Source organism: Algoriphagus mannitolivorans DSM 15301 (genome assembly GCF_000429425.1).
Classification (GTDB): domain Bacteria; phylum Bacteroidota; class Bacteroidia; order Cytophagales; family Cyclobacteriaceae; genus Algoriphagus; species Algoriphagus mannitolivorans.
Window position 1 is genome coordinate 346,029 of sequence record NZ_AUBV01000001.1, and the last position, 57,671, is coordinate 403,699.

The following is a 57,671-nucleotide window of genomic DNA, read 5'->3' on the forward strand; positions in this document are numbered from 1 at the left end:
GGAGAAGCAGTGATCAGTTGATAGTCGCAGTTGGCAGAGAGTCAGAAGGCTGAAGTTAGAAGTTTGAAAAGTGGGCTGGGAGCAGTTTCTAGTATGCAGTAAGTCAGAAAGCAGCTATCAAACAAATGTCTGAAAATCAAACAATAAAAACTTGATCTGCGAAAATCTGTGTCCTTTTCTGTGCAAACTTGCTTGCTGCAAGCAGGTCTACAGGAGAAAGAAGGTAATGTAAATCAAAAATCGTAAATCATAATGTCAGATAAACGAACAGAAATAAGTGAATTGGGCGAGTTTGGCCTAATTGATCACCTGAATCAAAAGGTGAAAATCAAAAACTCCTCCTCTCTGAAAGGCATTGGTGACGATGCGGCTATCATCGAATCAGGAGATAAAGTTAAAGTAGTTTCCACGGATTTACTTTTAGAAGGAGTGCATTTTGACTTGGCTTATGCACCTCTGCCTCATGTTGGATTTAAAGCCGTTGCAGTGAATGTCTCAGACATTGCTGCGATGAATGCCATCCCTAAGCAAATTACCGTCAGCATAGCATTATCCAACCGGTTTTCAGTGGAAGCGGTAGATGCCCTGTATTCTGGCATTCATGCCGCATGTGAGCACTATGGGGTGGACCTAGTTGGAGGAGATACCACGGCCTCCAGAAGCGGGCTTGTCATCTCTATCACCGCCATTGGGGAAGCCAAAAAAGAGGAAATCAGCTATCGTTCTGGTGCCAAAGTGAATGATATACTTTGCGTCACCGGAGATTTGGGCGGAGCGCTTGTGGGATTACAGATTCTGGAAAGGGAAAAGCAGGTTTACTTGGCAAACCCTGACATGAAACCTGATCTGGAAAAATATACTCTCGTGACCGCCCGGCAATTAAAACCAGATGCCCGAATGGACATCATCCATGAATTGAAAGATTTGGAAGTAGTACCGACTTCCATGATGGATATTTCGGATGGTCTCGCTTCTGAAATCTTCCATATCTGCAAAGCCTCTGGAGTCGGAGCCACGATCTATGAAGACAAACTGCCGATTGACAAACAGACCTTTGACACGGCAGTGGAGCTAAATTTGGACCCTATCACCTGCGTCCTAAATGGAGGAGAAGATTATGAATTGCTTTTCACCATTGATCAAAAGGATTTTGCCAAACTGGAAAAACATCCGGACATCCACTTCATCGGTCATATCACCAAGGCAGAGGAAGGAAAATATCTAGTGACCAAAAGCGGTACCGCTGTCCAGATCAAAGCTCAAGGCTGGAAGCATTTTTAAGCTAAGGAAGTCTATTTCGAGACAAATAATCGGCCGGGCGGATGCTATCCGTCCGGTCGTACAAATAATTCCACTTCTTCATATAGGAATCTGCCGGTAAGAATTCATCTTTTCGCTCCTTGAGTTTTCTTTGTAAAACCCCTTCCAATTCTTTCTGCAATGCTGAGAATTGGGGATCATTTACCAAATTTTTGAGCTGATAAGGATCCGAGAAATTATCATAGAGCAGCCATGGACCTCGCAGATCTTTCACATAAGTATATCGGGCTGTTCGAATTCCTCGATATTCTCTGCCTCCATTAGAAAACTGCCATTCATGAAAGGGAACAGGCAGCATAATCAGACTCGCGTCAGAGTTCAATTCAGTTCCTGCGATGATTTCCATGGAAAAATCTTGCCCTTCGATAGTCTTTGGTTTTTTGATTCCACTCAATCCCAAAATCGTAGGCAATAAATCAGGGGTTCCGATAGGGTTCAAAAGCCTTCTGGAAGATTTACCCAACTTTTCCGGGTAACGGATTAATAGCGGGACTTTTATGGACTCATCCCAGGGTCTTTGCTTTTTCAATACACCTTTGGACATCAGCATGTCTCCATGTTCGGAGGTAAAAACCAAGATAGTTTGATCCGAAATCCCTAAACTATCGAGGCTTCGAACCAACTTTCCCACTGCATGATCAATGGCCGTAGCGTGTGCATAATATCCGGCTAAAACCCTCCTGGCACTGTCTTGAAATTCCTCGGGCACATTGGTCCTTAATTCCAGTTTGGAGGCATCGTAAAGTTCTTGAAATTCTTTTGGAGCTGAAAAATAAGGATCATGGGGAGGCCCATAGGACAGAATCAGAGCAAAAGCCTTGGATTTATTTTTTGAAATAAAGCTGATCGCGCTATCAGTCTGAGGAAAAACATCATATCCCGACCAAGTTTGCTTTTGATCATTTTCATCAAAATAAAAGCTGTTGTTGTAATTATGAGTCACTTCCCGGACTTTCCAATACTCAAACCCCTGCCTTCGATCTGCAGGTACAGGTTTATCTCTGCCACTGAAAGGATCTTCGCCTCTTTGATGTCCGTTCAAGTGCCACTTGCCGATATAACCCGTTTTATATCCCGCGGCCTGGTAAATCTCCCCTAAGGTTAGGGCTTCATTGGGCAAGGGCTTGTCATTGTAAAAAATACCGTGAGTCAAAGGATATTGCCCTGTCAAAAAGCTGGCCCGCCACGGAGCGCAAACAGGAAGAGTGGCAATGGAATTTTCAAATATTAAACTCTGGGAGGCTAATTGGTCCAGATTCGGGGTTTGAATTTGGGTGTTCCCCATATAGCCCATTTCCTGAGCTCTCCATTGGTCCGCAAGGATAAAGACCAAATTGGGTGTTTGGTAATCGGGTGTTGTGAAATCTTCAATGGCTGGATATTCTTTATTCCAAATATTCCACAAAAGTCCAACAAGATGGAAAAACAAGAGTACAGGCATGAGACAAGAGCTTTTTTAAAAATAAATTTTTCAAGCTCAAGGGCTATCCTGCTCTGTTCTCTAAACCCGGTTTTTTGAATCGATCACGATGGTAACAGGGCCATCATTGATTAGACTGACTTTCATATCAGCACCAAACTCCCCGGTTCCGATTTTTTTTCCTAGCTCAGTTTCCAATGCCAAAATCATCTTCTCGTACATAGGGATCGCAAAATCAGGTTTTGAAGCTTTGATGTAAGAAGGACGATTCCCTTTTTTGGTACTCGCATGAAGCGTAAACTGTGAAATCAAAAGAATTTCTCCATCCACCTCCAAAACACTCCGGTTCATCACTCCATTTTCATCGGGGAAGATCCTGAGATTCACTATTTTTTTACTTAGCCAATCAATATCCTCTTGAGTGTCGGCATCTTCAATTCCCAAAAGGACCATCAAACCAATTCCGATTGATGATTTTACCATACCTTCTATTTTCACTGAAGATTCTGAAACTCGCTGAATGACTGCTATCATTTGCTTAAATCTTGCATTTGTCCTGAAGTAATGATTTCAAGAGCTTGGTTGGATGCGCTTTGGGCAGTTAGCACCATGGCCTCAGCCACTTGATGTGCATAGATTGGTCTATAATTTTTAAATAATTTCAACCAGACAAGTGGCTTCATCACAATAGAAGCAATTTGCTCACCCAAGCGGAATTCATGCCGGTTTCCCAAAAGTAAAGCGGGCCGAAATAATCCGAGGTAATCAAACTTTAAGGACTTGAGGTCATCTTCAGTTTCACCTTTCACCTTATTGTAAAAAATGGAAGAGTGTGGGTTCGCTCCCATGGCAGAAACATAGAGAAATTTGCTGGCACCCAGGCTTTTTGCCCATTCCCCAAATCCAATTACCAAATCATGGTCAACTGCGTAAAATCGCTCCTTGGATCCTGCCACTTTGATTGTGGTGCCAAGGCTCGAATAGGCGTGAATAATAGCCTTCTTCTCCTTGATCTCCTGCAAAAATCCAGCATATTCACCTCCCAGGGCTTGTTCTTTGACTTTTTCTTCCCAATCCCAATCCTTCAGACGAAACATATCGCCTTCAATCTGAATAAGTTTTTGGTGCTTTAAGGCAAGTTTTCTCCTGCCCAAGCTGAGTATAAAATCATAATGAGCCTCTTTTAAAAGTTGGTGCAAAAGCTGCATGCCGACCAATCCGGAGGTACCTGTAATAAGTGCTATTTTCATCTGGTATTAATCTAATTTTTAAGGCCAGATGGGATTAATTTTGGTGATTTACTATCCCGATATCTAATTTTCATGGCTAAATCATGAAATAAGACTTGCCTGAATTAATGGGTATAATTCAGATTCCAAGTCCTTATTTTTATTTCTGGCATACCAAAGATATACTTCTTCTAAAAACTCTTGATATGTCTTCCCTTTAGAATCATGGCGGTATTCCTTGTATAGATCCATCAAAAATTGAGGTTTTGGACCCCAAGTGAACAATTCACACTTCAAATTCTCTGAAAAAGCAACCAGTTTGGGAATCGATCTAGCGCCATTTGTCAGGTAGGCATCCATTACCTCCGGGTATTCATCCCTCATGATGATTCTCAATTCAATTTTAGGATTCAGTTCAGCGAGTTTTGCCAAATAAGGAATTGACTGTGAACCGTCCCCGCACCAAGCTTCTGTAATAACCAACCAAAATTGCGGTTCCTGAATTGACTCGATCAAGGCCTGCATTTCCGGCGAAACTTTGGCCGTCTTATCCCAGCGATTCATGCGCTGAAGACACATTCGGGTGTAATCCAGATAAGCCTCACTTTGGTTTGCGCCGGTAGTCCGATTTTCGGCCACCAATTGCTCAGTAAATTTCACAAACTCCGGATACGAAAATCCTTTCTTAAAAATTGTTGGGGTGACAGGGTGACTTAAATACTCCATTCCTTCGATTTTTTAGAAGGACAACAGCACTTAGATATCTTGGGTTCGCTCCCATTCCAAAAAACTCTCAACCTCGTCTCTGACTTTTGCATACACTGCCATGATCACAGACAAGTCATCTGCAAATCCGAGAAATCCCAAAAAATCAGGGATGATATCCAATGGAGAAATGAAATAAACCAAAGCCAGTACTATCAAGCCCAAAGTACTATAGGCCATTTTATGCTCCCCTCGAAAATGAGCCTTGAGCATTCGGATAAATATCTGGATTGGCTGGAGAAATTTCTGGACTTTTGGATTGCCCTTTACTTTGGATAATTTGGTTAGGGTCTTCTGCACGAGCTCTACCAGTTTCTGTTCTTGCCGAATAATAGCCTCCACCTGCTTTCCAAAAAGAGCTTTAGCGCGGTCAAGGATATTTTTCGGTTTTTCGGGTAAAACTGCCATACTACTAGAAATAAAGCTGCACTTCGGATTTCACCTGCTTCAAGGCATAGGAAATCGCATCATTTTTTCGATCCAATGAAATTGCAAAAATTGCCTTGGCAAAATCCATCCCAGTTGCCTCTTCGTTTTCCAAAGACTGTCTTCCGAGATTGATAATCGTCACCACCTCCTCCACAGCCCGACGCACAGACTCCCAAGTTTCATCCGAGAAATACACTTGCTGGCTCAGGTTGTGGTTAAACTCCTCCCTTACTTCATTCAACAGCATAGGGTGAAGCTCTGAGGCAGAAAATTGATTGGGATTGGATCTTCTTACCAGATTATTGGGAGTTATTCTTTCCAACAAAAGACAAAGCCTTTCGGCTGCCTGAAGTCGAATAGGCATGATGGTTTGAGAATTCTGGGTTTTTAGATCCACTAGCATTTTTTCACGCTCTTTGGAGAGAAAGGACATGACCACGAGGTACATGCCATACAAAACTGCCGCAGCGGGTAGAATCAGTTTGAGAAGATCTAGAAAGTATTCCATGGATGAGATTTAGTATTCGAATATCAGCAATTCTGATTAGTCAAAAAACCGGCCGAATCGATAATTTTACGGCAGATTCTGAACCAAAGACAAAAAAAATTGATTTTTCCCGCATGCTGATCCCCATCCAAATCACCCCAAAAGCACAAGCAGAAATCAAGCACATCATGGCTACCAAGAATATTCCTGAGGATTATTTTTTAAGAGTTGGAGTGAAAGGCGGTGGTTGTGGAGGAATGTCTTATGCTTTAGGATTTGATAAGGCCAAGCCTGAAGATCAGCAATTTGAGATTGCCGGAATCCCGGTTTTGATTGAAAAAAAACATTATATGTTTTTGATGGGTATGCAGGTGGATTTCTTTGAAAGTGATGAAGCGAGAGGCTTCACTTTCGTCAATCCTGACATTCCGAAGCGACATGATTTGTGATTTTTTCAATAACTTCAAGCAAAAGCCTCAGCCATGAAGATTATTCCCGCACTCATCTTTTTCCTGACAATCAGTCATATTTCTTTGTCCCAAGTCAAGGTTCTTGAAGAGGATCAGGTACCCGGAAAAGGAAATGTTTCTGACCTCAGTTGGATGGTCGGTTATTGGACCGGGCCTGGATTAGGAGGTGAATGCGAAGAAGTCTGGATGCCTGCTGTAGATGGGCATATGATAGGAACTTTTCGTATGTGGCAGGATGGAGAGCTGGTATTTTCGGAGTTTATGAATATGATTCAGGATGGAGAAAGCGTCTCTCTAAAGCTAAAGCACTTTAATCCCGATTTGACTGGATGGGAAGAAAAAGATAAATGGACCACATTCAAACTAATCGAAATGGGCTCCCAGGAGGCCTATTTCAGCGGATTGACATTTAAAAGATCCGGTGACCAACTCAGTATTTTTCTATCCTTGATTCAGAATGGTGAACGCAAAATCGAGGAATTTCGGTTTACCAGAACATCGCTTTAGTTGAGGTCATTTCACTTTGGGAAAATAATCCGGCTTCACCTTAATTTCAGAAAAAATGAATTCTGATCTCTGGCTAGCAAATAAGCCTTTCACTCCTCAAAACCCGGCTTTACATTATCCCAGAACTCATCCAAAGCGATGATTCTTGGCTTGAGAAAGGCGATGATTTTTGGCCAATCCTCTTTTTCCATCACATTCACTCCTGGTAGCACTTTTTCGATTTTGGATACAGGCTGACCCATTTCATTTTTTTGATGCAGCCTCCAGTCCCACTCTTCACCCAAGCTGGCTTTTAGTAGGTTTTTCAGCTCTTTAAACTGATCAAAAAACAATTCCTGCATTTCTGGATCATGGTGTCCCAATTCAATTCCAACAGAAGCAAAACCACGTTCGGCTCTCATTCGGAAGTAAATATCCTTGATTCCGGTTTTGTAATTTGGCCAGTTGATTTTTCTGCCCTTTGCATTAGGGACGGGCTTCATATATTGTCCAAACGCGATCCAGAATTCAGATCGGATCTTGGAAGTTTCGGCTCGACTGTACATGGAATTCAGGCAAAATCCTCTGGATAACCCACCGTCACGGCAGAATATTGAACAATCCCACCCAAAGCTGGATGATGCTTTTTTAGGGTAAGCTTTATGGTTTTCACGTTCGGATATACTTCCAATATGTCGCTGATGATCCGATGCCCCAAATGTTCCAGCAACTTGACTTTGACATCCATTCTGGCCTTAATCAGCTGATATAGCTTGGCATAATCCACTGTGCCTTTGAGATTGTCATGAAGCATGGCCTCCCTAAAATCTGTCTCCAATTCCAAATCCAAGGTGAAACGATTGCCCAGGACAGATTCTTCCGGGTAGGCGCCATGGTAAGCATGGAATTCAATTCCCTCAAGGGCTACTTTTCCCATCAGTCAAATTGGTCAAAAAATGATCCTGAGGACTTTTTGGGATCCTCCTGTTTGGGCTCTTCTATTTGTGGCTCCGACTCATCTTGAGCCATAATTTCCTCTTGAATCTCCTCTTCTTGTTCCGGTTCCTCTTCTACTTCTTCCTCCGCTACAAAGGGTTCTTCTTCAATTACTTCCTCTTCCTGTTCTGGGATTTCTCCCAATTCTTCCAACTCATGTTCTAGCGCATCGACACTCTCCTGAGTGGTTTCATCCAAATGGGCATTGGTCATGTCCTCCTCAAATTGCTCCTCGGGTTCGTCTTCCTTGTGTGGAATTGCCGGTGGAACAGAGGCAGCCAAAGTAGCCACATTGGCCACGGTGAAATGACTGGAACGACTGAGTTCCTCCATAGCTCTTTGATAAGCTTTAGCGTCAATTCGGAAAAAATGCGCGTCGGAAAGTTCAATTTGATTCAATGCATCCTGAGAAAGTCGCTTCAAGCTTTTGACTAAAGCTTCTCTCTGCTCCAGAAGTCCGTCATAGCTTCTGACCAGGCTCTGCATACTTTCACGAATTTCCTTGATGGTTTCTTTGGCCTTAACCTCTGCGGCGGAAGTAATTACCCTGGCATTTTCATCGGCTTGCTTTTTTACCTGCTCCGCATATTGCTGGGCATTTTTGGTCATTTCCTCTGCGATTTGATTAGCTTCGGAGATTATCTGATCGGCAGCTTCTGTGGCTTCGGTTATAATGGTCGCTCCTGTATCCTCAGCGGTTTTGAGGGTTCTAAACAGAGAATCTTCCACGTCCTTAAGGCGCTTGGCTTCCCCCTCTACCTGCTGCAATTTGCTTCGGAGTTCCAGGTTTTCCTGGTTGATTTGCTCCATGGCGACACTCATTTCTTCCAAAAAGGCCGAAACCTCTTTTTTTTCATATCCTCGAAAGGCTGTTTCAAATGCTTTTTGTCGTATTGCAGTAGGTGATATTTTCATAAGTTTTCAGCTTCTATTTGCCAAATTGAAATGGTTCGGTCGTCAGAAATGGAGACCACTTGACCAGAGTAAGTGCTCCAAAGAATTTTATTGATAGAGGTTCCGTGCCCGGCATTCCTGGCTTTGTCAATGACTTTGAGAAGCTTACGGTTTTCCACATCCCAAACTTTAATTGATTTATCCATTGAGCAGGTCACCAAGAATCTTCCGTCCTCTTTGAAAGATAAATAATTAATGGCAAACATATGTGCCACAATGTTCTCTTCCAGGCTATAATTTGAAGTCTTCCAAAATTTAAGGTGGGCGTCCCTCCCTCCACTGCAGAGCAGCGATTCATCCGGGGAATAGGCAAGGGCAAAAACCGAATTGCTATGCCCGTTCAGATTTGTAATGGGTTCAAATCCATTGGAGAGATCTAGGATTTTTATGGTATGATCGCTCAAGCCAATCGCGAGGTGCTTTTTCCCGGAAGCAATGCTCATCACCCGAATGCTTTTGGAGCTCAACTTGATATGCTTTTTTACTGCCCGCTCTTCTACATCCACTACCACTAAAATCCCATCCCCAGTCCCTACAAAGATTTCCTTCCCGAAAATCTTGATGTCAAATATGGCCTGATTGGTCAGCTGAAGGCTCCAAAGCTCCTTGTTTTCATTAAGATCTATGACATGGATTCCTTCGAAATTATGTCCGATGACCAGCAGGTTTCGTTCACGGTCCACTTCCAAGGCATAGACGGAATTGGGCAGTTTTGCGATCAATTTTCCGTCTTTGGGATGATCCAAATCCCACTCGACAACCATGCCATCCCCTGCCCCGGTATAAAAAAATCGGGGATCACTCCCCTCTGCCAAAGCATAAATGCAGTCATTATGCCCTGTCAATGTGTGTAATTTATTTACTTGAATTTTTACCATATATTGGTCGGAATGTCCTTGGTCCTAAGTAGGCCTATGCAAACAAAAATAGAAAAAATAGATTCTTCCTCTGCGATTGCCATAAAGATAATCGAAGTTCAGGAAGTAGAGGCGATGGATTTCTTGAGTTTCCGTGAGAAACTCTCCTATGCAAATATTTCTCACCCCGAGAAGAAAAAAGAATGGGCCACTGCAAGACTGGCCATTCACGATGCCTTGAATTTACTCCAAGAACCCTATCCGGGATTTTTCAAAGATGAACATGGTAAATCCCAATCCATGAACGGAAGGGGCTATGTATCTCTCAGTCATACCCCAGGATATGCCAGTGCGATTTACCATCTGGAACAGGCCGTCGGGATTGACATGGATTTGATCCGGGAGAAAATCCTCAGAATTGGAAAAAGGTTTTTGGATTCTACGGAATTGGACTTTCTGGACAAAGACCCAGAACACTTCACGATGGCTTGGTCTGCCAAGGAATCCATTTTCAAATGTCAGGGAAAAAGAGGGGTTTCTTTCCGGGAAAACATCCTCCTAGAACCCTTTTCATCTGATTCTTCGGTAATTAAAGGGAAAATTCGGGGTACGGACTTTGCGGACCATCACTATACGGTACAGGTAAAGAAGCTTGGAGAAGTGATTCTAACCTACACCATTTGGTAACCCAAAAATTAGCATCATGAAAAAATTCATCCTTCTTCTTGCCCTAATTGTCGGCGCCCAATCTATATCTTTTTCTCAGTCTTATGATGACTTGACTGCGGTAGATGCTGTGACAGGAAAATCATTGGTGCTTGGCAAAATGATCTCTGGAAGAGGGATGGTTTTGATTTTTCATTCTCTCAATTGCCCTTTTGCGAAAATGTATGAAGGAAGGATCAAAAAGATCAAAGAAACTTTCCAATCTCAAGGAATAGGTTTTGCCTTGATCAATCCTGAGATCGGTAATTCCGAATCGGAACAAATCCCCCTTCGAAATTACATTGACGACAGTGGCTTAAACATGTCCTATCTGATCGATGCCGGACAAGCTTGGACCAAGCTTTTTCAAGTCACCAAAATCCCTGAAGTTTTGGTCTTGGTACCCGGAAATGAAGGCTTGATGATCAAGTACCGTGGTGCAATAGACAACAATCCTCAAGCGGAAACCGCAGTGACAGAACGACATTTGGAAAGGGCTCTTAATCAAATTCTAAAGCGGGAAGAACCTATGGCCGCTCAAGTGAGAGCTGTGGGATGTAATATCAGATCTTATTGAGATTCCAGGATGGTGATCAACTCCTGAATTTCCATCACCTTATTGGCCTCCCCCAATTTTTCGAAGGAATGTGCAAGATTTCGCAATGATCTCATGATAATGTCCAAATGTGCACAGGGCTCAAAAAACTCCTCTTTGGGTGGAATTTTGAGATGATCCAGGTAATTATAAATATCCTGTCGGCTAAAGACCAAACCTTTGTTGAAGGCATTGATGTAAAAAGTGATGTCCTGGGATTTATAAGTCAGAATAAAAAGATTTGGCAAGTTGACTCCATAGATCGGCAAACCAAGCTTTTTGGCCACCAATAAATAGATTGCACAGAGGGTAATGGGGTTGCCCTTTTTCGTATCCAAAACTGTGGAAAGCATGCTGTTTCCCGGAGAATGGAAATTCTTCGTATTTGCAGAAAACCTCAAGGTGTTAAACAGAACATTATTGATGATTCTCACCTGATCATAAGGCTGGAGATCATTTTTGAAGGAAGTCCAAACCTCAAAGTAGATTTGATGCATTTCCGCATTGAGCTTTTCATACTCCAGATCAGGATATTGGTAGGTATTTAAGATCCAAAGTCCTGTAAGCAGATCTCTGTCTTCTGTTTCTTTCCATTCTTTCAGTCTTTTTTTCAGAAGGGAAAATTGAAGATCATGAACCAAATCTTCAATTTCCTTTTGGACTTCAGGATTGAAACTTGTCTCCCACTTTTGCTCTAAAAAAGGTATTACCTCGGCACCCAAGGAAATAATCCGGTCTCTGACGTGATTTTTCACCTCCAAATCCGGATCATCCAGAAGAGATACCAAAGCATTCAACTCAGCAGGTGTCAGTTCTTTCATGCGAGAAAATTACGATACTATAAGTTACGAAAAGATCAGGTCTGAATCACCCCTACGTTGAATCTTTCAGTAATTGGCGAATGATTTGCTGCCTCAATCCCCATAGAAATGACTTTTCTTGTTTCCCGAGGATCAATTACTCCATCTACCCAAAGTCTGGCCGCCGCATAATACGGACTGAGTTCTTTGTTGTATTTGGAAATGATTTCCTCCAAAAGCTGATTTTCCTCCTCTTCGGAAATTACCTTCCCGGCTTTTTTGAGAGATGAAACTTTGATTTGAAGCAATGTTTTGGCAGCCGATGCACCAGACATCACCGCCATTTGAGCTGAAGGCCAGGAGAAAATTAACCTTGGATCATAGGCTTTTCCGCACATGGCATAATTGCCGGCTCCGTAAGAATTCCCTACGATAATGGTGAATTTTGGAACCACTGAATTGGCCATGGCATTGACCATTTTCGCTCCGTCTTTGATAATGCCACCATGCTCTGCTTTAGAACCAACCATAAATCCACTCACATCCTGAATAAACAAAAGGGGAATGTTTCTTTGGTTGCAATTCATGATAAAGCGGGCGGCTTTATCCGCAGAATCTGAATAAATCACCCCTCCCATTTGCATTTCACCTTTGGAGGTCTTGACTATTTTTCGCTGGTTGGCTACGATTCCGACAGCCCAGCCATCGATTCTGGCGGTCCCGCAGATCAAGGTTTTGCCATAGTCCTTTTTGTATTCCTCAATTTCTCCTCCATCAACAATTCCCGCCAAAATATCCAACATATCATAAGGCTTCACCCGATCTACCGGGAAGGTTTCCAAGAGCTGATCAGGTGTGATGGAAGGATTTTTGGCTTCAATCCGATCAAAACCTGCTTTTGGTTTTGCTCCCAACGTGGAAAAGATTTTACGGATAGCATCCAAGCATTCCTGATCATTTTCGTATTTGTTGTCTGTCACTCCGGAGATTTCACAATGGGTAGTGGCACCGCCTAAGGTTTCGTTATCCACACTTTCTCCGATCGCAGCTTTAACCAAATAGGAGCCAGCTAAGAAAATTGAGCCTGTTTTATCCACAATCAACGCCTCATCAGACATAATTGGGAGATAGGCGCCACCTGCTACGCAGCTCCCCATGATGGCAGCTACTTGTACGATACCCAATGCCGACATTTTTGCATTATTGCGAAACTGACGGCCAAAGTGTTCTTTATCCGGAAAAATCTCATTTTGCATGGGAAGAAAAACACCGGCACTATCTACCAAATAAATAATCGGCAGATGGTTTTCCATAGCGACTTCCTGGGCTCTGAGATTCTTTTTAGCAGTCATAGGAAACCATGCTCCAGCCTTGACTGTGGCGTCGTTGGCTACGATCACACACATTCTTCCGCTCACATATCCTATCCCTGCCACCACCCCTGCGGAAGGACATCCTCCCTCCTCTTCATACATTTCATCTGCAGCAAAGGCGCCTATTTCCAAAAATTCTGAGCCTTTGTCTATCAGGTAATCAATTCTTTCTCTAGCTGTTAGCTTTCCCTTTTCATGCTCTTTGGCAATCCTTTTAGGGCCGCCTCCCAAGCGGACTTCTGTAATTTTTTGATTCAGGACTTGAAGCAAATCCTGAAAATTAGTTGGCGTAGCATTCATGGTTAGTTTTTGGGTTTGGGTTTATATTCTTCAAAAGAAACTCAGCCTGAAAGTATAAAGTTTGCCTCAAAAGCTATAAAAAAATGCCCTGATCTTTTCAGAACAGGGCATTTTAGAGAGAATTAATTTTAGTGGTTATTTCCCTTCGATTTGCTCTTTGTAATCCCTAATAGATCTATAAATGGCTGAAGCCATGTACTCTTGGCCTTGTTTAGACATTAGAAACTGCTCTTCAGCAGAGTTGGAGAGAAATCCCAGCTCCACCAAAACACTGGGCATGGAAGGAGTCCATAGGACATAAAAAGGACCATGTTTCACCCCGCGACTTTTTCTCCCTACCCGATCCCTAAATTGAGTTTCGATGTGTTCGGCTAAAGTGATGCTGTTTCCGATGTAAGCTTTTTGGGTAAGGTTAAAAAGCATGTAAGACTCAGGAGAGGTAGGGTCAAAACCTTCATATTCTTCTTCGTAATTGTCTTCCAAAAGAATTACGGAGTTTTCTTTCTTCACAATGTCAAAATTCGCTTCGAAATGCTTGGTACCCATGACAAATGTCTCAGTTCCAAACGCTGCTCTATTGGTTGCAGAATTTGAATGAATGGAGACAAATAAATCTGCTTTATTATTATTAGCAATTTGAGGTCGCTTTTTCAACTCAGGAAAACTGTCGTCATTACGAGTGTAAATCACTTCAACATCAGGCATGTTTTCCTTGATGTACTTGCCTACCAGCAAGGTAACGGCTAGGTTGATGTCCTTTTCTCTGGACCTAGAACCGATATTTCCCGGATCTTTTCCACCATGACCTGCATCTAAAACAATTTTTTTCATCCTAAAAGCAGGCATCATCGTTTCATCAGGAATAAATCCGCCAAACAAAAAGGGAATTGCTATAAGAAAACTTAAGAGAATTTTTTTGTTATTGAACCGTTCCATGAGGGCAATCGAATTAACTTTACGCAAAATTTCAACCAAATTAAACAAAGAGCAAGCCACAGTGTCGGGTTTTAGAATCCTTTTTTTAGTGATTTCATTTTTGGGGCTGTTTTCCCATACCTCGAAGGCTCAGCGTCCTTCTAGACCTCCCCGGGAGAAAGTACTCGTGGCTCCAGACACTTTGGTACCTCCTGCACGAAACCCCATGTTTTCGGATTCTCTCCTGATCCGGCAAGACACTTTGATCAAAGCTGATTCGGCAAAAATTATGCCCAGGAGTACAATCCAAACAGAGATTCTCTATTTCGCAGAGGACAGTATTGTTACAGATTTCGTGGAAAATAAAGTTTACCTCTACAAAAACGCATGGTTTGAGTATGGGCAAATGAAGCTTGAAGCAGACCGGATCGTCATTGATTGGAAAAACTCAGAACTCTATGCTTCTGGAGTGACGGATAGCTTGGGAAATGTGAGCGGAAATCCATTCTTCAAGGATCAGGGAACTACCTATGAGATCCGAAAAGAAATGCGTTATAATTTCAAAACTCAAAAAGCCATCATCAAAGATGTGGTTACTGAGCAACAAGACGGAATTCTGCGAGGAACTACGATCAAAAAAACAGAGGATGGAAGCATCTACCTCGATCATGGGTTCTACACCACCTGTAAGTTAACCAAGCCTCATTGGCATATTTCCTCCAACAAACTCAAATCCATTCAGGGAAAACAAATAGTCTCTGGACCATTTAATCTTTATTTCAACGGAATCCCGACTCCTCTTGGTCTTCCTTTTGGGATTATACCGGATACCCCGGAAGAAAAAGCTTCAGGAATAGTTTTCCCAAGCTATGGTAAGGAGCAGGTGCGTGGACTTTATCTACGAGACTTCGGCTACTACTTTGCCTTCAATGATTATATCCATGCAAGAGTCACAGGAGATATCTATTCCAAGGGAGGTTGGGGGCTGAAATCCCAGGCTATTTATACCAAAAGGTATCGCTTCAGCGGGGGCTTCAATGTCGATTTTCAAAAATTTGTCAGCCCCGAAACAGAGCTTAATCCAGTCAACTACAACACTTTTCGTGTCCAATGGAATCACTCCCCAGTGACAAGAGGCTCAAGCAGGTTCTCAGCCTCTGTGAATGCTGGTTCTACGAGTTATTTCAACAATGTGATCAGCCAGAATAACTATACCAACAACATCACTGCTGATCTGAATTCAAATATCTCCTACTCCAAGACTTTCACGGGTACTCCTTTTTCCATGTCTGCAAATTTCAGACACTCCCAAAGTGTGCAGACAGGAGAAGTAAGACTGGACTTGCCAACGGTTTCTATGAACATGAACCGTCAAAGCCCATTCAAAAACGTGGAATTTGAGCCTCTAAAAACTCTGAATATTGCCTGGAATTTCAACCTACAGAATACCATATCCAATAGAATCACTGAGCAAAATGGCGTTGGAACTGAAGGATCTACTGGCAGCTTGGAAACCATCCCATTTACCTTGGGGAATTTTGGTCTTCTTCTTCAGAATGCCAATAATGGCGCAAGAAATACCATCCCTCTAAGCTCGAATTTCACTCTATTCAAATATTTCACAGGAACTGCGGCTGTGAATTACACCGAGCTTTGGTACATGCAGAGGCTCAGCTACTATTATAATCCCGCGACAGAACGGGTGGATCAGATCATTCAAGATGGATTTAACCGAGTGGGCTTTTTCAATAGTTCCTTTTCCATGAACACCAACTTTTATGGTTTTTACAATTTTAAAGGAAAAGGGAAATTACAAACCATCCGCCATCACATGGCTCCGACTTTTTCTTTTAATTATACACCGGATTTCTCCGCTCCTTCCTTTGGGTATTACCAGGAAGTGCAGGTGGATGAAACCGGAAGAACCCAACTCTACTCACGGCACAATGGCTTTATTTTCGGAGGGGCTCCACTAGGCGAATCCAGATCCTTAAGCTTCGGACTCAGAAATGTTTTGGAAGGAAAAATCAAAACCGAAACAGATTCCACCGAGGCAAGCACCAAGAAAATCCCGATCCTGGAATCCCTCAACCTGAATGGAGCCTACAATATTGCGGCAGATTCTTTCAATCTCTCTAATATTTCCATCTCCGCAAGAACTAGCTTATTCAATAGAAAGCTATCCGTGAACGTAAGTTCTACGCTGGATCCATATGCGGTAAATCAGACTTCAAGCGAAAACCAATCTTCCCCGACATTCCAAAGAGTCAACCAATACGCTTGGAAAAACGGTCAAGGGATAGGGACGTTAAGAAACGCCACCCTTAATCTAAGCGCATCCCTCAATCCCCGAGGCGGACAAAATCCCGGTGAAGTTCGGGATGAATTGACACAGGATTTTTTACAGAGAGGCGGGGTAATGAATGAATTTGCTCAGCAGGAAATCAACAGGATCGTATCTGATCCTAGTCAGTATATAGATTGGGATATTCCATGGAACTTGTCTTTGGGATATAATCTATCCTATTTCAAGCAAGTCAATAATTCCACCAATATCACTCAAGGAGTTAACCTCAGCGGTGATGTCTCCTTGAGTGAAAAATGGAAAATCAACTTCAACACGAGTTATGATTTCCAATCACAGGAATTTGCACAAACCATGATTGGAATTGCGAGGGATTTGCATTGCTGGCAAATGAATGTCAATTGGATTCCTTTTGGAAGATTTACTTCCTATAACATTGATATCCGAGTGAAATCAAGCATTCTCCAAGATCTGAAAGTCTCCCGAAGAAGATCCTTCTTTGACCGTTAGTTGATTGGGGATTTCAGATTGGGGATTTGGGATTGATTCATTAAGCCTTTGTTGATTTTGCAGTTTTTATGGTTGCAATAAAAATTGATAGTAACTGATTGCATTCCTCCCAAATAGGATCAATTAATTCATTTGAGGCTAAACCCGACTCTTTAATGATTTCAAGCCAATATAGAGTTTCATCGGCCTCCTCCTCCACAATTCCAAGTTTGGCTATAAATTCTGCCTTTGATCTAGCTCGAAGAGCTGACCGATAATTTGCCCCTACTGATGTTGCAGATCGAATAATTTGGTTACAGATGGGATAAGTGCTTGTCCTTTTGGGAAGATTTTCAGTCATTTTTATAACACTTATTGCGAAAGCTTTTGACCTAAATTTTAAAAGTTCTTTCATGGCTAGGATAGGATTTAGATAACTAATTTAATCCAAGCTCATCCGAAATCCGAAATCACCAATCCGGGATTTTAGACTCTAGATCGACTGAGTGGCATAGTCATACACCTTGGTCCTCCAAGTCCTCTGCTAAGTTCTGAACTGGGGATTTCGAGAACCTCCACCCCCATATTTCTGAGTGCCCGGTTGGTATGGATGTTTCGGTTGTAAGAAATAACCCGTCTAGGACCAACCGCAAAAACATTTGCACCATCAAACCATTGCTCCCTCATGGAATAGTCTGGATTTCCATCTGCCGTGGCTAACACCTCCAAATGCGGTATTTCTCTTCGCAAAATCGTCAACAGAGACTCCTTCAAAACCTCCCGTTTGATATTTACCCGATCTCCTTGGACATCCTTTAAGGTGTAAAGAGAGGTTTGGAGCACAGCATTCATTGCATCTGGATAGGTCCCAACCAGATTTTCATCCAGCAAGGTAAAAACTGTATCCAAATGCATGTACTGCCTCTTTTTGGGCAAGTGAACTTCATAAACGCGCTTGACCGTCCCCTCTCCCAAAAGGGCTTTGGCTGCATGATAGATTGCCTTTTCATCCGTTCTTTCGGAGTTGCCAATAGCCACTGCCTCATGGGAAAGAATAATCACATCTCCACCTTCTATACTGGGCGGATTATCATGCCCATTGACAGGGTAAAGAGTGTTCACATGATCCTTGAAATCCGGGTGATTTTCAAAAATCGTCCTGAGCAAGTTTGCTTCACGCTGCCGTCCTTCCATTTTCATCGAGGAAAAAATTATTCCTCCGGGCGTAAGGGCCATTGGATCCCTTTGAAAATAGAGGTTGGGACAAGGCGCGATTGCAAAAGCCGAATCCATCAACTCACCGGATTCCAAATTTGGAATCTTCCGCTTTAGCTCATGGATTTTAAGCCCCGCGGTTAGGATAGTTGCACATTCAGCAGTAGAAAATCGCTGCAATATTTCTTCTGCAAGTTGAGAGAGACCCGAACGCTTGAGCGAATCCTGCATGAGCCTCAATAATATTGACTGATCGTACAAAACGCGGATCAGCAGTTCCCTCAACTGGTACACAGTAGCTCCGGTAGTGTCTTTGATTAAATTTGAAAATGCGTCGTGTTCTTGCTGAAGTGCTTCCAAATACGGCACATCTTCAAACAGGAGATAATCTTTATTGTATGGTGTCAAGCGGTCAATTTCTTTCCCGGGTCTATGCATCAGAACTGCCTTCAAGGTCCCAAACTCAGAATTTATACGAAGGTTCATATTTCTATTTATTCAATATTTTTAAGACTTTATTTTCAATTTAAAAACTAAAAGCCAAAATTTTTATTTTTTTCATAACGAAGCATTGAATTTCTTCTAACCGTCCTCTTTTCTTAAAAATATTAAATAAATGGCCTGGTTTTAGTCATCTTGTAAACTTATCCCTACCTATTGGGGTATAGTATAAAAATCACTGAACATCACTTTATGAAGGTTTCTTTAAAAATCACCAAATTATCCTCCCTCCTACTTTCATTCTTTTTGCTATCCGCTTGTCAATCAAGTGCCCAAATCGGTAAGCTTCTTGAAAAAGCCGGCCAAGTGGCAGGAAATCCTACTACTGCTGAAATTTCAGCAGGTCTGAAAGAAGCCTTGGAAAAAGGTACCGGAATAAGTGCAGATCGCCTTTCCTTGGAAAACGGATACTTGGGAAATCTCGACGTCAAGATCTTTTTCCCTGAAGAAGCTCAGCAAGTAGAAAAAACCTTAAGAAATATCGGCCTAGGCTCCCTTTGCGATCAAGCGATCACCAGTCTCAATAGAGCGGCTGAGGATGCTGCCAAAGAAGCGAAGCCGATCTTTGTGGATGCCATCAAGCAAATGAGTTTGCAAGATGTGCAAGGCATTTTATTGGGAGAAAAAAATGCCGCCACGCAATATTTCTCCAGAACTACCAGCGATGCGCTGACTAAGAAATTTTCCCCTGTGATCGATTCCAGTCTCCAAAAAGTAAATGCCACCAAACATTGGGGAGATGTGATGGGACAGTATAACAAGATCCCGTTAGTCAAGCCGGTAAATACTGATTTGACTGCCTATGTTACACAGAAAGCTATTGACGGGCTGTTTGTGGAAATCGCCAAAGAGGAACTGAAAATCCGTGAGCAAGTTGGAGCAAGAACAAGCCCATTGCTTCAAAAAGTATTTGGCTATGCAGAAAAGCAAAAAACTCAAAATTAGAACATCATAAAAAAAGCCGGAATCACGATTCCGGCTTTCACTTTTAATCTTATTTAGAGGACGTCAATTAATAACAAATCCCCCTCTTTTCTCACTGCTAGCACCCCTTTCTGGGTCAAACCTTTCATGGACACATCCCATTTTTTTCCGCTTAGGCCTGCCTGAGATTTGATTTCCGCAAGTGCCACCGGATGGTTTTTGGACACCAAATCGAAAATCACTTTTTCTTCTTCGGTCATTTCCACCTGCTTCTTTTCCGGTCTCATCTGTGGGAAGAATAAAACTTCCTGAATGGTAGAGTTATCGGTCATCAACATGGTCAATCGGTCAATCCCGATTCCCAAACCGGAAGTAGGAGGCATTCCGTATTCCAAAGCACGAAGGAAATCCTCATCCATCGCCATAGCCTCGTCATCTCCTCTTGCAGCCAATTTCAACTGATCTTCAAATCGCTCACGCTGATCGATAGGATCATTTAATTCCGAGTAAGCATTGGCGATTTCCTTTCCATTGACAAAAAGCTCAAATCGCTCCACCAATCCAGGCTTGCTTCGGTGTTTCTTAGCCAAAGGAGTCATCTCGATTGGGTAATCTGTGATATAGGTGGGTTGTACTAGATTGGCCTCTACCTTTTCTCCGAAAATCTCATCGATCAGTTTGCCTTTCCCCATAGAAGCATCGACTTCAATTCCTAGGTCTGCACATACCTTCCGAAGACCTTCCTCATCCATTTCACTGACATCAATGCCAGCATACTCTTTAATGGAATCGTACATAGTTAGTCTTCGGTAAGGGCCAGCAAAGTTAATTTCCTTGCCACCTACGCTCACCTTGGTATCTCCATGGATGGATAGCGTCACTTTTTCCAAAAGATCTTCCACCATTTCCATCATCCAGATGTAGTCTTTGTAGGCCACATAGATTTCCATGGAGGTGAATTCCGGATTGTGAGTTCGGTCCATTCCTTCATTTCGGAACATTTTTCCAAACTCATACACCCCATCAAAACCACCCACGATCAGTCTTTTTAAATACAATTCATTGGCAATCCTTAAATACAAAGGCATGTCCAAAGTATTGTGATAGGTATGAAACGGACGCGCAGCCGCACCACCATGAACAGCTTGAAGAATAGGAGTCTCCACTTCCAACCAGCCGTGATCATCAAAATACCGTCGCATGTTGGAAATTATTTTGGATCTGGTGACAAACGTCTGCTTGATTTCAGGGTTTACTGTCAAGTCCACGTAGCGCTGACGATACCGTTGCTCAGGATCTGTAAATCCATCATAGGTGTTCCCGTCTTCATCTCGTTTCACGATTGGAAGAGGCTTCACAGATTTGGAAAGGATCTTCAGTTCTGTCACATGAAGAGAAATCTCACCGGTCTGAGTGGTAAAAATATATCCTTTCACCCCCACGAAGTCACCAATACCCAATAACTTCTTGAATACGGTATTGTACAAGGTCTTATCCTCTTCCGGACAGATGTCATCACGACGAACATAAATCTGAAGACGGCCTGTTGAATCCTGGATTTCTGCAAAAGAAGCAGATCCCATAATTCTCCGGCTCATCAGGCGTCCTGCGATAGAGATATCCTTATAATCCGTTTTCTGGTTTTCGTAATTTTTATGGATATCCTCCGCAGTGACATTGATCGGAAAAGATTCGGCTGGATAAGGATTTATTCCCAAAGCCATCAACTCTTCCCGGTCTTTTCTACGCTCGAGTTCCTGTTCGCTCAAAAGTTGCATTTTATTGATTAATTATTGTCCGATGATTGATGACCGATGTCCGAGGTTTTATCACACCCAAATTGCACCATCAACCCTGTTTCTATTTACTACTTACTACTAACTTTTTACTATAAACCAAGGCTTTGACTTCCCTCAGCCTGACCACGCCAACTGCCACTGCCTACTGATCCCTGGAAACTGCCTACTGCTTTTTTCTTCTCCTCATTTCCCGCTTGACCAACTCAAATTCCCTGCTGCTTTGACCAGCAATGGAGGTGTTTTCAGCTGCTCTTCGGGTCAAATAAGGCATCACTTTTTCTACCGGACCATAAGGAACATACTTCACCACTTTATACCCAGCTTTGGCCAGATTGAAAGATATGTTGTCACTCATTCCATAAAGTTGGGAGAAATAAACCTGGTCAGATTCAGGAGAAATCCCATGGATATTCATGAGCTCAGTGAGCTGCAATGCGCTTTTTTCATTGTGGGTGGCACACACTAAATAAATCCCGTTTTCAACGCAATATTGAATTGCTGCATTGTAATCGCGGTCTGTAGCCGCTTTATTAGGTTGAATTGGATCCTGATAACCCATTTCTTTAGCCCTTTCACGCTCTTTTTCCATGTATGCACCGCGAACGGGTTTGACTCCTAGGATATATCCCTTTTCTTGGGCCACTTCATGGGCTGCTTTTAATCTTCCCAAAGAATCATGACGATACATTTGGTAAGTATTATACACTACACAGCGGTCACGGTTATATTTTTCCATAGCCTCGTAGGTGATGTCATCGATCACATTCTGAAACCAACTTTCTTCCGCATCGGAAAGAATCTTAAGACCTAAGTCATGAGCCGCCTTACATAGGCGATCCACTCGGCCTTTTAACCTTCCAAATGCTTCTTCCTCAGGCTTAGAAAGCTTTTCTCCAGCCTGGATTTTCTCCATGATGTGATAATCTCCTAATCCGGTAACCTTGAAGACCCCAAACGGCATGTACTCTGTCTTGGCAGATTCCACCAAAGTCTGATAGATTTCTTCACAGGTTCTGTCAAAGGATTCTTCATCCCCTTTTCCCTCTACGGAAAGATCCAATATGGACTCCACACCGAACTCCGCAAGATGCTTACACGCTTGAATACTTTCCTGAATGGTCTCCCCTCCACAGAAATGTCCAAACATCGTTTTTTTCATGATTCCATTGACTGGGAGTTTGAGTTTGAAAGCCAAATTGGCCAAACCAATCCCCAAATCAGAAATCAGGTTATTATTCAGCGTCGCGAAAATCAAATACATTTTCCGCAGTTCCGCATTACTCTTAGAGGCAAAAGCCACTTCTAAATTCTCAAAAGAAATAGTGGGTTTTACTGGCATAAAGCATATTTAAGGCTGCAAAGATATCAAAAAAACCGCATGGGCTTGGATAATCTTAGGATTATGAACTGTAGAATAAATCCCAAAAAAGGGGAATATGTTTTATAGAAATAAGGCAAAACTTGTAATCAAGACTGTTTTAAGAAAATTCAATTTGAATATTCCAAAAACAGAACTTTCAATTTTAGCCTATATAAAATTTAGCCAAATAATATTCTGTTTCACCCATTTATTACCCAGAAATCAAGCCTCTATTTCCTTTCTTGCAATGAAATGAGCATCAAGTTGATTTTTTTTCATTCATTTTCTGAAAAATTTGTTTGCATTTAAAAAATCACCGCTTACATTTGGAACATGTTAATCACAGCAGCAATCTATTTTACCTTCTTTTACTTTTACTTTCGAAGCGAAAATCGAATCGGAGCTGTGTATTGCCTAGCCAAAAACTAAAAGAAAATAAAAACACAAAAAGCCCGATTCGAAAGAGTCGGGCTTTTTTCATTTAAACGCTCAAGCCGTATGAAGCCTCACAAGCAAATCAAAGACTGGGGATTAGGACTAACCTCCCCTCTGATCATCGCAGGACCTTGTTCTGCAGAAACTCCAGAGCAGATCGAACAGATCTGTAAGGAAATGAAAGAAGAAAACATGGTGCCTCAGCTCTTCAGGGCGGGAATCTGGAAACCAAGAACTAGACCTGGATCTTTTGAAGGTGTAGGAGAGGAAGGCTTGAAATGGATGGAAATCGTCCGTCACAACCTGAATATCCCTATCACCACAGAGGTAGGGAATGCCGCTCACGTGGAGCTAGCCCTGAAACATAAGGTGGATGTTCTTTGGATTGGAGCAAGAACTACCGTGAATCCTTTCGCAGTTCAGGAAATCGCGGAAGCCTTGAGAGGCGTGGATATTCCGGTAATGATCAAAAACCCGATGAATCCTGATCTGGAACTTTGGGTGGGTGCTTTGGAAAGAATGTATGCAGTCGGTATTGATAAATTGGCTGCTATCCATAGAGGATTCTCAGATGCCTATGATAAGAGATTCAGAAACAAGCCAAATTGGTCCATGCCAATTCACCTCAAGCGAGTTTGGACTGGAATGGAAGTAATCAATGATCCATCCCACATTGTGGGTCGTCGTGACGGACTTCAGGAAGTCGCTCAGCGTGCAATGAACTTCGGTTTGGACGGGTTGATGATCGAAACTCACCATGATCCGGACAAAGCCTGGTCTGATGCCAAGCAGCAAATTACCCCGGCAAGACTGAAGGAAATGATTGATTCCATTGATTTCAAAGAGCCTCTGGAAACCATGGGACCTGATGAGAAGCTTCAGGATTTAAGAAGAGCGGTAGATCATTTGGATGATCAGCTTTTGGATATTCTTCAGGAAAGATTCGCTGTGATCGATCAAATCGGAGCGCACAAAAGAGAGCATCACCTGACTGTCTTCCAGTCTAATCGATGGAAAGAAGTCATGGAAAGCAGAACTCAAAAGGGTGTTTCCAAGCATCTTAGCGAAAAATTCATGAAAGAGCTCCTTTATTGCATCCATGAAGAATCCGTGAAAAGACAAGAAAAACAACTCAGAGAAGCTGAACCGATTAAAAAATAAATCTGCTCTCAATTCTGGAAGGCTACCCCAATTAGGGTAGCTTTCCATTATTTTAGAATTCAAATTTGAATAGGCCAAACCTTGGAACCAGTAATTTTCGCCCCAGACGCGGCTTCTGCTTTAGCACAAGTTTTTGAAGAACTCACTTTTTCCAAATTGGTAGTTCTCACGGACACAAATACCCAAAAGCATTGCCTCCCGAGAATTCAGAACGCTCTTCCAGAGAACTCCGCATTCCTATGCGTTAGTCCCGGAGAAATCCATAAAAACCTGGAAACCTGTACTGAAATCTGGAGTCAAATGACAGAATTGGCACTTGACCGAAAAACACTTATGCTAAATCTGGGAGGCGGGGTCATTGGAGATATGGGGGGCTTCTGCGCAAGCATTTACAAGAGAGGTATTCGTTTTATCAACCTACCAACCACACTTCTTTCTCAAGTCGATGCCAGTGTAGGCGGAAAGTTGGGAGTGGATTTTCGGGGACTGAAAAACCATCTGGGCGTGTTCAATGAACCTGAAACCGTCCTTATAGCAGCAGAGTTTCTGGAGACCTTACCCAAAGAAGAACTTCGATCTGGCTATGCAGAAATCATCAAGCATGGCCTCATTCACGACGCAGCTTATTTCAACTCCTTAAAAACTTCCAATTGGGAGAGCCAATCTTGGGAGGATCTGATCCAAAAATCTGTCGCCATAAAAAAAACTGTAGTGACTGCAGATCCCAAAGAAAACGGACTTCGGAAAATCCTCAACTTTGGGCACACCATCGGCCATGCCTTTGAGTCTTATTTTCTGGACAGCGCTAATCATCTTCTTCATGGCGAGGCTATCGCTTTAGGCATGATTGCGGAAGGTTATTTGTCAGTGAAAAAATGCGGCATGTCCTCAGAAGATCTGGAAATCTTGACCAAAACTCTCTTAGGTATTTATGGCAAAGTCAATTTTGACTTGAACCAGCTGGATCCGATCCTGGACCTATGCATTCAGGACAAAAAGAATGAAGGAAACACCCTGATGTTTTCACTATTAAAATCAATTGGGGATTGCACTTATAATATCCCTGTCACCCGAGAAGAAATCCTGGAAGCCATTCAATTTTATCACGATTTAAAAACGGCCTAAGCCTTGAACCTCCAAACCATGCAAACGCTTCGCCTATCCCAAAAAAGCGAATTTGATTTTATAAGAATCCCACTTCCCTCCTCAAAAAGCGAGTCCAATAGGGCTTTGATTATCGATGCACTTACGGAAGGTGAAAATAAATTGAGCAATCTGGCTGAGGCTAGAGACACTCAGACCATGATTCGGCTTTTGAAAACAAATCCACCCGTGTACGATGTATTGGACGCAGGAACCACAATGAGATTTTTGACAGCCTATGCGGCGGTTACGAACCAGAAAAAGGTCATGACCGGGACTGCAAGAATGTGTCAGAGACCGATTGGTATTTTGGTGGATGCTTTAAGAAGTATTGGTGCCGAAATTCACTACCTCAACAGCGAGGGCTATCCTCCATTAGCTGTTCACGGGCTACCCAATCAGACCACTGACAAGATAAAAATCAGGGGAGATGTTTCTAGTCAATACATTTCAGCCATGCTGATGATTGCGCCTCTGCTTCCGATGGGCTTGGAGCTAGAATTAGAGGGAAAGGTAGGAAGTCAGACCTACATCGAAATGACTTTGGAATTGATGGCACAGTTTGGTATTCAATACTCCTGGAGCAACAACAAAATCAAAGTCGAACATCAGGCCTACCAACCCACGCAATTTGCGGTGGAAAGCGATTGGTCGGGAGCTAGCTATTGGTTTAGCCTTCTAGCCTGTTCAGATTCCGGGGAATTGCTTTTGGAAGGACTAAAGGAAAATTCCCTTCAAGGTGATTCTGCTATCGTGGATATTATGGAGTTTTTGGGAGTTAAATCCACTTTCACCCAAGAAGGAGTACTGCTTCAGAAACAAGCGGTAAAGGGGCTAAAAAAATGGGATTTCACACATTGTCCGGATCTTGCCCAGACGGTAGCTGTCACTTGTGCCATTTTGGGCCAAGACGCAATCTTTACGGGCTTGGAAAGTCTCAGGATAAAGGAGACGGATCGGATTTATGCCCTACAGCAGGAATTGGCCAAGTTCAATGCTGAGTTAAAAGAGATCGAGCCGGAAGTCTTCCAGGTAATTCCTTCTGTCACTATGCCTAGGTCTGTACAAATCCATACTTATGAAGACCATCGTATGGCAATGGCATTCATGCCGCTTTTGACCAAAACTGATGTCATCATGGAAGATCCGGAAGTTGTAAACAAATCCTATCCCAGCTTCTGGAAGCATTGTGAACTAACAGGCATCCAACTAGAAAACCAAGACTGATCCATGTCTTCGAAAATAGCCATTCAGGGAGTCCCCGGATCCTTTCATCATCAGGTAGCCTTGAAGAATTTCGGCTTGGATGCTGAGATTTTAGCTTTCAACACCTTTGAGCCTGTAGCAAAATCAGTAGCCTCAGGAGTTGCAGACTTTGGAGTCATGGCAATCGAGAATTCCATTGCCGGCGCCATTTTACCAAACTATGACCTGATCGATCGATACGGTCTTTTTATCCGGGATGAATTTTACCTCCCGATTGCCCATCAACTGATGGCATTGCCCGGGCAAAAAATAGAAGATATTTCTGAGGTACGGTCACATCCGATGGCTCTTTTACAGTGCAAGACTTTCTTAGCCCAACATCCCCAAATTCATCAGTTTGATGATGTTGACACTGCATCGGTAGCGAAGAGGATTTCTGAAGAAAAAATCCTGGGACTAGCGGCAATAGCCAGTGAAATTGCTGCTGAAATCTATGGCTTGGAAATATTGGCGAGGGATATTCAAACAGTAAAGGATAACTTTACCAGATTCATTATTCTTCATCGAGAAAAATCGGATTCAGACCAGATTCCAAACAAGGCATCTTTTAAAGTAACCATCAAAAATGAAGCAGGGGGATTGGCAAAACTCCTTACCATGTTGGCAGAAAAAAACCTGAATCTCAGTAAAATACAATCCATTCCTGTGATCGAAAAACCTTGGGAGTATGCGTTTTTTATTGATGCAGAATACAATGATCCCAATCAATTCCGAGAGTCGATGAAATTGATTACCCGAGATTTTGGGGATTTGAAAATTTTTGGAGAATACAGAAGCAGAAAGCTATGAAGGGATACGCGAATAGAATGAACACGGTGGCTGAATATTACTTTTCGGCCAAACTACGTGAAGTGAATCAGATGGTGGCTGAGGGAAAACCTGTCATCAACTTAGGAATCGGATCCCCGGACTTAGCCCCAGACAGAAGTGTCATTGATACCCTCAAGTCAATGGCTGAAAACCCACAGGCTCACGGATATCAGGGTTATCAAGGAATACCAGAGCTTCGCATTGCCATGGCTGGTTTTTATTCAAGGGAGTTTGGAGTGGACTTGAACCCTAACAAAGAAATCCTTCCATTGATGGGTTCCAAAGAAGGAATTTTACACATCAGCATGGCTTTTCTGAATCCAGGCGATCAAGTATTGATTCCAAATCCCGGCTATCCTACCTACACTTCGGTTACCAGATTATTGGAAGCCGAACCGGTGTATTACGGAATTGATTTGGAGAAAAAAGGAAGGCCAAAGTTTGAGGAATTGGAATCCCAAGACCTAAGTCGGGTAAAGCTGATGTGGATCAACTATCCCCACATGCCTACAGGAGCCTCTGGCACCAAAGAGATCTTGGAAGAGTTAGTCGCCTTCGCAAAAAAACATCAGCTGATTTTAATCAATGATAATCCCTACAGCCACATTCTCAACACAAATCCTCTCTCAATTCTGAAAGTGGAAGGTGGAATGGAGGTAGCCTTGGAATTAAATTCCCTCAGCAAAACTTTCAACATGCCCGGTTGGAGGGTCGGCATGGTCTGCGGAAGAGCAGATTGGATTGAAGCCATTTTAAAAGTCAAATCCAATATGGATTCCGGTATGTTTCTGGGAATTCAAAAAGGGGCCATCGCGGCTTTAAACCTGCCCAAAAGCTGGTTTTCTGATCTGAATGAAAACTACACCAACCGCAGAAAACTGGTTTGGAAAATGGCGGATTTATTGGGCCTTAGCTATGATCAAAAAGCTACCGGCCTTTTTGTTTGGGCAAAAGTCCAGGAAGGAAAATCTGCAGAAGAACTAGTGGATTGGCTATTGTATGAGAAAAACATCTTTATCACCCCGGGACAAATATTCGGAAGTGAAGGAAATGGATATGTCAGATTCTCTCTTTGCATGCCCGAATTCAAAATCCTTGAAGCTATCAATCGAATTAAATCATAATCGAAAATGAAAAAGATACACATCATCGGACTTGGACTTTTAGGAGGTTCTTTTGGCTTGGGAGCAAGACAAAAATTTCCGGAACTTTCTATCTCCGGATTTGACGCCAACCCTCAAAACCTAAAAGATGCCCTTACTTTGGGAATTATCACTGAGGCCAAAGAAAGCCCTGATGCGGATACCGATTTAGTTATCCTCGCAACTCCGGCGGATACTTTGGGAGAATTGTTATTAAAAACATTGGATCAAATTGGTGAGAATACCCTAATTTTTGATGTGGGTTCAACCAAAGGAAAGCTTTGCCAATTGCTGGCTGACCATCCCAAAAGAACGCAATATCTGGCGGCCCACCCGATCGCAGGTACTGAGTATTCTGGCCCAAAAGCAGCCTTTGCGGATCTGCTGGACCGAAAAGTCATGATCATTTGCGAACTTGAAAAGACAGACCTGCATCTAAAAGAAAAGGCCTATAGGCTTTTTGACGCCCTCAATTTAAAATTGAGGTTTATGGATCCTGAAGAGCACGACAGACATCTGGCCTTCGTGTCCCATTTGTCCCACATTTCATCGTTTATGCTCGGAGAAACAGTTCTTCAAAAAATGGCGGATGAGAAAAACATATTCGACATGGCGGGATCAGGATTTTCGTCCACCGTTCGTCTGGCCAAGTCCAGTCCAGCCATGTGGGCGCCGATCTTTACTGAAAACAAGAAAAACATTCTCAGTGCTTTGGATGGGTATATCGCCAATCTGACTGCTTTTAGAAACAAAATTGCAGCAGAAGACAAGGAAGGCCTGTTTGAGGAAATGGCAGAAATCAATAAGATTCGGGAAATCCTGGACTTGGGAAAATAAATCAAAATTTGAAGTTTAAAATTTGAAACTAAGAGACCATGGAGCCTTTCATGGTCTTCTTTTTTTCTACAGACTATCCCGCTGATTTACGCAGATCCATTCGCTGATTTTCACAGAAATACTTAAAGCAATTCCTCAGAGAATTTGAACAGGAATGAAAAATCTGTGTAAATCTGAGTCTTTTTCTGTGTTCATCTGTGGGAAAAAATTGTTCTATATCTTAGGTAAACCAAATCTCATTTTTATTTATCCCTATCTTAGTAACAAAACCCAAACCTATGAAAATCTACATTTTAGCATTTTGCTTCTTTCTGAACTTAAGTCTTTTTGCTCAGGAACAATGGACCATAATTTCTCCTAAAACAGAAGCGACACCACGTCATGAAAATTCCTTTGTCGAATGTAACGGAAAGCTGTACTCAATTGGTGGACGAGGAGAAAGACCTGTGGAAGAATATGATCCCGAGACCAATTCCTGGAGCAAAATCGCTGATGCTCCACTTGAAATCAGTCACTTCCAAGCGGTTTCTTACAAAGGGGAAATATGGGTAGTAGGAGCTTTTACCGGTGGTTATCCCCATGAGACTCCAATTCCCGAAATTTTGATTTTTGATCCCAAAAATAAATCCTGGAGAAAGGGACCCGAACTTCCCGAAAATCGGCTTCGTGGCTCAGCAGGTGTATTTGTGAAGGACGATAAAATCTACATGGTCTGTGGAATTCAGGATGGTCACTGGGATGGATTTGTTCCTTGGTTTGATGTCTTGGATCCCCAAACCGGAAAATGGTCTCCCCTTCCCGATGCTCCCCGCGCCCGGGACCATATCAGTGCTGCTCTGATCGGAGAAAAACTTTACCTGGCTGGAGGAAGAACCTCACATGCCAAAATCAATCGGGTAATCGACACGACCATCAAAGAAATCGATGTTTTTGATTTCAAAACCCAGACATGGAGCACTTTGGATACAGAAATCCCAACACCAAGAGCAGGAAATTCAAATCTGGGAATTGGACCTTACCTCGTTGTCATGAATGGAGAAAGCGGAGTACAGGTTCCAGCTCATGCTGAAGTAGAAGTGTTGGATACACGCTCCAATGAATGGATAAAACTCCCCAATCTGAATCAAGGAAGGCATGGAACGGGAACTGTGTTACTGGATGGAAAAATTTACGTTCAGGCAGGCTCCGGCAACCGAGGAGGAGGTCCAGAGCTGAGCTCTATGGAATTTTTGGAGTGGAAATTGAAGTAATCCAAATCTTAATTTCTCTAAAAACAAGTCACGAATCCTTAAGCTGGTTCGTCTTTTGACTAAATAAAACAGAACTAAACCATGAATACCATGAAAAATATCTTGACCCTATTTTTGACCCTGGGCATTGCGCAGGTTCTTTTTGCTCAGCAAGTCCAGCAAGTTCCAATCATTGAAGTCGAAGGATATGCAGAGCGTAAACTTGCTCCTGACGAGGCTGTGTATATTATCCAACTGGAAGAAAAGACCCTGAGAGTCAACAATGCTGTCAATACATTAAATAAAAAGGCCCAAAATCTAGCAGATGCCTTGAAAAAAGAAAGAATCAAGGATTATAAACTGATTGCAGACAATTATTCTGTGGATGTAAACAGAATTTATAGAAGCGGCACTGCTAAAGACAGCGGTTATGTGGCTCGGCAGACCCTGAGAATTGTCACCAGTCCTACCAATGAGGATTTGCAAAAAATCTCAGAAGCCATTCAGAAATCCGGCGACATGAGCTATAATCTTCAGTTTGGAGTAGCGGAATCCACAAGAAAATCACTGGAAAACACCCTATTAGCAGAGGCCTTGAAAGATGCCGAGGCCAGAGCTACTTTAATTGGAAACACTTTGAACTTAAAAGGACTTCGGGTCTTCTATGTAGGAATGGAACAAAGCTATGTCCCTCAGCCCAAATACTTGATGAATGCCAGATCCATGGCAGAATCTGCTGACATGGTAATTCAACCGGATGATCACACCATCAGTAGAAGAGTCTATATCAAATACACCTACTAACTAACACTAAGGCCGCCCCAAGCGGCCTTTCTTGATGGATCCCTTCTTTTCAATCTTCTTGGCTGATTTGGCGGGGATTCTTATTTTAGAAAAAAATCGCCCTTATGAAAAAACTGCTTCTTCTACCCTTGCTTGGATTTTCGACTTTCATTTTCGCCCAAACACCGGGGCAAAGCAAACTTCAAAAGCTTACTGAATCCAATTGGCAGCATGGTTTGGAACTCCTCAGAGAGATTGTTTCCATGCCGAATGATGCATTTTATCCAGAGCAAATCGAAGTCAATATTCAGTGGTGCGAGAATCAGTTTTCAAAAAGAAACTGGGCTTTTGAAAGATTAGAAACCGGTGGAATCCCGCTTCTTCTGGCTGAGAAAAAACAAGCCGGAGCCACCAAAACCGCACTTTTCTATTTCCACATCGATGGGCAGGCAGTTGACAGGAGTCGCTGGCACCAGCCGGACCCCTATCAAGCTACCCTGAAAGCCCCAAAACCAGATGGTAATTTTGAAACTTTATCAATTGAAAAACTGAAATCCGAATACAATCCTGAATGGAGACTTTTTGGAAGATCAACATCCGATGATAAAGGCCCTTTTGCTATGTTTTTGACAGGTTGGGACGCTCTTTCTTCGGAAGGGATTTCCCCGGATTACAACATCAAAATCATTTTGGACTTCGAAGAAGAGCAGGGGTCACCTAAACTTCCAGATGCGGTAAACCAATACAAAGACAAGCTTGCTGCCGACATGATGTTGATCATGGACGGTCCTCGACACACCTCCAACCTCCCTACTTTGAGCTATGGAGCACGTGGCATTTCCGAATTGTTTATGACTACATATGGACCAAAACTTCCCCAGCACAGTGGTCACTATGGAAACTATGCGCCCAACCCAGCGCTTCTATTGAGCCAGTTGTTAGCCTCAATGAAGGATGCAGAAGGAAGAGTGGTCATCCCGGGTTTTTATGACGGTATCAAATTTACTTCTGAAGAAAAAGCCATTCTGGACGCCGTTCCGGATGACGAAGCAGCCATCAAAAAACGTCTGGGATTGGGTCGAACAGATCAAATCGGATCCACCTATCAAGAAAGTATCCAATACCCATCTTTAAATATCCGGGGAATGAAGTCAGCTTGGGTAGGCCCTGAAGCTAGAACCATTGTACCTGACATAGCAGAAGCAGAACTGGACATGAGACTGGTTCCTGAATCAGATCCTAATCGGCTCTTCGGCTTGATCAAGGAGCATATCCGAGAGCAGGGGTTTCATATTGTGGAAAACGATCCTACTGATGAGGAGCGGATGAAATATCCAAAGATCGTCAAAGTCAAAACTTCGATTTCTTACCAAGCCTTCAGAACTCCAATGGATTCACCGACTGGCGCATGGTTGAGAAAAGCTATGAACCGTGCGTTTGGAGAAGATCCAGTCCAGATTAGGATTTCTGGGGGATCCATTCCGATTTCTCCTTTTGTTGATGCTTTGGGAATCCCGGCAGTAACGATCCCCACTGTAAATGCCGACAACAATCAGCACAGCCCGAATGAAAATATCCGACTCGGCAACTACAAAGAGGGAATTCTTACCATTATTAGCGTATTGACCGAACCCATGTACTGAAAGTCCAATGTCCCCATGGGCTCTAGTCCATGGGCTTAAAGCATCACCTAATCCAAAGCCTCTCCTTTATGAGAATACAAAACAAGCCGTAGAGTACCGTAATCGTATTTCCCCTCAAAATGCTCAAAATACGCCTTCAAGGAGCTGAGCTTTTCCTCCACCTGCAGGATTTCTGAGATGATTTTGGGTTCTACAAGTGCTTCAAGTTCTATTTTACCGAGCTTGACTCCATGGGCCAAATGCCCCATGATGGTGGATTCCGCAAACCCTCTATCCTGAGCGATTTCGGTTGGGCTCTTACCTTCCAAGAAAAGTCGGATGCTAAGGCTCTTGGTATCTTCCTTATTTTCTTTGGCTGGTTTTTCCTTGGATTTCTTTCTTCCTGTTTTGTTTTTGGAAAGTTCTCTGGGTGGCAAATCTTTCCGAATTGATTCGATCAAGTCTTTTCTAAGGAGTTCCAATTGTCGATCCAAATCTTCCATTTTACCTGCCATCTCCCCTTCCAAGATATTTTTCATCAACCTTCCGCTCCGGGATATGGAGGCGTACTTTTGAAGGATTTCCAATTCGATCTCTTCAAGTCCATTTTGATAAGTCTTGATTCTTGAAAAATGCTCCACCTTCAATTGATGCCGGATTAAGATCCCCAAAACTTTTTCCAGCAACTCCAGATAATAACCCGTTCCTTTTTCTACTCGCTCTAAAAGCCGTTCTACTTTCTGATGATAGATTAAGGCATGCAGCTGAGCGCGGAATTTGGTGGAATTTTCCAATTCAGCTTGCAGCATTCGGTAAATCTCCGGTATGTCTTTTCGGATATCTTCCTCTTCAAATTCCAGACTGCTTTCATTTTCTTTGTCAAACTGGCTCAGAGATTTTACCAAGGACTCAAACTCAAAAGTTGACTCTGCCAAGTGGAGGAGGTATGAAAACTGGTTTTGCTTTAAAGCTTCCTGAAGATTCTGGGTTTCATTTTTCCCCAAGGTAAAGTCCACCACCTTAGGGTCCGAATAAATCACGTTTTCAGAAACCCTCGTTCTCAACACCAGCCCATCCAAACTTCTAAGGCGGCTCAAAGCTACATAAACCTGTCCCGGAGCAAAGGCCTGACCTACATCCACAATAGCCCGGTCGAAAGTCAAGCCCTGACTTTTATGCACTGTCACAGCCCAGGCGAGTTTGATGGGATACTGAGAAAAAGTCCCGACAACCTCTTCCTCCAACTCTTTGGTTTCGGGGTTGATTTTATATTTTTTATTTTCCCAAAGCTCTCTTTTCAGTTGAAATTCCTCATGGGAATCATCCATTTCAACCTTGATTTCCTCTTTTTTGAGCTCTATGACTGTTGCTAATTTTCCATTGAAATAGGAAGAAAGCCCTGAGGTGTCATTTTTGATAAACATCACTCTTGCACCGACTTTCAGTTCAATGGATTGGGGAAGTGGAAAGAGTGATTCCGGAAAATCTCTTTCGACTTCTGCATCATAAAAAAATGATTCGGGATCCAGGCTTCTAAGCTCTCGTAAGTTGATCTCATCTGCTTTGTAATTGTGTGTTGTCAAAGTAATGCAGGGAGGGAGCTTTTGGATTTCGTCCAAAGTCTTGTAGTGCGAATTCAAAATTCTTACATCTTCCGAAGTGCATCGGTTATCTCGAAGATTGTTGAGCACTCGGATAAAAATCTCGTCTTGCTGCCGAAAAATCTTATCGAGCTCCAAGTAAACCATACCGGAATTCTGGAGCGCTTTCGCCTCGAAAAAATGGATGGAATTGTAAAACCTACTCAAAACGGCCCATTCATCCTCTTTTACCACAGGAGGCAATTGATATAAATCCCCTATAAACAATACTTGAACTCCCCCGAAAGGAACTTTGTAATTGCGCTTGACACTGCGCATTCTATAATCAATTGCATCCAAAATATCCGCCCGAAGCATACTCACTTCATCGATGACCAGGAGGTCAATTGATTTCAGCACATTGCGTCTGAAATGATTCAGAGGATGCTTTCTTGCAAGAGTTTGTTGGGTAAAAAAGCCATATCGGTCCGTGTAGTTTCCTTCGGCATCCTTGACCGGTAGAAAAGAGCCAAAGGGCAACAAAAACTGGGAATGAATCGTAACTCCTCGGGCATTGAGCGCAGCAATCCCAGTAGGAGCCAAAATCACAAAGCGCTTGTGAGTTCTTTTGGCTAATTCTCTCAAGAAAGTGGTTTTGCCTGTTCCTGCTTTTCCCGTCAAAAAAATGGGAGCCCCAGTATTATTGACAAATCTGGCCGCCAGCTCTAATTTGTCCGTCGAAAAATCTTTCATAGTATAAAAATAATTTTTTCATCCCAGCTTAGAAACCTAGTCCTCAAATTGTCCGAAATTTTCCTCAATTCTTAATTCCTAAACTCCATAGTTCATGTACATCCATCCACTTAACATCTGGAAAAACGACTCCGAAATCCAGGATTTTTTAAAGAAAAATGCCTTTGCCACCTTGATATCTCAAGCCAATGGAAGGCCTTGGGCTACTCATATTCCTTTTATACTGGACCAAAATGCCGATGGTAATTTTGTGCTTCATGCTCATTTGGCAAAAGCAAACCTCCAATGGAAGACACTTCAGGAAAACAAGGAAGTTCTGGTGGTCTTTCAAGGACCTCATGCCTATATTTCTTCCTCTTGGTACACTCATGAAAATGTGCCTACCTGGAATTACCTAGCAGTCCATGTGTATGGGAAAATTAGAATTATTGAAGGGGAAGAATTGATTCACCATTTAAAACTATTGGTAGATCGCTATGAAGCCGGCAGGCCAAACCGTGTTTCGGTTGAAACCATGTCCGAAACCTATGTCCAGAACCAAATCAAGGCTCTGATAGGAATTGAGATTCAAATCGAGGAAGTTCATGCGAGCGCCAAACTTTCCCAAAATCGTGATGATCAGAATTACAAAAACATCATTTCAGAGTTGGAAAAAAGTTCTATTCCCCTGGACCAAGAAGTAGCTGAGGAAATGCGAAAAAGACGGGAGTTATAAAAAAAGAGGCTTTCTCTTTTCAAGAAAGCCTCTTCTCCTTTAAAGAATTCTAATTTTTAGAATCCTGAAACATTCAATCGGCCATTGGTTGCAACCTTACCCTGAAGAGAAGGAGTTGGAGTTACCGAACTTAGCAAAGCATTTTTGATTTGCGTAGCAGAAGCACCCGGGTTTAAAGAAGCATACAGGGCGGCAGCACCTGTCACATGAGGAGTAGCCATGGAAGTACCATTGTAGCTTGCATATCCTGATCCAACCGTAGCATTTTTACCCTTTCCTACAGCCACAGGCACAGTGGACCAAATTCCAGATCCTGGAGCACCCAAATCCACGCTCGTAGCTCCAAATTGGGAGAAAGAGGACAATCCTCCGGAGCTGGTAATAGAAGCTACAGCAATCACGTTGGGGGAAGTATATCCAGATGGATAGCTTGGGGTGGCATCATTGTCAGTACCCGAATTCCCTGCAGCTGCAATGAACAAGATTCCGGCAGCGTTAGCGCGGTCAATAGCATCTTTTAAGGCTTGAGAGTAACCTCCTCCACCCCAAGAGTTATTGGTAGCCACAATGTTCAAACCATGACGGGTTTTCAAATCCGTGAAATAATCCACTGCTTTGATGGCATTAGAAGTAGTACCACCTCTGGATCCCAAAAATTTAGCGCCAATCATTTTCACATTCCAGACAACTCCGGCTACACCAGTTCCATTTCCACCCACAGCACCGATAGTACCCGCGACGTGAGTTCCATGATCATCTCCAGTACCGTCAAAAACCGAATTGTTATTGCCATCAAAGTCCCAACCATAAACGTCATCTACAAGACCATTTCCGTCGTTGTCTATTCCATCACCTGGGATTTCACCTGGATTGACACCTGCATTGGCTGCTAGGTCCTCATGAGTGTACATGTAGCCCTCATCGATAATACCGACATAGACAGTAGAGGAACCAGTTTTATTGGCCGCCCAAGCAGTAGCTGCACGGGAACCAAATTGATTACCATTAGCTGACATGCCCCATAATTGACCACTGGTGAAATAAGGATCATTTGAGGTTGCATAGTGCTGGTAAATCCAGTTTGGCTCAGCATACTCAACTTCAGGCATGTTTCTCAATCGCTCAATCGCCTCCAAGGTTCCCAATTTACTTTCGACCAAAAGTAAATCACCGGATGGAGTGCCCTTTCTTGCATTAGCCACAGAAATCGCCTCAGTCTTGATTTCCTCCACGACGCTTGCCTGAATGAGAGACAAGATATCCTGAGAAAGTCGAGAGCCTTGATTTGCTGTTTTGTACTTGATCAACAATTGACCGGGGACGAAAGCTTCTTGCGTAATTCTCTCCACCACATCAGCTGTGGCCAAGTCATTTTCAATCATTTCCCCGCAGGATACTGTCACGCCCAATAGCGCAGAAAGCGACAGTGCAGAATAAAGTTTTCTCATAGTTAATTTGGTTAGTGGATTATACCTCGGAATGTAGATTTTTAGCAAATCATTTACAATAGATTTTCACCTAAGACCAAAAAATATTTTTTAAGAAAACCTGGAAGTCCAAAAGATATATAAAAATCTATCTATCAAATACTTATAATGAATTATAGCAAAATCAAATCCAAAATAAGGCGGACGAAATTCCTTTTACAGATTTCAAAAATTTTCCAAAAAACCAAAAAAAATCCCTCTCGCTCAGGGTAAAAAAAGCTCCTTAGCTAGTCCACCGGGAATGACCTGCATAATTCCCTCCTTGGTACTTTTCCAAACAAGGTGAAAAGGTCCCCGCGTCCGGTTTCTAGAAACCATGTAATTTGGACCCAAATACTTTTTATCTCCTGGCAAATTGGATTGATGGATGGCAACATTGGCCAAGCCCGAGAGTAGCTTGTTTTTCTTCTGGCCGGTTTTATTGTAAAGCTCTACTTTCAAATCCCGATAATCAAAAATCAACTGGACATTTGCGGTAAATTCGTTTGCCTGAATTGTCATTTTCATGCGATCCAGATGTCCTTGTGCTATTTCTCCATTCATAATGGGCCTTAGCATCGGATTGAGATGATGAAGTGAATAATTATTAAAATCCAGGTCCATGAAAAATTCTTCTTTATCGTAAGGAACCAAGATTTTTGCTTTCAAATTTCCAGAGCCTTCCAAGCTCGTTACCAGATCCAATTCAAAATTTTTCTTTTCAGTTTGGTACTCAGGAATTGTTGTCAAATTTATGATATGGCCATTCATTTCTTTGAACTGGATGGTCCAATTTTCTCCACTTCCCGGGACTGATTCTCCATAGCTAATCTGTGAATCCACAATCTCCAAGGTGTCTAGTCTAAGTGGAAAATTAACCTGAGAAATCATCCCCTGAAACATCGGTCTTACCTCATCTTTAGGTCTGGGCAACCTTCTCTCCCGGTAGTCTTTCAGGTCTAAGCCAAACAATTCCAACTTCCTCGCCCGGACATCAAAATCATAATCCAAACGAATTTCAGGTCCAAACCCTGACAATTTCAAGGAATCCATTTTCAGTTCGATCAAATCGTACTGAAAGTCCTTTTGTCTTGCGACCTTTTCCAATTCCTCTTGGTAGAGCAGGGAGATGTTTTTAATGGAGAGCCTTTCAAGCTTTGAATCAAGTCTCATCTTTCCGAGTCGTAAATACTGCCCCTCTTCCACTTCATAGACTAGGCTATCAAATGAAAAGTAGACCCTTTGGTAGTCGAATGGAATGGAATATTGCGCCTTTATGGAATCTGTCTCTAACCCGTTCACCAAAATGCCAAGATTATAAGCGGTTCCTTTTCTCGCCCCTTCTTCATAAAAAATCGCTGCCCCTTGAGAAAGCCTAAAATTCTTTATCTCCCCTTTGGATAGAATATCTCCGAAAAAATGCTGTAGAGTAGATTCAGGCATTTCCTTTTTGTCAGTATTTGAAAAAAGATTTACCTGAATCGTGGGATGTATAAAGCCTAATTCATCGATCAGCAGCTGTTTCTTCAATAGCAATCTGGCTAAATGCACATTTTTTAAAAAAGCCTGCTCAATTTCTCCTCTGACGTGGGAAACTGTGTCTGACTTTAGAGAAATGATCTTTAAATTTTTCAAAAAAATGGAACGTTCAAAGATTCTAAAATCTACCTCTCCGAGTTTGAATTGATAATCACTTTCTACATTCTGATTAAGAAGAGACTCTAAATTTTCATTGACCCATTTTTGCCAATACCATCCATATCCTACCCCTGCAAGAATTAAAGGCAAAAAAAATACAAGCAAAACTTTTGTTATTCGATTCATCCGAAGGCATTGATTTGGGCAAAAAAACTTATTGACTAGAAAAATAGCGAAATCATTCAATACCAGAAATTTCAGCTATAAATCAATTTAAATTCCTATTCCTTAACTCTGATTTTTTAACTTAGGAATTTATTAATGAAACTGGTCTTTCTCTCCATGGAAAAGTTCTTCCTTTGTTGTTTTTTCTGTGTAATTATCAGCCTTGCCAAAGCACAGGATGTGAAAATCCTAACCTATAATATCTACCATGGTGAAAATCCGGCCAAACCGGGGGACAGTACTTTCCATCACCTTGCAGATTTTATTATCCTCAACCAACCCGAAGTCGTAGCACTTCAAGAGGTGGACAGTATGACCCTTCGATCGGAGAGGATTTATGGGGAAAAAATAGATTTCATGAAAAAGCTTTCCCGGGAGACTGGATATAGAGGCTATTTCGGGAAGGCAATGGATTTTGATGAAGGTGGGTATGGAGAGGGACTTTTGGCGAAAAAAGGCTCTGCCTATCATACCGTATCACTTCCAATTCCTGCTGGCGGAGAGCCTAGAGCAATTGCTTGGGTAAAGGCTGAACTCAAAACCTTGGAGGAATTCTATTTTGGAGGAACCCACCTTTGCCATGAATTTCAAGAAAACAGGCTAGCCCAATTAGACTCTATCCTTTCCTACGCCGAAAACCTAGACAAACCAGTGGTCTGGGTAGGTGATTTAAACTTTACCCCAGATTCTAAAGAATATTCCCGCATTCCTGCTCATTGGAAAGAGGCTGGTGCTGAATCAGGAATCCAGCAAAACACTTTTGGAACTATTGAAGAAGGTGCCAAAATCGATTACATCTGGTATGATTCCCGAAAGTTTGAACTCGTGGAATATAAAGTGTTAAACCAGATTCCGTATTCAGATCATTACCCAGTATGGGCTGTGCTGAGAATGAAAAAAGAAGAATGAAAAAATTCATTTTAGGACTTCTAGCAGCAATTTTATTGGCTTTCGGCCTACATGCTAAGATTAACGAACCAGACTGGATTGAGCTTTTCAACGGGAAAGATTTAAAAGAGTGGACTGTTAAAATCCGAACTCACGAAGTAGGAGAAAACTTTGGCAACACTTTTCGAGTCGAGGACGGTTTATTGAAAGTCCGTTATGACGGATACACCAGCTTCGACAGACAATACGGACATCTCTTTTTCAACACCCCATTTTCCTATTATCTACTGACAGTGGAATACAGATTCGTAGGTGAGCAATGCCCGGGAGGAGAAGGTTGGGCACTTAGAAACAGCGGAGCTATGCTTCATAGCCAGGATCCTAAAACCATGTTGAAAGATCAAGACTTCCCGATTTCAATCGAAGCCCAGTTCTTAGGTGGTAATGGCACTGACAAACGTTCTACTTGTAATCTATGCACCCCAGGCACCAACGTCGTCATGGGTGACACCTTGTTCACCCCGCATTGCATCAATTCGAGATCCGAAACTTACCCTGGTGAGCAATGGGTCAAAGCCAACTTCATTGTTTTGGGGAGCGAAGAGGTCCATCATTTGGTGGGGAAAGATACCGTTATCAGCTATTACCAACCTCAAATAGGTGGAGGGAACGTCTCACCGGTCGATCCGTCCGTTAAAATTGATGGGAAGCCATTAGATTCAGGATATATCAGCCTGCAAAGTGAAAGTCATCCAATCGACTTTAGAAAAGTGGCTTTAGTGGACCTTTCTTCCGTGAAAGATGATCGTAAGAAGCTCGAAGAACTAGTCAAAAAAGCATTGAAATAAGAAGAGGAGGCCAAAAGCCTCCTCTTTCCTTTATACTCTCACCTTGGTGGTACCTCCACCAGCTAAGGTGATGGGCACGGGTTTATTTGTTTTCCAGTTTCCTCCTGTAAAATCAGGGACATCAATTGAATTGGATCGGTTAGCTACAGACCATTCACTTAAGGGAGAAATACAGCTCCACAAAGCTGCATCATAGACATCCTGGTCCAGAGGAAGTCCATTTCTCAGGCAGTCAATCAGTCTCCAATCCATCATAAAGTCCATTCCACCATGTCCACCGATTTGCTTGGCCAATTCCCCCACCTTTTGCACGATCTCAGGGGTGTATTGGGATTGAAGGTCTTTCATTTCTTCCGCCTTCATCCAGCTATGGCCTTTGGCAACTTTTTGATCTGGGTATTTTTGGGCATATCCTTCAGTTCCGCTGACAACATGCAGTCTTGAATAGGGTCTTGGGGATGTCACATCATGCTGAATCATGATGGATTTTCCGTGTTTGGTTTTCACCATGGTTGTATTCATATTTCCACGGTAGTTCTTAGCTGCATAGGAGTTCCAAAAGGCATCTTTCTCTGCTAATTCCTGTGCTTTTTTCTTCATTTGAAAATCATTCGAAGAGAGGGAGGTCAGGTAATCCATCTGATCGCCTCTATTGATGTTCAAAATCTGACAAATCGGTCCCAGCCCATGCGTAGGGTACAAATTCCCGTTTCTGAAGTTTTCCTCTAATCTCCACATCCCTTGGTATCCTTTTTCTTTATCAAAATTCAACCAAAGCAAATCGTGGATATAGGCTCCTTCCACATGCAGCACTTCTCCAAAAAAGCCCTCTCTAGCCATTCTTAAAGTCATCAATTCAAAGAAGTCATAACAGCAGTTTTCCAGCTGCATGCAGTGCTTTTTGGTTCGTTCGGATGTTTCCACCAACTGCCAGCATTCGTCCAAAGTTCGTGCTGCCGGCACTTCCACCGCGGTATGTTTTCCGGCCTCCATCGCAAATACTGCCATTGGAGTATGCCACTCCCAAGGGGTGGCGATATAGATCAAATCCAGATCCGGTCGTTCGCACATTTTCTTCCATGCATAGGCACTTCCCGAATACAATTCAGGCTTATGTACGGTCCCCTCAAGGGATTTTTTAGCTTTCTCTGCTCGCTCTGGTAAAAGATCGCATAGTGCTTTGATCTCTACTCCTTCGATTTTGCTCAAACGATCTACAGCTCCCGGACCCCTCATCCCAAGACCAACGATTCCAACTCTTACTGTTTCGAGTTTCGGCGCTGCAAATCCCGACATGTTAAAAGTGGATACTCTGGAAGATCCGTATTTTGCTTCCAATGGCAAGGTTTGAAACTCATTTGCAAAGGCGGAACCGACTCCCACCAAGCCAAACCCTGCCAAACTCGCTGATTTGAGAAAATCTCTTCTATTCGTCATTCTTGTGAAATTTTGGAGTTACTTCAGCTAATTACTAAAAATTTTAAAGAAGTCCGTCCTATTTCGAATAAAGTCAAAAAAAACCGGAAGCATCTGCCTCCGGTCTTTCCCTCAATTTGAAAGCACTATCAATTATCTTTGATCCCCTTTGGATTTGGACAAGTACTAGCCCCAATGAGGGTGTATAGAGGGCAAAAACTCACAATACTGGTCAGAGTAAATATTACGGCTAGTGCCAATCCTACAACTCCAAGTACTCCGGAAATCGTCCCGGAAAAGTATAATGCCACTAAGATGATAGCCACCAGCAGTCTAATGACTCGGTCAGCAATTCCCATGTTCTTTTTCATAATTGGTTGGTTTTGGTTAATGTTTCACTCCTTAACTACTTCACTGAATAAAAGTAGTTGAACATTAGTAGGATATCCATGACAAAAGTCACAGAAGGGAGTGATTTTCAGCTCCCTAAAAAGTAGGATCTCATAACCTTTTCAGCCATTTTTCCCTGTGGAGTGAAGTCCGGCTGACGGGAATGGTTTTCGGGATACCATTTCCAAAAATATACTCCAGCCAACCATTCTTTCTTCCATGCTGTCTGAAAAAATGCCTCATAGCATCTTGCCTGGATTTCCTCTGAAAGAGCAATTTCCTTGCGTTCGTTAGGCCAAACCCAAGGCTCCATCGCTGCATCAATGGTGTTGCAATACCCTATCTCAGTAAAAAGGACCGGTTTTTTATATTTTTTCACGAGCTTTTCTACTCGGGGTAAATGAGAATTCCAGGAGGCGATCAATTCGCTCAATTCTGGCTGATGGCTTTTGGATAGAGGGAAATAGGCTTGAACGCCAATGTAATCCAAAGCATCCCAAAATTTAATTTTTTCAAATTCCGTAAAATTGGCAGCATAGGTAATCTTTCCAGAATAAACTTTTCGGACTTCAGCAATTACTTCTCTCCAGTCTTTTTCTCGAGCAGAAGATTTTTCGAGCTCTGTACCTACACAAAGCATGGGAAAGTTCAGTTTTTCGGCAAGCCGGGCATAGTCAAGAATAAAAGCCTTGTAATTCTCAAACCACTGCTTCCAATCGGCCTCGTTTTTCATTTCAATCTCGCCTACCCAGCCCTCACGTACCCAAAGGTGAGGCTTCAGCATATTCATGATCCCATAACGACTGGAAGAATCCAAGGTAGCTTCAATTCCATAGGGAGTCTCTCCCCACCATCTCCGCTCATTGCTCATGTCCCAGCGGATTTCCGGGGAGTTTTTTTCTGCCTGCCAGCCAAATGGAGTCTGTGAAATGGCATTAGCTCCGGTAGCCTTTAACTGGGCTATTTCTCCTCCTTTTAGTGGTTGACGGCTTCCCACCCAACAGACACCTTTCCATTTTTCTTGGGAGACCAGAATCGGGTCTTCAGGAATCAACCACAATCCGAAAAAAATCAGAAATATCATGCCCACAGAACTGAATAGATATAATTTGGTCTGGGGCATGTTCATGTTAGTTTTTGAGGAGAGGTTCTACCCGGATATTTTCGAGGTTGATTTCAGAAAGCTTCTCCAATTTACCAGAAACATAGAGTTCTTCCATCTTTTCCAAAGGAGTATTTTTATCCTCAGGCTTGAGATTCAAGTAGTTTTGAAAGCGAATCCCTCCGACTTCTATCACATCACTCACTTCCCTCATTCGGATTCCACCACCATCAGTATAATACAAATAGGCCATGTAATCCATCAGGTGATCTTCTTTTCCAAACCAGTAAATAAACTGATCCTCAAAATGGTCCCCTCCACCTTCTTGCTGAAAAGTAACTTTTACAACATCATATTTTTTTCCTTTGATTTCAGTTTCTCCAAGTAGAGTTTTTAAGGCAGCGACATCATTTAAGCCGTAGGGAAGAAATGCAAAATAAGCTACCGAATTTACCGACCGGGAAAAGGCTCCGATTCTTTCCTCTGATAAGGTGTCTATTTTGATTCCATTTACAGTGCGGACAAAACCGGAATTGTTTAAAACATCCTTCACAGTACCTGTAGAATCTGTAAACTCTCTGGTGTATTCAAACTCGTTGGGAGTTTTGTAAATCACGTAATGGATATTGCGGAAGTCAAATTCAATTTTGGAACTCTCATAAGCTTTTCCTCCATGAGCCTCAATGGCAGCGTCCACGATTTTTTCTGCCTCGGTTCTGGAATCACAAGAGATAATTGCCAAAGCAAAAACTCCTATAATCAGGTAATTCAATAGGTATTTCATCTGGATAATTTATTTTTTTGGAGTAATCTGATAATCTGAATAGCGGTATTCTGCGCGCAAAAACAAGCGCTCTCCTTGCTCATTTATTCTCCAACTTTCTCGTTTGCCGTGAAGTTTCAAGCCTCCAGCATTTTCTTCTTCAAGGTCATAGACTAAGCTACGGTGGTCTTTGAGCTGAACTTCACTTCCAGCCATCAAATATGAATTCTGATCAAAAAAATACCACCAAATATCACTTTCAGGACCATAATCCACGCGGATAGAGTGCACATTTTGGCCATTTTCAAGGGTTTTTATTCCTTCATAGGATAATGCATTCCCCTCTTCCAATAGTTTCCAAGGCTGAGCAACGGTATAAAAAGCTGCATCAAAATCCTTCTTCTTACTTGCCAAAAATCCCGGATTCTGAACTTCATTACCTCCCATAAAGTAGCTAAGATTTGCCCCATCGTAATGGATGACATGCTCCAGGCTGTCTTTAGTCCAGGTGATTTTCCCTTCAAAGTAGGGGTCAAACCGAAACTCATGCCATTGGTCCAATTCAGATTCCACATTCCCATTTTCATCCAATAGCCTTGTCCATTTCCGAAACTGCAAAACCGAGACATTCTCCCATTTCTCCAGTCCGCCATGAGCTTCCACAGCTTTTTCCAAAACCTCCAAAGCTTGTTTCTCCGGGCTTTGGCTACACCCAAATCCGATAGCCAACAGCGTAATTGCAAGAATCCAGTTTCTAGTTTTCATTGAAGCGAATTGATAAATGTTCCTTTTTCGTGATTTATGGTTTCGAAATTAGAGTTTCTTTTTGGTTGAAAATAATCCAACCAAATCCCGAGGAAGACCAAGCCATATTCTAATAACAAGAATAGCGGGTTTTCCCAATTCTCAGGATTTCCATAGGCCTGATAAGAAAATATCGCTCCAAAAGACCAAAGCAAAAACGTTTTACGGCCAGCCAGGACACTTAAGCCTAAGCCCGGCAGTAGGTACCAAGGGTGCACCACCGGCTGTAAGATCAAGTAAATCAAATAGACCATTACCATTAAATCCACAAGTCCGGCGACTTGAATTGGCCTTCTTTTCCAGCATAAAAATAAGATAAGCACCACAGTCAAAAGACTTAAGACTTGGGTCAAATCCCTGATCATATTATAGCCTTGGATCCAAAATCCTACCTCTCGGAATATGTAATACAAGGAGGCATTGAACTCAAATTTTCCCGAGTAAAGCCGCAAGCTTTCGAAAAATTTCAAATACGACTCCCCCAGGAATAAAATCCCCATACTCCCTCCGAATATTACTCCAAAAACTATCCAAAAAGACATCTTTTTAGTAATCTCCCGAAAAAAGAAAAAGGCAGGAAATAGGATCAAAGGAAGAAGTTTCAGACCTGCAGCCATTGCCCAGAAGCCTCCGGACAACCCAAACTTACTGTGAGATAAAGCAAATACAGAAGCCAAAAGAAAAAACAAAACCAAACCTTCAAAGTGGACATTCCCTATGGTTTCCATGACCACAAAGGGATTGAGCCAATACCAAATCATATAGGTGGAAGTGCGATTCCATCGATCGAGCAGACGGAATAGAAGAAAAAATACCCCCAACTCTCCAAAAAGCAGTAAGATTCTCAATCCCAAAACCCCCAAGGTCTGAGAGTCCACAAAAACTTCTGAGACCAACCAAAATGCTCCCTGATTCAAAGGAGGATATACAGAATAATAATCCGGGGAATTCATGTCATCAAACAATCCTAGCTGGTAGTCTGAAATGGGTGATGCTGGATTTTCCACCCATTTTCCGGGGGTTTTCGAATAGGGATTTTCTCCAAGTTCCAGCAGCTTTCCATCCCAAAGAAAACGGGCATAATCCTCTGACCAATTGGGAACCAGCATGCCTACAGAAATCCGCATCCCAAGACCTAATAAAAAGACATATTTCCAGGAAAAGCTATTCTTTGACCAGTAATTAATACTGATCATTCCCAGGAAGATCCCCGAAAACAACAGGAAAGTGGTCAAAAAATCTTCTCTTGGAGTGGCCGCTAAAAAATGGCTACTCAATAGCATCAAGCCCGAAACCAGAATCTTCAGGCTCTTTTGGAAGATTGGACTCAAAGTCCCAAATCCTTTCTGAGAGGCTCAAATACCTTCTCATTTTTATTCCAATAATCCATCATTTGCATGGAAGCCCTTGTAGCTGTGGTGATCTCAGATTGCCCATTAGATTTGGTCCAAGTCTCTGTGAATCCCAAAATTTCATACGGAAAGAAATTCTGATACCTGATGGAAATTTTTCTTCCGATCTCCTCATAAATCACCATTATCTCAGATTGATTCGCTCCGAGATCCTTTTTTGAAATCGTGGCCATATGGGATTCCATCGGGATGTGAGAGAACCGCTGAAAAATCAAGCTAGGGATCAGTTTGGAATTTCCCATTGGGACCAGTTCGGGATTCAGGCGAATCAAGTTGAAAATTTCCTCTTCCGGCAGACCAGCAAGCTTTCCGCTCTGATCTCCTTCAGACTCGAAATACGAAAAAAGCTGATAAGAATAATTTCCATTTTTGAAATTCAACTGGCTAAAAGACTGACCGCACCATTCCGTTACAGAAGAGGTAATCTTGGGAGAGCTCAGATCTTCATAAACTGGAGTAAACACCGACAGCATGGTATGGTAGGGATACACCCCTGTGACAAACTCCCGCGTCATATTCAGCTTCATTACCTTCTGAGCGTCATTTGGAGTTTCTTGAGGATTATCGAGCTTCACTTGTTTCTTCTTGGAAAAATCCTCCGTGACAAAAATCATCACCGCCTGACCTTCCCTGACTTCACCATATCGGCTCTGCTGAAGGTTAAACACGTTGATTTCTGCCTTCCCTTGATACCAATATTTTGCAAACTGCTCCTCTTCCACTCCCTCTCTTCCAGAGGATTGACAGGAGAATAATACCATAGAGCTGAGGATGAGACCACAGAAATAGCGAAGTGTCTTGCGGGATTTGGTCATAGCAAAATCTTTTTCACATGTATTTAAAGATCGTCAAAATAATTTTATACCCCGCACCAAAAACTCCTTTCACTGTGCCACTTACTTTAGAGACTCCGATTCTTTTTCGGTAGTTAACCGGAACTTCTGTGTATTTCAAGCCTGCTTGATGAGCCTTGATTTGCATTTCGATAGTCCAGCCATAGTTTTCATCGACCATATTTAGAAAAAGGAGTTTATTCCAAAGAATGGCCCGAAATGGACCAAGATCTGAAAACTTGGCACCTTGAATGTATTTCATCATCGTGGTGGCCAACCAATTTCCAAAAACCTGGGGAATGGTCATGGATCCCTTTTCTCTTTTCCCCTGAGCCCTGGATCCTATCACCATGTCAGCTTCACCTTCCAGAATCGGTTGGATCAGTAGCTTCATTTCTTCAGGGTAATCCGAATAGTCCCCGTCCAAAAACACGACTAAATCGGGCTGAATCTCCTGCTTTCTAATCCAGTCCATTGCCGTAAGACAGGCTTTGCCGTACCCTTTCTGAGGTTCAAAAACCACAACGGCCCCGGCTTCTTTAGCAACCACAGCCGTTTTGTCCGTGGAGTTGTTGTTGGCAACGACAATATGCCGGACCAAGGAGGGTATTTCAGCAATTACTTTGGGAAGGGATCGCTCTTCGTTATAGGCAGGGATAATGACGTCGATAATCGGTGGTTGAAGCATACTTAACGGCCTAAACCGTAGGATTTGAATGAGGTGATAAAGACAAGCCCATAACCTAAGGCTAATAGACTATGAAATGGAAGAAACAGATAATTCCCTTCCTGAATGGCTAAAAAAACCATCCCTCCAAATACCAGGGCAAATATTCCTTCAAACCAGGTGGTCACGGGCATTCTATGAAGTAGGTATTTGTTGGAAGAAAGTTTAATTTTTCCGGACTCCAGATTGAATTTAGGAGTACGGATAAAGGGTGATTTTTTACCAGTCAGACCTTCCCAAACTGCCTGTGAGTTGTGCAAAGCCAATCCCATGGAGACAGAGAGAAACAGCGGTAATTGCCAGATAACGCCCAGAGCTGAGCCAGCCCAAGTTTTTTTCCCCACAAAAAAAGAAATCAAATACACCAAGGCAATGATGACAAATCCAACAAGGAATATTGCAGATAATTTTACCCAAAAATCCGGAATCAAACCCTTTGTGGCAGCCAACCAGACTCCAATGCTGCTAAGGCTGGTAAGTAAAACTGCGATGAAAATCGTAGAGTTGAACAAATGGGCAAAAGAATGGAATTTGACTCTAGGAGCATGATTTTCAGAAAACACCTTGCCGGCATGCTTTGCAGCACACTCTGCCCCGCCTTTGGTCCAACGAAACTGTTGACTTTTGATTGCTGACATGACGGGAGGCAATTCAGCAGGAGACTCGATTTCTGGACGATAGACAAACTTCCAACCTTTTCGCTGTGCCCGATAGCTAAGGTCTAAGTCCTCCGTCAAGGTATCATCGTGCCAGTTTCCGGAATCAAGAATGCAGGTTTTCCGCCAAATCCCTCCTGTACCGTTGAAATTGATAAAAGCCCCCTGCTGGTTTCTTCCCATCTGCTCGATAAAGAAGTGGGCATCCAAAGCGAAAGCCTGGAGTCGGGTCAATAAAGAAAAACGTCTGTTTAAATGCGTCCAACGGCTTTGAACCATTCCCACTTTCTCCGAAGAAAAATAAGGCAAGGTCTTCAGGAGAAAATCCGGGTCTGGAACAAAATCCGCATCAAAAATAGCGATGAACTCTCCATCTGCTTTCTCCAAGCCCTCTCGAAGGGCGCCGGCCTTAAATCCCTCCCGATTCACTCGGTGGAGGTATTGAAAGTTGACTTCAGGGTATTCTTTGATTTTTTGCAAAATCAATTCACAGGTCTGGTCGGTGCTGTCATCCAGGATCTGAATTTCTAACAGATGGGCCGGATAGTTTAATTTTGCCACGGAATCGATTAATCGCTCTACCACATACAGCTCATTGAAAACCGGGAGTTGTACAGTGACTTTTGGCCAAGACTCAGGAGTTTTTTGGGGCGTTTTGGAGAACTCCTTTTGAGCTTTAATAAAGTGAAAGAGTAAATGCCCCTGCGCCAAGCTGTACAGGAGAATAAAGCTCATTCCGAGAAAATACAATCCACAGAGGATATAGAGTAGAATCATTAGGATTTAATCTTGATAGAATCATTTCCAATCAATATTGGAAACTCCTCAAAACGACTTTCTTCAGAATCATTTTCCAGCTTCAATACTCCTCGTGGACAAACCGCAGAACAAACTCCACAACCTACACAGGAGGAGCGGACGATATTTTGACCGCGCTGTGCATACCAGCGGACGTCGATTCCCATTTCGCAGTAAGTAGAGCAATTCCCGCAGGAAATACATTGGCCCCCATTGGTCGTGATTCTAAATCTGGACTTAAAGCGCTGCACGATCCCTAAGTAAGCTGCCAGAGGACATCCAAACCTACACCAGACCCGATTTCCCATAAATGGATAAAATCCAGTCCCTACCACACCTGCAAAAGCAGAACCAATGGCAAATCCATAAAAGGAGTGCAATTGATTGGTCACATTTCCCAGTAAAGCAAATTCGCTGAAATAGTTAACGATGGTCAACAGTGTCATGAGATTAACCAAAACCAACACACCATGAATAATCCATCGCTCATATTTCCAAGCCTTTAGGGACTTATCTGAAAGCTGACGGAATGGGTCACCTACCGTCTCTGCCAGCCCTCCACATCCACACACCCAAGAACAATACCACCTTTTACCGAAGAAATAGGTGAACACTGGTACGCCTACAATTATCAACAAAATCCCCCAAATCAGCATAAAAAACCCTACGCCTCCCGAGGAAAGAAAGGTATTGAGCTGATAATCATAGAAAAAATCATAATCCAAAGGCCAGATATTCTTAAAGTCAAAATAAGGCTGATTCAGCAATACCAAAATCTCAGGAATCAGAAATGCAAAGGCAGTTTGAAAAAACATCACCGAGGCAGTTCGAAGCTGCTGGTACTTATTTCCTCTGTATTTTCGGAACATGCGAAGTCCCATCACCAAAATGGCCAGGGTGTAAATAAACCCATACAAAAACCATTGGCTCGCGGGTCCACCACTAAGGATTCTTGAAAGGGGATCGACCATCCAAACCAAATTGACCAAATAGGCAGGAAACCAATATAATAGGATATAAAACAGAATTAAATAAGCCCCGGTGATCATTCCCAACCATCCCCGGTTTTTGAGTTTGGAATGGAAAATTCCATTGTTTTTGATTCCCGGAGACTCTTCTTCATGTTGCCTGAAATTGTACAAAAAACCTCCCAGAACTGCCAGGCCTATGGAAAGCCCCAACCAAAGCCAAGGGTTTTCTTTGGATGGACTCTGGACCGAAGCTTTGGCCAAGGCAAAACTGTAATCATCCCAAATGACCTGATCCCAAAGTTGGTTTGACTTCAGGGAATCATTATAGGCGGAAAAATGTCGATTGAAGTCGCCTAGAAAAGCAAAGTTGGAAGGGTAGGATTGACCATACATCGGCGAAAGAATTTCGGCCATTCTCTCTTGGTGAATTTCCTTGGTATTCTGCTCCACCAGTTCTTGCGACATTTGATAATTGCCCAAGAAAGGAACCAGGGTAAAGACCAGGATTCCCAAAAGAAAAATAATCACTCCTGTTTTTTCAAACCATTTCATGTCCTAGCCCCGAATAATTTTTGAATGAACGTCTTCTTTCCAATTGTAAAATTCCCTCCATATTCTTTTTGAAACGCCCCTTGGATTTCCCGAAAATAGGGAGCAAAGAATTCAGGGTCGAAATTGGCTTTTTGAAGATTTGCGATGACTTTTTCGCCAGTCCAAGCCTCTTTAATTGCTTTGTCAAAAAATTCATGGCGAAGGCGAAACCCGAAATTATTCACCCCGACAATTTTATTCTCCTGACTCATCAGCATCCGAAACGACACCTTCCCGCTGGAATGCTCCCAGTAAAAGGAGGTAAACTCTTCTGGTTTCCATTCGGGTGGAACGCTGCCATAAGTTTGATATTCTATATCCAGAAATTTAGCAGAGTTAAACCAGACACCCGGTTGGTAGGAAATCTTCCCTTTAACCAAAGAATAGGCTAAGGTTTCCCCATGCATCCGTCCAGTGTACCAAACTTGCTCGATATTCCTTCGATCTGAGGCTGGCGCTTTTTGAAACTCTGCACAGTCGCCTATGGCAAAAACATCAGGAATATTGGTTTGAAAAAACTCATCTACCACTATCCCCCTTTTAACATCTAATGATGAGTTTTTTAGAAAATCCACATTAGGGCTTACTCCCGCTGTCAAACCCACAAACTGGCATGGGATCTCTTCGCCTTTGGAAGAAATCACAGCTCTCACTCGTCCATCATTATCCGGGAGAATTTCTTTGAGCTCTGTTTCAAGCCTCAGGTCAATATGATGTTCCCGAATATGCCTTCCGACCAACTCAGACTCTTCTTTAGGCAAAACATTGTTCCAAAATCCTGATTCACGAACTAAAAATGTCACGGGGATCTTTTTATAGGCCAACATTTCTGCCAGCTCGATTCCAATCAGCCCTCCTCCTACTATGACAGCTCTTTGAACAGCGACAGTGGTGTTTTCTTCAAACTTCTCTAAATCTTGTTTGGAATAAAGGCCTTGAACACCCTCTAAATCCTGACCTGGCCAGCCAAATTTATTGGGCTTAGATCCTGTGGCAAGAATCAGTTGATCATAGGACAGGTTATTTCCGGATTGGAACAGAAGCTTTTTTTGGGTAAAGTCAACTGTCTCCACCCATTCCTGAAGGAGTTCAATTCGGTTTTTCTCCCAAAACCAATTCTCATAGGGCTGAGTATGCTCAAATTTCATGTGACCCATGGCCACATACATCAGTGCTGTCCGTGAAAAAAAATACTTTGACTCGCCGGAAATCACAGTAATCCGAAGATTTTCATCCAATTTCCGGAGGTGCCGGGCACAGGTAATCCCTGAGATCCCATTCCCTAAAATGACAATATGCTTGCTGGGCATGTGGGTAATTTTAAGGTCAAGTTAGCCAAATATGCCTATTCATTGAGATTCCAGTTGTAATCCATAAATGAAATTTTGGCATTTGACTTAAGCTTCACCTTGGAATATTGATTTAAAAAATCAACCAATGAGCCTTTTTTGGTGAAATCACCCTTAAACCACGAAAAGATGGAGGAAACCTGAGCAGATTCGGGGCTGATTTTATTTCGTTTGGGATCATTGATAAAACTGACTGCCACCTTCTGGAGCTGACTTTCGAGCTTACTGGCTACAAATGCTTCATTCAATAAAGGCGGGCAGGAAACAGAGGCACAATTGATTGCAAAATGAATTCTAGGTTCGGAAAACTCTTTTCTCAAAATGGAGTGTTCAATCTCATCCAAACTGGATTCTTTCCCCCCGATTTTAAAAAATTTATAATGCCACACATCGCTGATCAAAGGAATTTTGAGTTTCGGCCCCAGATCTTTGATGCTTTTAGTAGGATAATTATCGACAATCAACTTTACCGTAAATGCATTGTAGGCATTGATCCAATAAGCCATTTGTTCATTTTTAGACCAAGTTGACCTATCTGGGGCATTGTCTGATAGAGATTTCAGGTATTGTTCCAGCTTGGCTTTGTCTTTGATAAATCCTTTGTAATTGACTTTTCCATCGGCACTTACATTGGCTTTTAGTAATTGATCCCAGGTCTGATGATTTGGAGGAGTGGTACCTGTACCACCTAATAAAGAACCGGAGCAGGCAAACATTCCAAAAATCAATACCCCAAGAAATGTGTGTTTTAAAATTTTCATATTAATTTTTTTTACTATTTACGAAGCCTAACATCGTTCAGATGAACGAAATCCTGAATTGTCGGGAAAGCGACAAGTGGGCCTTAATAAACCTTCTGCCCCTTCTTCAGCCAAATTCCCCAGGATTTGGAGTAGGTGTGTACTTTGGGAGTGACTTTTCCATCGGCTTCAACGGGATACCCTTCATTGACCCAGTGAATTATCCCTCCATACAAATTATAAACCCTCGTAAAGCCATTTTCTACCAGCTTCTTTCCGATTTCTTGAGATCTTGCACCGACGGTACAATAGATTAGGACAGGTTGATTTTTATCTAATCCTTGAAGATTTTTCAGTGAAAAGGTTTCATAGCCAACCCACCTTGCACCTTGCAGGTGACTGACTTCAAATTCCTTCTTTTCTCTTGCATCCAAAACCTGGTAGAAGGATAAGTCCGAGATTTGTTGAGGCATTACAACAGGAAACTCCTTGTCATATAAGCCGGAAAGGACAGTTTTGTAGGCGATGGATTGGGAAAACAAGTCCTGCACTGGAAGTAAAAAAAATCCAAAAATGAATATTGAAAGTAATTTGCGGATTTTGGATGAAGTGAAGCTCATAATCCGAAAACCACTTTTTACTTCTGCTGGTTCGAATCAAGCATAAAAATCAGACAATCGGGCCAATCCACGCTTGTCTTTAATGATGATTTTTTTCCCGTCAAGTTCAATCAAATTGTCCTTTTTAAACTCAGAAAGCAGGCGAATGACTGATTCAGTAGCTGTACCAACGATCCCTGCAATCTCTTCTCGACTCAGGATCAAATCAATACGCTGGGAATCCCCTCCTTCTATTCCATAATTGCTTGCCAATTGTAAAAGCACAAAAGCCAGACGTTCACGGATACTTTTCTGAGTAGCATCAGTCAACTTTGCTTCCATCACTCCAAGCTCATGGCTGATAGCTTTGGTCACTTTCTTGAAGAATTCAGTATTCTTGGTCAGGGTATTCAGGAAAACTTCCCTTGGAATAAAACAAATTTTGGCATCCTCGATAATCATCGCAGAGCTGGTATAATTTTCCTCTCCCAGGAGTGCTGAATAGCCTAAAAAATCTCCCTTTTGAGACAAATGAATTATTTGCTCCTTTCCGTTCGAAGCTGTTTTGTAAATTTTCACCACGCCAGCATTAATACAGAAAATCCCCAATGGTTTAGTCCCTTCGTAATAGAGGATTTGACCTTTTCGGTGAGAAATTAAATTCTTGAAATCCGAAATGGCGCACAATTGAGATTCTGGAAGATCTGAAAACAAAGAATGCTTTCGACTTGCACAATGCTCACAAGGGGTGTTTGACTCATTTAAACTCATATGGGTGGGTAGGAAAGTAAATTCTGATTAATAAAAAATATGACCGTAATCATATAATGCTAGTGAATTTACGGAATTATTGGCAAATCATTAAGCTGCTCATAGGTGTTTTTAGTTTTATTGTATCCAAAGCAGATGTGTCTCAAGCCGTTTGACAATACAATATTAGGGCTTTTGATTTCTTTATTATAGGACATTGCTTGAGCGAGAGTTTTTTCATTAATCTGTACTTCCGGAGCTTTGCATTCTATCAACAAAAAAGGCATTCCATCCCTGTCAAATACTACCAAATCGGTCCTTTTTGAAAGCTTGTTATATTTCATGCCTTTCTCCAAAGCAAAAAGGCCTTTGGGATACCCCTTGTGCGCGATCAGAAAATTAATCCAATGTTGCCTAACCCATTCCTCCGGCGTCAGTATCAGTTTTTTTTTTCTCAAAGAATCAAAAATGTAAACCTTTCCATCCTCCATTTTCATGGCCGGGTTAATTGGGGGGAGGTTTAGGGTGGGAAATTGAAAATCCTTTTCTGGACCTAGATTCATGGCTCAAATATGTCTCAAAAAAACATTGAATCCATGACTTATTGAGCAAAGTCTAAGTAGGGACTGATTTGATCAATCCATTCTTTTTTAAAAATCTTAATCTTCAGCAAATCCCCCGAACTAGCATAGGCACCATGCTGATTTCGGAACGCAATCATGACTTTGGCTTCCTGAAAAGTGATGTAAGGATGCTTGGCTAATTCTTCCAAGTCACAGGTATTTATTGGGATCTTTCTTGTGATTTGAGGAGCAAAATCAAAATATTCCCAGATGCCTTCTATGGTTTCAGCTTTCAGGCCAAATATTTCACTCAATTGACTTTTACTGTGAAAACCTCCCATTGCTTCCCGGTATTTGATAATCCTACCTGCCAAGCTAGGGCCGATTCCCGGGACAATCTGCAAAGTCACGGAATCGGCTTCAGAAAAGGAAATCTTTTGAATGCCTGAAGGAACAGGCCTCTTTCTTGGAGTGGAAATGGTATCTGATGGATTAAATGAAGGCAAAGGAGGAGATATCAGCACCTCTCCTGCCTTTTGCAAACTATCTAATCGATGAAGATAAGAAGCATAAAGAGCATCCCCTTTTTTGTTTTTCAAATGACTCAAGGCATAAGGACTAATCCCAAGAATCAATAAAAAGGGGACTAAAAGCAGGAAACCACGGGATTCTTTATGAGAAAATCCTATGTAGGTTTTCAAAAAATAGAAGAATCTGTTCATAGAAAAGATCAATTAGGTATAAGTTATGAATATTGGTTTCATAAATCAACCCTCCCTAATTTTGTCGAATAAGAGCCTATTTTATTTAGAATTATTCCAAATTAAATAGATGTGCGCCCAAATCAGGATTTTCGGGAATGTTCTCTGTTAAATTTGCATTGCAAGACTTGTTACCATGCACACCAAGTTTAGAGCGCTTAGTCTTTCCCATAAAACAGCCCCTGTTCAGATTCGTGAATTGATTTCTCTCGATGAGAGTGAAATTCGCCGTATCCTGCTGAAATTTAAGGAGTTTTTTAGCCTTACGGATACGCTAATTGTATCTACCTGCAACAGGACGGAAGTTTACTATAGCCATGAATTGGATCTCAGTACTGAGATGATCAAGTTGATTGGCTTAGAAAAAGGAATGACTGATGTTGTCAACTACTTAGAGTATTTCGAAGTATTCCAAGAAGAGTCCGAGGCCATTCTCCACCTTTTCCGTGTGAGTATGGGCTTAGAGGCTCAGGTAATTGGAGACATTCAGATTTCCAATCAAATAAAAAGAGCTTATCAGGCAGCCGCTGACAGTGAAATGGCCGGACCGTTTCTACATCGGTTGATGCATACCATATTTTTCACAAACAAAAGGATCGTCCAAGAGACCGCCTTTCGGGATGGAGCCGCCTCGCTGTCCTATGCAACCATCGAACTGATTGAAAGCCTCACGACCAATACCTTCGAGCCGAGGATTCTTTTGATCGGTGTCGGTGAGATTGGAGAGGACGTAGCTAAAAACATGGTGTATTTGCCTCAGGCAAAAGTAAAAATCACCAACCGTACTAAAGCCAAAGCTGAGGCTATTGCCGCTGAATTGGGATTTGAGGTGGTGCCATTTGAAAATCACCTGGAAGCTATGAAAGAGGCAGATGTCATTGTCTGCTCTATCATGAAGCATGATCCTTTTATCACCAAAAAGATGGTGAAGGATTTCGATATCAAGAGCTACAAACTTCTGATTGACCTGTCAGTCCCAAGAAGTATTGAAACTACTGTGGAAGATATTCCGGGAGTGGTTCTTTACAACGTCGATAATATCCGAAGCAAAACCTCAGAAGCTTTAGAAAAACGCCTTGCTGCGATTCCATCAGTAGAGTCGATCATCAAAGAAAGTATCGATGAGTTTTCTAATTGGAAAAAAGAAATGATGGTATCTCCGACCATCAATAAACTCAAGCAATCCCTGGAGCAAATCCGGCAGGAAGAGC

General features: G+C 42.4%; 57 protein-coding genes (2 of these 57 cut by a window edge). 21 read left to right on the plus strand and 36 right to left on the minus strand.

All coding sequences use genetic code 11. The annotated features are described in order from the left end of the window. Together mce and thiL are read left to right on the plus strand one after the other, a co-directional pair. On the plus strand, window positions 1-13 hold the final stretch of the coding sequence (gene mce / locus G458_RS0101530; RefSeq protein ID WP_026950339.1) for a methylmalonyl-CoA epimerase. It extends 389 nt beyond the left edge of the window; the window shows 13 of its 402 coding nt (coding positions 390-402); its start codon lies off the left edge, out of view; it ends in the stop codon at window positions 11-13. Between the two features lie 239 nt (window positions 14-252). Beyond that, window positions 253-1,281, plus strand: coding sequence for a thiamine-phosphate kinase (gene thiL / locus G458_RS0101535; protein WP_026950340.1), 1,029 nt, complete (start codon window positions 253-255; stop codon window positions 1,279-1,281). Window position 1,282: 1 nt separating this feature from the next. Here thiL and G458_RS0101540 read toward each other — a convergent pair whose 3' ends face one another. The 6 genes from G458_RS0101540 to G458_RS0101565 all read right to left on the minus strand — a co-directional run bounded on the left by G458_RS0101540 (window position 1,283) and on the right by G458_RS0101565 (window position 5,671). Continuing rightward, entirely contained in the window at window positions 1,283-2,761 is a 1,479-nt protein-coding gene (locus tag G458_RS0101540) for a sulfatase family protein (RefSeq protein WP_026950341.1), read from the minus strand. Between the two features lie 60 nt (window positions 2,762-2,821). After that, window positions 2,822-3,274, minus strand: a complete 453-nt coding sequence (gene dtd / locus G458_RS0101545; protein ID WP_026950342.1) for a D-aminoacyl-tRNA deacylase — start codon at window positions 3,272-3,274, stop codon at window positions 2,822-2,824. Next, complete coding sequence (locus G458_RS0101550; RefSeq protein WP_026950343.1) at window positions 3,271-3,990, minus strand: NAD-dependent epimerase/dehydratase family protein; 720 nt, start codon at window positions 3,988-3,990, stop codon at window positions 3,271-3,273. Before G458_RS0101550 ends, dtd begins: the two co-directional genes overlap by 4 nt. A gap of 81 nt (window positions 3,991-4,071) precedes the next feature. Beyond that, window positions 4,072-4,695 (minus strand): thioredoxin family protein, encoded by a 624-nt coding sequence (locus G458_RS0101555; RefSeq protein WP_026950344.1) that lies wholly within the window; start codon window positions 4,693-4,695, stop codon window positions 4,072-4,074. Window positions 4,696-4,725: 30 nt separating this feature from the next. Continuing rightward, the gene (locus G458_RS0101560) at window positions 4,726-5,142 is read right to left on the minus strand and encodes a YkvA family protein (RefSeq protein WP_026950345.1); all 417 of its coding nucleotides are present in this window, start codon (window positions 5,140-5,142) and stop codon (window positions 4,726-4,728) included. A gap of 4 nt (window positions 5,143-5,146) precedes the next feature. Continuing rightward, window positions 5,147-5,671 carry a DUF7935 family protein gene (locus G458_RS0101565; protein WP_026950346.1) on the minus strand — a complete coding sequence of 175 codons (525 nt, stop codon included), beginning with the start codon at window positions 5,669-5,671 and terminating at the stop codon, window positions 5,147-5,149. 113 nt (window positions 5,672-5,784) lie between these two features. Here G458_RS0101565 and G458_RS0101570 point away from each other — a divergent pair, with 113 nt between their 5' ends. Further along, the gene (locus G458_RS0101570) at window positions 5,785-6,099 is read left to right on the plus strand and encodes a HesB/IscA family protein (protein ID WP_026950347.1); all 315 of its coding nucleotides are present in this window, start codon (window positions 5,785-5,787) and stop codon (window positions 6,097-6,099) included. A 33-nt stretch (window positions 6,100-6,132) separates the two neighbouring features. Next, window positions 6,133-6,627, plus strand: coding sequence for a DUF6265 family protein (locus G458_RS0101575; RefSeq protein ID WP_026950348.1), 495 nt, complete (start codon window positions 6,133-6,135; stop codon window positions 6,625-6,627). Window positions 6,628-6,716: 89 nt separating this feature from the next. Here the strand turns inward: G458_RS0101575 and G458_RS0101580 are convergent, their stop codons facing one another. The 4 genes from G458_RS0101580 to G458_RS0101595 are packed head-to-tail and all read right to left on the minus strand — an operon-like array spanning window position 6,717 to window position 9,434. Next, window positions 6,717-7,172 (minus strand): DUF4268 domain-containing protein, encoded by a 456-nt coding sequence (locus G458_RS0101580; protein WP_026950349.1) that lies wholly within the window; start codon window positions 7,170-7,172, stop codon window positions 6,717-6,719. 5 nt (window positions 7,173-7,177) lie between these two features. Beyond that, a complete protein-coding gene (gene folB / locus G458_RS0101585) occupies window positions 7,178-7,543 on the minus strand; it encodes a dihydroneopterin aldolase (RefSeq protein ID WP_026950350.1) in 366 nt (121 codons plus the stop codon). After that, on the minus strand, window positions 7,543-8,517 hold the full coding sequence (locus G458_RS21275) for a DivIVA domain-containing protein (RefSeq protein WP_051286945.1): 975 nt from the start codon (window positions 8,515-8,517) through the stop codon (window positions 7,543-7,545). Before G458_RS21275 ends, folB begins: the two co-directional genes overlap by 1 nt. Next, window positions 8,514-9,434 carry a WD40 repeat domain-containing protein gene (locus G458_RS0101595; RefSeq protein ID WP_026950351.1) on the minus strand — a complete coding sequence of 307 codons (921 nt, stop codon included), beginning with the start codon at window positions 9,432-9,434 and terminating at the stop codon, window positions 8,514-8,516. Before G458_RS0101595 ends, G458_RS21275 begins: the two co-directional genes overlap by 4 nt. A 36-nt stretch (window positions 9,435-9,470) precedes the next feature. Here G458_RS0101595 and G458_RS0101600 point away from each other — a divergent pair, with 36 nt between their 5' ends. Together G458_RS0101600 and G458_RS0101605 are read left to right on the plus strand one after the other, a co-directional pair. Beyond that, window positions 9,471-10,100 carry a 4'-phosphopantetheinyl transferase family protein gene (locus tag G458_RS0101600; RefSeq protein ID WP_026950352.1) on the plus strand — a complete coding sequence of 210 codons (630 nt, stop codon included), beginning with the start codon at window positions 9,471-9,473 and terminating at the stop codon, window positions 10,098-10,100. 16 nt (window positions 10,101-10,116) lie between these two features. Beyond that, window positions 10,117-10,695 carry a thioredoxin domain-containing protein gene (locus G458_RS0101605; RefSeq protein WP_026950353.1) on the plus strand — a complete coding sequence of 193 codons (579 nt, stop codon included), beginning with the start codon at window positions 10,117-10,119 and terminating at the stop codon, window positions 10,693-10,695. On the opposite strand, the gene G458_RS0101610 is transcribed toward G458_RS0101605, so the two are convergent. From G458_RS0101610 to G458_RS0101620, 3 genes are all read right to left on the minus strand, one after another. Continuing rightward, window positions 10,689-11,534: a transglutaminase-like domain-containing protein gene (locus G458_RS0101610; RefSeq protein WP_026950354.1), complete on the minus strand. Its 846-nt coding sequence runs from the start codon at window positions 11,532-11,534 to the stop codon at window positions 10,689-10,691. The genes G458_RS0101605 and G458_RS0101610 overlap by 7 nt on opposite strands. Before the next feature lie 35 nt (window positions 11,535-11,569). After that, window positions 11,570-13,186: an acyl-CoA carboxylase subunit beta gene (locus G458_RS0101615; protein WP_026950355.1), complete on the minus strand. Its 1,617-nt coding sequence runs from the start codon at window positions 13,184-13,186 to the stop codon at window positions 11,570-11,572. Between the two features lie 135 nt (window positions 13,187-13,321). Next, window positions 13,322-14,122 (minus strand): N-acetylmuramoyl-L-alanine amidase family protein, encoded by an 801-nt coding sequence (locus G458_RS0101620; RefSeq protein WP_026950356.1) that lies wholly within the window; start codon window positions 14,120-14,122, stop codon window positions 13,322-13,324. On the opposite strand from G458_RS0101620, the gene G458_RS0101625 reads away from it, so the two are divergent. Next, window positions 14,121-16,916, plus strand: a complete 2,796-nt coding sequence (locus tag G458_RS0101625; protein ID WP_084438797.1) for a putative LPS assembly protein LptD — start codon at window positions 14,121-14,123, stop codon at window positions 16,914-16,916. The two genes, G458_RS0101620 and G458_RS0101625, sit on opposite strands and share 2 nt — an antisense overlap. 40 nt (window positions 16,917-16,956) lie before the next feature. Here the strand turns inward: G458_RS0101625 and G458_RS0101630 are convergent, their stop codons facing one another. Together G458_RS0101630 and G458_RS0101635 are read right to left on the minus strand one after the other, a co-directional pair. After that, complete coding sequence (locus G458_RS0101630) at window positions 16,957-17,310, minus strand: four helix bundle protein (RefSeq protein WP_026950358.1); 354 nt, start codon at window positions 17,308-17,310, stop codon at window positions 16,957-16,959. A gap of 71 nt (window positions 17,311-17,381) precedes the next feature. Beyond that, window positions 17,382-18,596, minus strand: a complete 1,215-nt coding sequence (locus G458_RS0101635; protein ID WP_026950359.1) for an arginine deiminase — start codon at window positions 18,594-18,596, stop codon at window positions 17,382-17,384. A 207-nt stretch (window positions 18,597-18,803) separates the two neighbouring features. Here G458_RS0101635 and G458_RS0101640 point away from each other — a divergent pair, with 207 nt between their 5' ends. Then, window positions 18,804-19,556 carry a DUF4197 domain-containing protein gene (locus G458_RS0101640; RefSeq protein ID WP_051286947.1) on the plus strand — a complete coding sequence of 251 codons (753 nt, stop codon included), beginning with the start codon at window positions 18,804-18,806 and terminating at the stop codon, window positions 19,554-19,556. Window positions 19,557-19,609: 53 nt separating this feature from the next. Here the strand turns inward: G458_RS0101640 and lysS are convergent, their stop codons facing one another. Further along, window positions 19,610-21,313: a lysine--tRNA ligase gene (gene lysS / locus G458_RS0101645; RefSeq protein ID WP_026950361.1), complete on the minus strand. Its 1,704-nt coding sequence runs from the start codon at window positions 21,311-21,313 to the stop codon at window positions 19,610-19,612. A gap of 184 nt (window positions 21,314-21,497) precedes the next feature. Further along, window positions 21,498-22,673, minus strand: coding sequence for a proline dehydrogenase family protein (locus G458_RS0101650; RefSeq protein ID WP_026950362.1), 1,176 nt, complete (start codon window positions 22,671-22,673; stop codon window positions 21,498-21,500). A gap of 519 nt (window positions 22,674-23,192) precedes the next feature. Between G458_RS0101650 and G458_RS0101660 the strand changes: the two genes are divergently transcribed. The 9 genes from G458_RS0101660 to G458_RS0101700 all read left to right on the plus strand — a co-directional run bounded on the left by G458_RS0101660 (window position 23,193) and on the right by G458_RS0101700 (window position 33,143). Beyond that, a complete protein-coding gene (locus tag G458_RS0101660; protein ID WP_026950364.1) occupies window positions 23,193-24,290 on the plus strand; it encodes a chorismate mutase in 1,098 nt (365 codons plus the stop codon). 81 nt (window positions 24,291-24,371) lie between these two features. Next, window positions 24,372-25,415: a 3-dehydroquinate synthase gene (gene aroB / locus G458_RS0101665; RefSeq protein WP_026950365.1), complete on the plus strand. Its 1,044-nt coding sequence runs from the start codon at window positions 24,372-24,374 to the stop codon at window positions 25,413-25,415. An 18-nt stretch (window positions 25,416-25,433) separates the two neighbouring features. After that, window positions 25,434-26,660, plus strand: coding sequence for a 3-phosphoshikimate 1-carboxyvinyltransferase (locus G458_RS0101670; protein WP_035467548.1), 1,227 nt, complete (start codon window positions 25,434-25,436; stop codon window positions 26,658-26,660). Between the two features lie 3 nt (window positions 26,661-26,663). Further along, on the plus strand, window positions 26,664-27,488 hold the full coding sequence (locus G458_RS0101675) for a prephenate dehydratase (RefSeq protein WP_026950367.1): 825 nt from the start codon (window positions 26,664-26,666) through the stop codon (window positions 27,486-27,488). Continuing rightward, a complete protein-coding gene (locus G458_RS0101680; protein WP_026950368.1) occupies window positions 27,485-28,633 on the plus strand; it encodes a pyridoxal phosphate-dependent aminotransferase in 1,149 nt (382 codons plus the stop codon). Before G458_RS0101675 ends, G458_RS0101680 begins: the two co-directional genes overlap by 4 nt. 6 nt (window positions 28,634-28,639) lie before the next feature. Continuing rightward, window positions 28,640-29,488, plus strand: a complete 849-nt coding sequence (locus G458_RS0101685; RefSeq protein ID WP_026950369.1) for a prephenate dehydrogenase — start codon at window positions 28,640-28,642, stop codon at window positions 29,486-29,488. Between the two features lie 278 nt (window positions 29,489-29,766). Continuing rightward, complete coding sequence (locus tag G458_RS0101690) at window positions 29,767-30,738, plus strand: Kelch repeat-containing protein (RefSeq protein WP_026950370.1); 972 nt, start codon at window positions 29,767-29,769, stop codon at window positions 30,736-30,738. 90 nt (window positions 30,739-30,828) lie between these two features. Further along, window positions 30,829-31,521: an SIMPL domain-containing protein gene (locus tag G458_RS0101695; RefSeq protein WP_026950371.1), complete on the plus strand. Its 693-nt coding sequence runs from the start codon at window positions 30,829-30,831 to the stop codon at window positions 31,519-31,521. Between the two features lie 104 nt (window positions 31,522-31,625). Then, entirely contained in the window at window positions 31,626-33,143 is a 1,518-nt protein-coding gene (locus G458_RS0101700; protein WP_026950372.1) for a M20/M25/M40 family metallo-hydrolase, read from the plus strand. 47 nt (window positions 33,144-33,190) lie between these two features. Here the strand turns inward: G458_RS0101700 and G458_RS0101705 are convergent, their stop codons facing one another. Continuing rightward, window positions 33,191-35,455, minus strand: coding sequence for a helix-turn-helix domain-containing protein (locus G458_RS0101705; RefSeq protein WP_026950373.1), 2,265 nt, complete (start codon window positions 35,453-35,455; stop codon window positions 33,191-33,193). Window positions 35,456-35,549: 94 nt separating this feature from the next. Between G458_RS0101705 and G458_RS0101710 the strand changes: the two genes are divergently transcribed. Next, a complete protein-coding gene (locus G458_RS0101710) occupies window positions 35,550-36,170 on the plus strand; it encodes an FMN-binding negative transcriptional regulator (protein WP_026950374.1) in 621 nt (206 codons plus the stop codon). A gap of 56 nt (window positions 36,171-36,226) precedes the next feature. Here the strand turns inward: G458_RS0101710 and G458_RS0101715 are convergent, their stop codons facing one another. Together G458_RS0101715 and G458_RS0101725 are read right to left on the minus strand one after the other, a co-directional pair. Continuing rightward, entirely contained in the window at window positions 36,227-37,618 is a 1,392-nt protein-coding gene (locus G458_RS0101715) for a S8 family peptidase (RefSeq protein ID WP_026950375.1), read from the minus strand. A gap of 243 nt (window positions 37,619-37,861) precedes the next feature. After that, window positions 37,862-39,460 carry a DUF748 domain-containing protein gene (locus tag G458_RS0101725; protein WP_026950376.1) on the minus strand — a complete coding sequence of 533 codons (1,599 nt, stop codon included), beginning with the start codon at window positions 39,458-39,460 and terminating at the stop codon, window positions 37,862-37,864. A gap of 156 nt (window positions 39,461-39,616) precedes the next feature. On the opposite strand from G458_RS0101725, the gene G458_RS0101730 reads away from it, so the two are divergent. After that, window positions 39,617-40,408 carry an endonuclease/exonuclease/phosphatase family protein gene (locus tag G458_RS0101730; protein ID WP_051286951.1) on the plus strand — a complete coding sequence of 264 codons (792 nt, stop codon included), beginning with the start codon at window positions 39,617-39,619 and terminating at the stop codon, window positions 40,406-40,408. Beyond that, complete coding sequence (locus tag G458_RS0101735; RefSeq protein ID WP_026950378.1) at window positions 40,405-41,235, plus strand: 3-keto-disaccharide hydrolase; 831 nt, start codon at window positions 40,405-40,407, stop codon at window positions 41,233-41,235. Before G458_RS0101730 ends, G458_RS0101735 begins: the two co-directional genes overlap by 4 nt. A gap of 30 nt (window positions 41,236-41,265) precedes the next feature. Here G458_RS0101735 and G458_RS0101740 read toward each other — a convergent pair whose 3' ends face one another. The 16 genes from G458_RS0101740 to G458_RS0101815 all read right to left on the minus strand — a co-directional run bounded on the left by G458_RS0101740 (window position 41,266) and on the right by G458_RS0101815 (window position 56,421). After that, window positions 41,266-42,672, minus strand: coding sequence for a Gfo/Idh/MocA family protein (locus tag G458_RS0101740; protein WP_026950379.1), 1,407 nt, complete (start codon window positions 42,670-42,672; stop codon window positions 41,266-41,268). A 128-nt stretch (window positions 42,673-42,800) separates the two neighbouring features. Beyond that, entirely contained in the window at window positions 42,801-43,022 is a 222-nt protein-coding gene (locus G458_RS0101745; protein ID WP_026950380.1) for a YgaP family membrane protein, read from the minus strand. 107 nt (window positions 43,023-43,129) lie between these two features. Then, window positions 43,130-44,164: a glycoside hydrolase family 113 gene (locus tag G458_RS0101750; protein ID WP_035467627.1), complete on the minus strand. Its 1,035-nt coding sequence runs from the start codon at window positions 44,162-44,164 to the stop codon at window positions 43,130-43,132. Window positions 44,165-44,171: 7 nt separating this feature from the next. Next, window positions 44,172-44,927, minus strand: a complete 756-nt coding sequence (locus G458_RS0101755) for a DUF6503 family protein (protein WP_026950382.1) — start codon at window positions 44,925-44,927, stop codon at window positions 44,172-44,174. A 9-nt stretch (window positions 44,928-44,936) separates the two neighbouring features. After that, entirely contained in the window at window positions 44,937-45,671 is a 735-nt protein-coding gene (locus G458_RS0101760; protein ID WP_026950383.1) for a hypothetical protein, read from the minus strand. Next, window positions 45,668-47,041 carry a glycosyltransferase family 87 protein gene (locus G458_RS0101765; protein ID WP_157359655.1) on the minus strand — a complete coding sequence of 458 codons (1,374 nt, stop codon included), beginning with the start codon at window positions 47,039-47,041 and terminating at the stop codon, window positions 45,668-45,670. Before G458_RS0101765 ends, G458_RS0101760 begins: the two co-directional genes overlap by 4 nt. Then, window positions 47,038-47,937: a hypothetical protein gene (locus tag G458_RS0101770; RefSeq protein WP_035467550.1), complete on the minus strand. Its 900-nt coding sequence runs from the start codon at window positions 47,935-47,937 to the stop codon at window positions 47,038-47,040. Before G458_RS0101770 ends, G458_RS0101765 begins: the two co-directional genes overlap by 4 nt. Before the next feature lie 13 nt (window positions 47,938-47,950). Continuing rightward, complete coding sequence (locus G458_RS0101775) at window positions 47,951-48,643, minus strand: glycosyltransferase family 2 protein (RefSeq protein WP_026950386.1); 693 nt, start codon at window positions 48,641-48,643, stop codon at window positions 47,951-47,953. 2 nt (window positions 48,644-48,645) lie between these two features. Beyond that, window positions 48,646-50,115: a cellulose synthase family protein gene (locus G458_RS0101780; protein ID WP_026950387.1), complete on the minus strand. Its 1,470-nt coding sequence runs from the start codon at window positions 50,113-50,115 to the stop codon at window positions 48,646-48,648. Further along, the gene (locus G458_RS0101785; protein ID WP_026950388.1) at window positions 50,115-51,659 is read right to left on the minus strand and encodes a 4Fe-4S binding protein; all 1,545 of its coding nucleotides are present in this window, start codon (window positions 51,657-51,659) and stop codon (window positions 50,115-50,117) included. The genes G458_RS0101780 and G458_RS0101785 overlap by 1 nt, the downstream gene beginning before the upstream one ends. Further along, on the minus strand, window positions 51,656-53,008 hold the full coding sequence (locus G458_RS0101790; protein ID WP_026950389.1) for an NAD(P)/FAD-dependent oxidoreductase: 1,353 nt from the start codon (window positions 53,006-53,008) through the stop codon (window positions 51,656-51,658). The genes G458_RS0101785 and G458_RS0101790 overlap by 4 nt, the downstream gene beginning before the upstream one ends. Before the next feature lie 35 nt (window positions 53,009-53,043). Further along, on the minus strand, window positions 53,044-53,808 hold the full coding sequence (locus tag G458_RS0101795; protein ID WP_026950390.1) for a DUF547 domain-containing protein: 765 nt from the start codon (window positions 53,806-53,808) through the stop codon (window positions 53,044-53,046). 83 nt (window positions 53,809-53,891) lie between these two features. After that, the gene (locus G458_RS0101800; RefSeq protein ID WP_051286953.1) at window positions 53,892-54,407 is read right to left on the minus strand and encodes a rhodanese-like domain-containing protein; all 516 of its coding nucleotides are present in this window, start codon (window positions 54,405-54,407) and stop codon (window positions 53,892-53,894) included. Window positions 54,408-54,443: 36 nt separating this feature from the next. Continuing rightward, window positions 54,444-55,157 (minus strand): Crp/Fnr family transcriptional regulator, encoded by a 714-nt coding sequence (locus G458_RS0101805; RefSeq protein WP_026950392.1) that lies wholly within the window; start codon window positions 55,155-55,157, stop codon window positions 54,444-54,446. A 68-nt stretch (window positions 55,158-55,225) separates the two neighbouring features. After that, window positions 55,226-55,633, minus strand: a complete 408-nt coding sequence (locus G458_RS0101810) for a type I restriction enzyme HsdR N-terminal domain-containing protein (RefSeq protein WP_245579214.1) — start codon at window positions 55,631-55,633, stop codon at window positions 55,226-55,228. Between the two features lie 104 nt (window positions 55,634-55,737). After that, window positions 55,738-56,421 carry a ComEA family DNA-binding protein gene (locus G458_RS0101815; RefSeq protein ID WP_026950394.1) on the minus strand — a complete coding sequence of 228 codons (684 nt, stop codon included), beginning with the start codon at window positions 56,419-56,421 and terminating at the stop codon, window positions 55,738-55,740. Between the two features lie 175 nt (window positions 56,422-56,596). On the opposite strand from G458_RS0101815, the gene hemA reads away from it, so the two are divergent. Next, a protein-coding gene (hemA, locus tag G458_RS0101820; RefSeq protein ID WP_026950395.1) for a glutamyl-tRNA reductase crosses the window boundary here: on the plus strand, window positions 56,597-57,671 show its 5' portion. Its footprint extends 194 nt past the window's final position; only the first 1,075 of its 1,269 coding nucleotides appear in the window; the start codon lies at window positions 56,597-56,599; the stop codon falls past the right edge of the window.

Coding starts and splice junctions, on each gene's coding strand:
- G458_RS0101755 (WP_026950382.1), bottom strand. CDS start 44,927: ATGAAATACCTATTGAATTACCTGATTATAGGAGTTTTTGCTTTGGCA.
- G458_RS0101675 (WP_026950367.1), top strand. CDS start 26,664: ATGTCTTCGAAAATAGCCATTCAGGGAGTCCCCGGATCCTTTCATCAT.
- lysS (WP_026950361.1), bottom strand. CDS start 21,313: ATGCAACTTTTGAGCGAACAGGAACTCGAGCGTAGAAAAGACCGGGAA.
- G458_RS0101780 (WP_026950387.1), bottom strand. CDS start 50,115: ATGATTCTACTCTATATCCTCTGTGGATTGTATTTTCTCGGAATGAGC.
- thiL (WP_026950340.1), top strand. CDS start 253: ATGTCAGATAAACGAACAGAAATAAGTGAATTGGGCGAGTTTGGCCTA.
- G458_RS0101685 (WP_026950369.1), top strand. CDS start 28,640: ATGAAAAAGATACACATCATCGGACTTGGACTTTTAGGAGGTTCTTTT.
- folB (WP_026950350.1), bottom strand. CDS start 7,543: ATGGGAAAAGTAGCCCTTGAGGGAATTGAATTCCATGCTTACCATGGC.
- G458_RS0101705 (WP_026950373.1), bottom strand. CDS start 35,455: ATGAAAGATTTTTCGACGGACAAATTAGAGCTGGCGGCCAGATTTGTC.
- G458_RS0101570 (WP_026950347.1), top strand. CDS start 5,785: ATGCTGATCCCCATCCAAATCACCCCAAAAGCACAAGCAGAAATCAAG.
- G458_RS0101815 (WP_026950394.1), bottom strand. CDS start 56,421: ATGAACAGATTCTTCTATTTTTTGAAAACCTACATAGGATTTTCTCAT.
- G458_RS0101670 (WP_035467548.1), top strand. CDS start 25,434: ATGCAAACGCTTCGCCTATCCCAAAAAAGCGAATTTGATTTTATAAGA.
- G458_RS0101695 (WP_026950371.1), top strand. CDS start 30,829: ATGAAAAATATCTTGACCCTATTTTTGACCCTGGGCATTGCGCAGGTT.
- G458_RS0101760 (WP_026950383.1), bottom strand. CDS start 45,671: ATGAAAACTAGAAACTGGATTCTTGCAATTACGCTGTTGGCTATCGGA.
- G458_RS0101730 (WP_051286951.1), top strand. CDS start 39,617: ATGGAAAAGTTCTTCCTTTGTTGTTTTTTCTGTGTAATTATCAGCCTT.
- G458_RS0101575 (WP_026950348.1), top strand. CDS start 6,133: ATGAAGATTATTCCCGCACTCATCTTTTTCCTGACAATCAGTCATATT.
- G458_RS0101715 (WP_026950375.1), bottom strand. CDS start 37,618: ATGAGAAAACTTTATTCTGCACTGTCGCTTTCTGCGCTATTGGGCGTG.
- G458_RS0101540 (WP_026950341.1), bottom strand. CDS start 2,761: ATGCCTGTACTCTTGTTTTTCCATCTTGTTGGACTTTTGTGGAATATT.
- G458_RS0101600 (WP_026950352.1), top strand. CDS start 9,471: ATGCAAACAAAAATAGAAAAAATAGATTCTTCCTCTGCGATTGCCATA.
- G458_RS0101550 (WP_026950343.1), bottom strand. CDS start 3,990: ATGAAAATAGCACTTATTACAGGTACCTCCGGATTGGTCGGCATGCAG.
- G458_RS0101735 (WP_026950378.1), top strand. CDS start 40,405: ATGAAAAAATTCATTTTAGGACTTCTAGCAGCAATTTTATTGGCTTTC.
- G458_RS0101805 (WP_026950392.1), bottom strand. CDS start 55,157: ATGAGTTTAAATGAGTCAAACACCCCTTGTGAGCATTGTGCAAGTCGA.
- G458_RS0101795 (WP_026950390.1), bottom strand. CDS start 53,808: ATGAAAATTTTAAAACACACATTTCTTGGGGTATTGATTTTTGGAATG.
- G458_RS0101555 (WP_026950344.1), bottom strand. CDS start 4,695: ATGGAGTATTTAAGTCACCCTGTCACCCCAACAATTTTTAAGAAAGGA.
- G458_RS0101690 (WP_026950370.1), top strand. CDS start 29,767: ATGAAAATCTACATTTTAGCATTTTGCTTCTTTCTGAACTTAAGTCTT.
- G458_RS0101800 (WP_051286953.1), bottom strand. CDS start 54,407: ATGAGCTTCACTTCATCCAAAATCCGCAAATTACTTTCAATATTCATT.
- G458_RS0101640 (WP_051286947.1), top strand. CDS start 18,804: ATGAAGGTTTCTTTAAAAATCACCAAATTATCCTCCCTCCTACTTTCA.
- G458_RS0101630 (WP_026950358.1), bottom strand. CDS start 17,310: ATGAAAGAACTTTTAAAATTTAGGTCAAAAGCTTTCGCAATAAGTGTT.
- G458_RS0101745 (WP_026950380.1), bottom strand. CDS start 43,022: ATGAAAAAGAACATGGGAATTGCTGACCGAGTCATTAGACTGCTGGTG.
- G458_RS0101790 (WP_026950389.1), bottom strand. CDS start 53,008: ATGCCCAGCAAGCATATTGTCATTTTAGGGAATGGGATCTCAGGGATT.
- G458_RS0101725 (WP_026950376.1), bottom strand. CDS start 39,460: ATGAATCGAATAACAAAAGTTTTGCTTGTATTTTTTTTGCCTTTAATT.
- dtd (WP_026950342.1), bottom strand. CDS start 3,274: ATGATAGCAGTCATTCAGCGAGTTTCAGAATCTTCAGTGAAAATAGAA.
- G458_RS0101635 (WP_026950359.1), bottom strand. CDS start 18,596: ATGAACCTTCGTATAAATTCTGAGTTTGGGACCTTGAAGGCAGTTCTG.
- G458_RS0101750 (WP_035467627.1), bottom strand. CDS start 44,164: ATGCCCCAGACCAAATTATATCTATTCAGTTCTGTGGGCATGATATTT.
- G458_RS0101615 (WP_026950355.1), bottom strand. CDS start 13,186: ATGAATGCTACGCCAACTAATTTTCAGGATTTGCTTCAAGTCCTGAAT.
- G458_RS0101625 (WP_084438797.1), top strand. CDS start 14,121: ATGAGGGCAATCGAATTAACTTTACGCAAAATTTCAACCAAATTAAAC.
- G458_RS0101700 (WP_026950372.1), top strand. CDS start 31,626: ATGAAAAAACTGCTTCTTCTACCCTTGCTTGGATTTTCGACTTTCATT.
- G458_RS21275 (WP_051286945.1), bottom strand. CDS start 8,517: ATGAAAATATCACCTACTGCAATACGACAAAAAGCATTTGAAACAGCC.
- G458_RS0101660 (WP_026950364.1), top strand. CDS start 23,193: ATGAAGCCTCACAAGCAAATCAAAGACTGGGGATTAGGACTAACCTCC.
- G458_RS0101580 (WP_026950349.1), bottom strand. CDS start 7,172: ATGTACAGTCGAGCCGAAACTTCCAAGATCCGATCTGAATTCTGGATC.
- G458_RS0101620 (WP_026950356.1), bottom strand. CDS start 14,122: ATGGAACGGTTCAATAACAAAAAAATTCTCTTAAGTTTTCTTATAGCA.
- G458_RS0101785 (WP_026950388.1), bottom strand. CDS start 51,659: ATGAAATGGTTTGAAAAAACAGGAGTGATTATTTTTCTTTTGGGAATC.
- G458_RS0101810 (WP_245579214.1), bottom strand. CDS start 55,633: ATGAAAATGGAGGATGGAAAGGTTTACATTTTTGATTCTTTGAGAAAA.
- G458_RS0101770 (WP_035467550.1), bottom strand. CDS start 47,937: ATGACCAAATCCCGCAAGACACTTCGCTATTTCTGTGGTCTCATCCTC.
- G458_RS0101710 (WP_026950374.1), top strand. CDS start 35,550: ATGTACATCCATCCACTTAACATCTGGAAAAACGACTCCGAAATCCAG.
- G458_RS0101650 (WP_026950362.1), bottom strand. CDS start 22,673: ATGCCAGTAAAACCCACTATTTCTTTTGAGAATTTAGAAGTGGCTTTT.
- G458_RS0101595 (WP_026950351.1), bottom strand. CDS start 9,434: ATGGTAAAAATTCAAGTAAATAAATTACACACATTGACAGGGCATAAT.
- G458_RS0101740 (WP_026950379.1), bottom strand. CDS start 42,672: ATGACGAATAGAAGAGATTTTCTCAAATCAGCGAGTTTGGCAGGGTTT.
- G458_RS0101680 (WP_026950368.1), top strand. CDS start 27,485: ATGAAGGGATACGCGAATAGAATGAACACGGTGGCTGAATATTACTTT.
- G458_RS0101565 (WP_026950346.1), bottom strand. CDS start 5,671: ATGGAATACTTTCTAGATCTTCTCAAACTGATTCTACCCGCTGCGGCA.
- G458_RS0101610 (WP_026950354.1), bottom strand. CDS start 11,534: ATGAAAGAACTGACACCTGCTGAGTTGAATGCTTTGGTATCTCTTCTG.
- G458_RS0101775 (WP_026950386.1), bottom strand. CDS start 48,643: ATGCTTCAACCACCGATTATCGACGTCATTATCCCTGCCTATAACGAA.
- G458_RS0101560 (WP_026950345.1), bottom strand. CDS start 5,142: ATGGCAGTTTTACCCGAAAAACCGAAAAATATCCTTGACCGCGCTAAA.
- G458_RS0101605 (WP_026950353.1), top strand. CDS start 10,117: ATGAAAAAATTCATCCTTCTTCTTGCCCTAATTGTCGGCGCCCAATCT.